We start from the raw sequence: 57,105 nt of genomic DNA, 5'->3' as shown, positions 1-57,105 counted from the left end.
GGTTCGCTCGGTAAGGAACTGGTTGATCAAATAGCCTTCCGAACCCATCACCTCGATGCCGTCGTAACCGGCGTCCTGGGCGAGCCTGGCGCAGCGCACGAAGTCGCGGATGGTGCGCTCCACGCCGCCGGCGGAAAGCGCGCGCGGCGTGAATGGCGTAATCGGTGATTTGATTTTCGACGGCGCCACCGACAGCGGGTGATAGCCGTAGCGGCCGGCATGCAGGATCTGCATGCAGATCTTGCCGCCCTCGGCATGCACCGCACGCGTGAGCTTGCGATGGCGCGCCACGTGCCAGGGCATCGACAGCCGTCCGCCGAACGGTTTCAGCCACCCCTGGATGCGGGGGGCGATGCCGCCGGTCACCATCAGGCCCACGCCGCCGCGCGCGCGTTCCGCGAAATACGCCGCGAGCTTGTCGTAGTCGCTGGATTTGTCCTCGAGCCCCGTATGCATCGAGCCCATCAGGATGCGGTTGGGCAGGGTGGTGTGCCCGAGGTCGAGCGGAGAAAACAGGCGAGGGAAGTTCATGCGGACCGTCGGCGTGGGTCAAACGATCGTATGAATGTGCCTGTTGGGGGCGTGTGAAAGCAAGAGGCCTCGCCGTGACCGGGGCAGGGGGCGATGCGAGCCCACACGCGACCTCACCGTCATCCCAGCGGAAGCTGGGATCCAGTGACTTGTCGCTTGCCTGGCGCCTCAAAGGCGCTGGATGACGGTGTAGAAGGGGGGGGGGGCTCGCAGACCGCGGCCGCAAAGCAGCCGCTTAAGCCAGCAGTTCCTGGACAAGATCGATGTAACGCTGCATGGCCGCCTCTTCGGAAAGGCCGCGCAATTGCGCCCAGGCCTCGTACTTGGCGGTGCCCACGAAATCGAAGAAGCCCGGCTGATCGCCGTGGACATTGCCTTCCGAGCCCTGCTTGTAGAGGGCGTAGAGCTTGAGCAGGGTGTCGTTGTCCGGCCGCTCGCCAAGCCGCTGGATGTCTTCGGCGGCCTGTTCGAATTCGTGGCGCAGATCGGTCATGGTTGAGACGTGCATGGTCATACGGACTGTAAGGATCGGATAGGCAACCCGCGTTCCGTGCGAGGACCAACGCGATAGCATATGCGTTTTCTTTCGCCGCCGTCAGGAGTGCCCATGACCTCGTCATCGTCCGTCCCCGTTCTCACCATCGACGGACCCTCGGGGTCAGGCAAGGGCACCATCAGTCGCATGGTCGCTGAGAAACTGGGCTGGCGCCTGCTGGACTCGGGGGCGCTGTACCGTGCCGTTGGCTATGCGGCGGGCATGGAAGGGCTGGATTTGTCCGATGCCGAGGCGGGCACCCGGTGCGCCCAGACCACCAAGATCCGCTTTGTCGCAGCCACCGACGGCAGCGATACCCGGGTGATGGTCAACGGGCACGACGCCACGGACGAATTGCGCACCGAAACGGCCGGCGGTGCGGCCTCGGCCATCGCCTCGATTCCTTCGGTGCGTCAAGCACTTGTGGACATGCAGCTGGGTTTTCGCAAGGCCCCGGGGCTGGTGGCTGACGGGCGTGACATGGGTACCGTGATCTTCCCGGAGGCACCCTTCAAGGTGTTCCTGACCGCCAGCGCCGCCGAACGGGCGAAAAGGCGCTATAAGCAGTTGAAGGAAAAGGGACTGAGCGTTACACTTGCTACCCTTCAGCGCGAGATCGAAGCGCGTGACGCCCGTGATGCTTCACGGACAGTCGCGCCGCTCAAGCCGGCCGAGGATGCGGTTTTCATCGACACCACCGGCATGGGCATCGACGACGTCGTCGCGAAAGTATTGGCTGTCGTGCAGTCCTGATGGACTGCTGATGGCTTTTGGCGCCTCCGCCCTCAAGCGGAGGATATTGGTCAACGGTGCCAAAGGAACTCCCAGCGAAGGGATGTTCCGCGACACCCATAACCGGTGGGCCGAACGTCCGTGCGCCATACAACAGGTGCGCACAAGGACCTAAGGCCTTTTCTCATTTCTGGAATCAACATGACTGAAAGTTTTGCCGAGCTGTTTGAACAGAGCCAACAGGCCATCTCCAAGCTGAAGCCGGGCGCGATCGTCACGGGTATCGTTGTGGAAATCCGCAACGACGTCGTCGTGATCAACGCTGGCCTCAAGAGCGAAGGCATCGTCCCGATCGAGCAGTTCAAGGACGAGAGCGGAGAGCTGGAAGTGCAGGTGGGCGACGAGGTGAAGGTTGCCCTCGACGCGCTGGAAGACGGCTTCGGCGAGACCAAGCTCTCCCGTGAGAAGGCCAAGCGTTCCATGGTGTGGGACGACCTCGAGCAGGCCTTCGACAAGGAAGAGACCATCACCGGCAAGATCTCCGGCAAGGTCAAGGGCGGTTTCACCGTCGACATCAAGGACGTCCGCGCATTCCTGCCGGGCTCGCTGGTCGACGTCCGTCCGGTCCGCGATCCGGTCTACCTGGAAGGCAAGGACCTCGAGTTCAAGATCATCAAGCTCGACCGCAAGCGCAACAACGTTGTGGTCAGCCGCCGCGCCGTCGTCGAGACCGAGTTCTCCGAAGAGCGCGAGAAGCTGCTTGAGCGCCTCACCGAGGGTGCAGTGGTCAAGGGTACGGTCAAGAACCTCACCGACTACGGCGCGTTCGTGGACCTGGGCGGTATCGACGGCCTGCTGCACATCACCGACATGGCGTGGAAGCGCGTGCGTCACCCGTCCGAAGTCGTCAACGTCGGCGACGAGCTGGACGTCCGCGTGCTGAAGTACGACCGCGAGCGCAACCGCGTGTCGCTGGGCCTGAAGCAGCTGGGCGACGACCCGTGGGTCGCCATCGCTCGCCGCTACCCGGTCGGCAGCCGCCTGTTCGGCAAGGTCTCGAACGTGACCGATTACGGTTGCTTCGTCGAGATCGAGCCGGGCGTGGAAGGCCTGGTCCACGTGTCCGAAATGGACTGGACCAACAAGAACGTCAACCCGGCCAAGGTTGTGCAGGTCGGTGACGAGACCGAAGTGATGGTGCTGGACGTGGATGAAGAGCGTCGCCGCATCTCGCTGGGTATCAAGCAGACCCGCTCGAACCCGTGGGAAGCCTTCGCAGCAATGCACAAGAAGAACGACAAGGTGTCCGGTCAGATCAAGTCGATCACCGACTTCGGCATCTTCATCGGTCTGGACGGTGGCATCGACGGTCTGGTTCACCTGTCCGACATCTCCTGGCAGGCGTCGGGCGAAGACCTCGTTCGCAACTTCAAGAAGGGCGACGAGATCGAAGCCGTGGTGCTGGCCGTTGATCCGGAGCGCGAGCGCATCTCCCTCGGCATCAAGCAGATGGAGCAGGATCCGTTCGGTCAGTTCATGGCCACCAACCCGCGCGGCACCATCGTCAACGGTACCGTGAAGGAAGTGGACGCCAAGGGCGCCGTGATCGATCTGGGCGAAGGCGTCGAGGGTTACCTCCGCGCCAACGACATCGCCAAGGAGCGCATCGACGACGCCACGCAGCACCTGAAGGTGGGCGACAAGGTCGAAGCCAAGTTCACCGGCATGGACCGCAAGGGCCGTCAGCTGCAGCTGTCGATCCGCGCCAAGGACGAAGAAGAACTGAGCGACGCCATGGCTGAGTACTCGTCCGCTTCGGGCGGCACGACCAAGCTTGGCGCACTGCTCAAAGAGCAGCTCAACAAGGCTGACTAAGCAGTAAAAAAGCAGGAATGCGGGGCGGCGCTCAGCCGCCCCGCGGTTTCACGTCACGGACATTGGGGACCCATGACCAAATCCGAATTGATTGAGGCGCTGGCACGGCGTCAGACCCATCTCGCGTTCGCGGACGTGGAGTTGGCGGTCAAAAGCGTGATCGAACAGATGAGCCACGCGCTTTCCAGCGGCGAGCGCATCGAGGTCCGCGGTTTCGGCAGCTTTGCATTGCATTACCGTCCGCCGCGCATGGGCCGCAATCCCAAGACCGGCGACGCAGTGGCTTTGCCGGGCAAGCATGTCCCGCATTTCAAGCCGGGCAAGGAATTGCGCGAGCGCGTCAACTTGAATCTGGATTGACGTCCGGCTTCAGGCAGCACGAAAGAACCTGGAAGGCAGGCGACGATGAGTCGGTCCTGCCTTCTTTTTTTGCGGTACGGCGCGCCAGGCGAGGCTGCCGGAAAGGCCTGTCTCCCCGTTTGTGACGAACGGCCGCGCCCCCGCCTGTGACGGCTCCCGGCAATCGGGTAAAGTCGCGGTATGCGACTGATTGTTACGCTGATCCTCCTGATCTTCATCGCGGCCGGCATCGTGCTCGGCGCACTCAACGCCGATCTGGTCGGTTACGACCTGGGCTTCGTGCGTTTTGAACTGCCCAAGGGCGCAGCCGTTCTGGTTGCGCTGGTGATCGGTTGGCTGCTGGGCGGACTTACCGCGTGGCTGGGCTTGAGCAGCAGGCAGCGCCGTGCGCGTCGCCAAGGTGCGGCTGACGCCCGTGGCAAGGCCAAGACTTCCCCGGCCGGTGCATGAGCCCACTTCTTTACGTATTGATCCTGCTGGTACCCGCAGCGTTCGCCAGTGGCTGGTGGACTGCACGCCGCGCGGGTGTACGTCGTTCCGGCGCACAGGTCAGTGAGCTCTCCTCGGATTACTTTCGCGGCCTGAACTACCTGCTCAACGAGGAGCAGGACAAGGCCATCGAAGTGTTCCTCAAGCTGGCCGAATACAACCGGGACACGGTGGAAACGCACTTAGCGTTGGGCAACCTGTTCCGTCGGCGGGGCGAAGTGGATCGAGCCATTCGACTGCACCAGCATCTTGTTTCGCGCCCGGGTCTCTCGGACGCGATGAAAACCGTCGCCTTGCTGGAGCTGGGCGAGGACTACATGCGTGCAGGCCTGCTTGATCGCGCGGAAACGCTGTTCTCCGATCTTGTGGCCATGGACGCGCATGCGCCATCGGCACTGCGGCATCTCATCGCGATCTACCAGCACGAGCGCGATTGGCACAAGGCGATCGAGCATGCACGTCGCCTCGAGGCGATGACCGGCGAAGACGAGGCCGGCATGATTGCGCAGTTCTATTGCGAGCTGGCCGAGCAGTCGCGTCAGCATGGCGCACGCCAGGAAGCGCGCGAATACCTTCGCCAGGCATTCGCCTGCCAGGCCGACTGCGTGCGCGCCTTCATGCTGACCGGTCGCCTGTACGCGGAAGAGGGCCAGCATGCCGAGGCAGCAAAAGCCTATGAGCATGCCGTGGAGGCGGACATCGCGTTCGTGCCGGAAATCCTGCCTCCCTTGCTCAACAGCTACGCCCGTTCGCAGCAGATGGAGCACGCGGAACACTTTCTGCGCGACATTCTTGAGCGTTACCACGGCATCTCCCCGGTGCTCGCCCTCACGCGGCTGTACCAGCAGCGCGATGGCGAGCGCACGGCCATCGAGTTCCTTACGTCGCAGCTGCGCCAGCGTCCTTCGGTGCGCGGCTTGATGGCGCTGATCGACGCGACCATGGACAAGATGGAAGGCGAGGCGCGGGAAAATTTCCTGATCCTTCGTGACCTCACCAAGAAGCTGCTGGAAGGGCAGGCCATGTACCGCTGCAGCCGTTGCGGCTTCGGCGCCAAGGCCCACCACTGGCAGTGCCCCAGCTGCAAGAGCTGGAGCACGATCCGCCCCATCCATGGCGTGGCCAACGAATGAGGCACGGATGACACACGCTTCGCTGGCGACAGGGATGGTGCTGGCCGCGTTGGTGATTGCGTTGGTGGTCGTCCGAGCTGCGATCGCGTACGCGCATCGCCGCGGCATGATGGACCTGCCGGGGCAACGCCGCTCCCACAGCATTCCCACCCCGCGCGGCGGTGGCATCGGCATCGTCGTCGCGGCGCTGATGACCATGCCTGCAGCTTTGGCTGTGTCGCCCAATGCCTTGTCGACGGTGGTGATTGGCGCGTTGGCCGTGGGGACGGCACTCGTAGCCGCGGTGGGCTGGTGGGACGACCATCGTTCGCTGCCGATCCTGCCCCGGTTCGGCATCCAGTTGCTGTCGGCGGGGATGCTTGCCGTGGCGCTGGCGCTGACCGGCATGTCCTGGTGGAGGGTGCCCGTGCTCGTGCTGGCCGGGGGCTGGAGCATCAACCTGCACAACTTCATGGACGGCATCGATGGCCTGCTCGCCCAGCAGGTGATCTACGTGGGACTGGGGTTGGCGCTGCTGGCCCATGCGGCCATGCAGCCGGCGCTGGCGACGGCGTCTGCCTGTCTGGCGGCGGCGGCCCTGGGATTCTGGTACTTCAACCGGCCACGCGCTCGCATTTTCATGGGGGACGTGGGCAGCGGCACCATGGGCCTGCTGATCTTCGCCCTCACCGTGCTGCTGTGGCGGGTGGATTGGCGACTGGTCTGGCCAGCCCTGATCCTCAGTTCATCTTTTGTAGCAGACGCTACCCTTACTCTCTTGGTCCGTATGGTCAGTGGCCGCCGTTGGTACACTGCCCACCGCGAACACCTGTATCAGTGGCTCGTTCGCAGTGGTTTCACGCATGCCACCGGGGGAGCGTGCTATCTGGCCTGGAACGTGTTGGTAGCGGCGCCTTTGGCGCTGCTCGCATGGGCCAGGCCGATGTGGTCGGTGCCGGCGTTTTTGGGCACCTACCTGATAGCGACCATTGCCTGGATCGCCACGAAGCGCTGGTGCCTGCGGCGCGTTTTGAACAAGGGTCGACATGTCGCTACGTAAATGGATCGGTGTCATTCATCCGCGAACGGCCGTGGTACTCCACGACCTGCTGATGGCTGCACTGGCATGGTGGGTGGCCAAGGCCCTCCGCTACGCGATGATCGACAACGCGGCGATCAGCTTCCATGTGCTGGAATTTCCGCTGGTGCTGCTGGTGCAGGGCGCCGTCCTGAGCTGGACGGGCCTGTACAAGGGCGTGTGGCGCTTCGCGAGCCTGCCGGATCTCTGGAACATCCTGCGTGCCGCCATCATCGGCGCGTTGGCGATTGCCGCGGTGCTGATTCTCTACAACCGGCTGGCCGACGTGCCGCGCTCGGTGCTGCTGCTATACCCCGTGGTGCTGTCGGTGCTGCTGGGCACCCCGCGCCTGGCTTACCGGTTCTGGAAGGACAGTCGGGTCGATCTGTTCCAGGCCAAGCCGGCACAGCGCGTGCTGATCGTGGGCGCCGATCGCGCTGGCGAGGCGTTGTCGCGCGATTTGCACCGCGACAACGGCTTCACCGTGGTCGGTTTCGTCGACGACAAGGAAAGCCTGCGCGGTGCCAGCATCAATGGTCGCCCGGTGCTTGGTCGCATTGACCAGATCCCCGAACTCGCCCGCGAAGTGGCGGCGCAGATGCTGCTCATCGCCATGCCTGGCGCCTCGACGCAAGAGATGCGTCGCGTGGTGGAACTGTGCGACGCGAGTGGCCTGCCTTACCGCACCGTGCCTAAGCTCGAGGACGTGGTGTCCGGCCGCGCCCACTTCAACGAGATCAAGGAGGTCGCGATCGAGGACCTGCTGGGTCGCGACACCGTTGAACTGGATTGGACGGCCATTCGTGTCACGCTGACCGGTCGCCGCGTGCTGGTCACCGGCGGCGGTGGCTCCATCGGCTCGGAGCTTTGCCGCCAGGTGGCGCGCCTCGGTGCACACTCGCTGTGCGTGGTGGACAACTGCGAATTCAATCTCTACCGGATTTCGCAAGAGCTGCGCGCCGAATATCCCGAATTGATCTACGAGGGCGTGCTGGCCGATTGCGGTGATTCCGCTGCCATGCGCAAGCTCTTCAGCGAGTACAAGCCGCAGGTGGTATTCCACGCTGCCGCGTACAAGCACGTGCCGATGTTGCAGGGGCAGCTGCGTGCGGCGTTCCGCAACAACGTGCTGGCGACGCGCAACGTGGCAGACTTGGCAGATCGGCACGATGTCGAGTGCTTCGTGCTGATCTCCACCGACAAGGCCGTGAACCCCACCAGCGTCATGGGCGCCTGCAAGCGCATGGCCGAAATCTGGTGCCAGAACCTCAACGAGCATTCCAACACGCACTTCATCACCGTGCGTTTCGGCAACGTGCTCGATTCGGCCGGTTCGGTGGTGCCGCTGTTCCGTGAGCAGATCCGCAACGGTGGCCCGCTGACCATTACCCATCCGGAAATCTCGCGCTACTTCATGACCATTCCGGAGGCCTGCCAGCTGATCCTGCAGGCGGCCAGCATTGGCAAGGGCGGCGAGATTTTTGCCCTGGACATGGGCGAGCCGATCAAGATCCGCGACCTGGCCGAACAGATGATTCGCCTGGCGGGACGCAAGCCGGGTACGGAAATCCCGATTGTGTACACCGGGCTGCGCTCCGGTGAAAAATTGTTCGAAGAGCTGTTCCATCCTCTCGAGAACTACATCGAGACGACGCACGTGAAGATCTTTCTCGCGCAGCATCGCCCGGTGAAATGGGATCTGCTCAATGTGCAAATGGCCAGGGCGGCAGACGCCGTGGTTGCTTATGACGAGGACATGCTTCGCCAGTGCGTTTCCAACCTGCTGCCGTCGTTCCGCTGGAGCGAGCCGGTGCAGACGGACAACGTGGTGGCGTTGCGACGCAATGAATCAGGAGAGAAGTAAGTGAGCAAGCCGTTGCGCAAGGTCGTGTTTCCCGTGGCCGGTCTCGGCACGCGTTTCCTCCCCGCGACCAAGGTCGTCGCGAAGGAAATGTTGCCGGTGCTGGATCGCCCGCTGATCCAGTACGCGGTGGATGAAGCCGTGGATGCGGGTGCCGATACGCTGGTGTTCGTTACCAATCGCTACAAGCACGCCATCGCCGATTATTTCGACAAGGCGTACGAGCTGGAAGCCAAGCTCCAGGAAAAGGGCAAGGATGAGCTGCTCGCATTGGTGCAGGGCACGCTGCCCAGGCACGTGCGTGCCATCTTCGTCACCCAGCCTGAGGCCCTGGGCCTGGGCCATGCCGTGCTGTGCGCCAAGCCGGTGGTCGGCGACGAGCCGTTCGGCGTGGTGCTTCCCGACGACCTGATCTGGAACAAGGGCAAGGGCGCACTGCGCCAGATGGCCGAGCTGGCGCAATCGCAGAGTGCCGGCGTCATTGCCGTGGAAGAAGTCCCGCAGAGCGACACCGACAAGTACGGCATTGTCGATGCCACGCCCGTGGACGACCGCAGCGCGCAGATTCGCCACATGGTGGAAAAGCCCAAGCCCGCGGATGCGCCGTCGAACCTCGCCGTGGTCGGCCGCTATGTGCTGCCGGGCCGCATTTTCGAGCTCCTGGAGAAGACCACGCCGGGCGCCGGTGGCGAGATCCAGCTGACCGATGCCATCGATGCGCTGCTCAAGGAGCAGGGCAAGGTGCTGGCGTACCGCTTCGAAGGCACGCGCTTCGATTGCGGCAACAAGGCTGGCCTGGTGCGCGCCACCATGCACATGGCCTTGCAGGATCCCAAGCTTGCGCCGGTAGTGCGCGAGATCATCGCGACGCTTTGATGCTCGCCGGGTGCCGGCCCTGGGTCGGCACCCGTTTGACCTTCGTGCCATGCGAAGGGGCGTTTCTTGAAAGGCTGCGGCCGCCCATGCGTCACTGACGCAACCATGCCAGAATTCTTCCCGCGTCACGTCATCTTTGGCGTGCATGCTGTCCGTGGGGTAAGTCAGTGATGTCGGGTCCGCTTCGCAAGAGGCGGGCGTTTTGGCGCACCTGGCTTCGCCCGGACCGGCTCTGCCGTCGTCGTATTCATTGGATGAAAACCGGGAAAGCATCATGGATCTGTTGCGTTTTCTTGTGTCCCTGCCGTTGCGCCTGCTGCGCGGCGTCCTGGCCGTTCTCGCGCTGCTGTTGCGGCCCATCGTCGGCCAGGTGAACTGGTCCGCGCCGGCGTGGATACCCGCCAGCAGCGGCTGGGTGCGCCGTCGCCCTGTGCAGGCAGCCAGCGTGCTGATTGCCGTGCTGGTGGTCGCCGGTGGCGGCTGGTTCGGCTGGGAGTGGTACAAGAACCGACCCAAGCCGGTCGAGCCTTCGCGCATCACCATGACGGTGAACGCGCCGGCCATTACGGATTACACGCAGCCCACGCTGACCTTCAGTCCGCTCACGATCAACTTCTCCGGTTCCGCCGCGCCGATCGATCAGGTGGGCAAGCCGGTGACGGCAGGCATCGTGATGCAGCCCGCCATCAAGGGCCAATGGAGTTGGGCGGACGACCACACCCTGCGCTTTGCGCCAGCGGAAGATTGGCCGGTCGGCAAGCATTTCGAGGTGCGCTTCGACGTGCCGAAGGCGTTCGCCAGTCACGTTTTGATGGACGACGACCATGCCTCGTTTGATACCGTGGCGTTCGAGGCCAAGGTCGAAAACGGCGAGTTCTATCAGGACCCGCAGGACGCCACGGCAAAGAAGGCCATCCAGCCGATCACCTTCAACTATCCGGTCGATGCTGCCGATTTCGAGAAGCGCATCGGCGTGGAGCTGGTGCAATCAGGTAGCAGCAGGGGCAGCCTGAAGTTCACGGTGACCTACGATCAGGCCAGGCTGCATGCGTGGATTCATTCGCAGCCGCTGTCCCTGCCAAGGGATGAAAGCGTGGTGATGTATCGCCTGGCCAAGGGCTTGCGCAGCGTGCGCGGCGGCGACGCCACCAAGGACGAGATCAACGCACAGGTTCGCGTGCCCGGTCTCTACAGTCTGGCGGTAAGCAGCATCGAGCCCACGCTGGTCGACAACGAGAAGTACGAGCCCGAACAGGTGTTGATGGTGAACGTCGGCGGTGCGGTGCGCGACAGCGACGTCGCCGGCCTGATCAAGGCTTGGGTGTTGCCCGCGCGGCGCCCGGGCGTCAGCCAGGGCGATGACGAGGCTCCGTACGAATGGGGCCTGGGCGAAGTCGGTGAATCGACGCTTCGCCAGAGCACGCCACTCAAACTGGAGATGGTGCCCACCGAGAACGATTACGCGGAGCTGCAGAGCTTCAAGTTTCATGCGGACCCCGGACAGCGCATTTACGTGCGCGTGGAGCAGGGCCTGAAGTCGTTCGGTGGCTACATCCTGGGCAAGCCCTATGCTGCGGTCGTCACCGTGCCCAATTATCCGAAGCTGCTTCGCTTCATGGCGGACGGTTCGCTGCTTTCCATGTCCGGCAGCAAGCGGGAGTCGGTGGTATCGCGCAATTTGCCCGGCATGAAGGTGGAAATCGGGCGCGTGTTGCCGGATCAAATCCAGCACCTGGTGAGCTTCAATCAGGGAACGTACGCACGCCCGGAGTTGAGCTACGACTTCAGCGAAGACCACATTGTAGAGCGCTTCGAGCAGAAGCGCAGTTTTCCCAATGGCGACCCTGCCAAGGCCCACTACGAGGGCGTAGATCTTGGCCAGTACCTGAAGGAAGGCAAGCGCGGCGTGTTCCTGCTGCATCTGTCCAGCTACAACGCAGCGGCGGAGAAGAAAAAGGAAGACGCGCGCAAGGCGCAGGAAAACCAGCCACAGGCCGCACCGACCAACGCGACATCCGATGACGAGTCGAGTGGCGCGGAAGGTGAGGGCGACATGGCCGACAACGGCGACAGCCAGGACGACGACGCATCGTCGCCGATGGATACGCGTCTTATCGTCGTTACGGACCTTGGCATGTTGGTGAAGCGTTCGCTGGATGGCAGCCAGGACGTATTCGTGCAGTCCATTCGCACGGGGCAGCCCGTCAGCGGTGCGACGGTATCCGTGCTGGCGGTCAATGGCCAGACGCTTTTCAGCGATACGACGTCTGCGGACGGTGCGGTGCATTTCCCGACGCTCAAAGGCCTGGAGCGCGAGAAACAGCCGACGCTGTATCTGGTGAAGAAGGGGGATGACCTGTCGTTCCTGCCTATCGGCGGATCGACCAGCTACGAGCGCAAGCTCGACTTCTCGCGCTTCGACGTGGGTGGCGAGCGCAACGCGCAGAACGACGGCCAGCTTTCCGCTTACCTGTTCTCCGATCGTGGCATTTACCGTCCGGGCGACACGTTCCACGTGGGCCTCATCGTGCGCGCTGCGAGCTGGACGCGCAGCGTGGCGGGCGTGCCGTTGCAGGCGGAAATTGTCGATCCGCGTGGCATCACGGTGAAACAGTTGCCGATGTCGATGGACAACTCTGGTTTTGGGGAACTGGCATACGCGCCTGCGGAAACGGCGCCCACTGGTACGTGGACCGTCAATCTCTACATCGTCAAGGAAGGCAAGGCCGGTGCGCAGATCGGCAGCACCACCGTGCAGGTGAAGGAGTTCCTGCCTGATCGCATGAAGGTGGAAGCCAGGTTGGCCGGGCAGGTGCCCGAGGGCTGGGTGAAGCCCGACCAGGTCAAGGGCATCGTCGACGTGATGAACCTGTTTGGCACGCCGGCGGCGGATCGCCGTGTGGAAGCGTCGCTTACGTTGCGTCCGGCATGGCCTGCATTCCGCAGCTGGCCGGACTACCACTTCTACGACGTGCGCCGCGCCAAAGAAGGCTACGAAGACGCGCTGCAGGATGGCAAGACGGACGACAAGGGCCACGCCGAATTCGATCTGGACTTGAAGAAATACGCCGATGCCACGTACCAGCTCTATTTCCTGGTGAAGGCCTACGAGCCCGAAGGCGGGCGAAGCGTGGCGGCAGCGGCGCAGACACTCGTCTCCAGCAACGACTGGCTGGTGGGTTACAAGGCGGCCGACAGTCTCGATTACATCAATCGCGACACGCCGCGCAGCGTTCACCTGGTGGCCATCGATCACAACGCGAAATCCATGGCGCTGGGCGAGCTCAAGGCGCGGCTGGTGGAACGTCGTTACCTCTCGGTGCTGACCAAGCAGGATTCGGGCGTCTACAAATACCAGTCCAAGCTCAAGGAAGTGCCGATCAGCGAGCAACCGCTCTCGCTGCCGGCCAATGGCATGGATTACACGTTGCCGACTGACAAGCCCGGTGACTACGCGCTGGTCATCGTGCGCGCCGGTGATGGCGTGGAGGTGAATCGCGTCGAATATTCCGTGGCGGGTGCCGCCAATGTCACGCGTTCGCTGGATCGCAATGCCGAGCTGCAGCTCAATCTCAGCAAGCAGGATTATGCGCCCGGTGAGTCGGTGGATATCGCCATCCGTGCGCCGTATGCAGGCAGCGGGCTGATCACCATCGAGCGCGACAAGGTGTATGCGCACGCATGGTTCCACGCCGACACCACCAGCTCCGTGCAGCACATTACCGTGCCGGCGGATTTCGAGGGCAACGGCTACATCAACGTGCAGTACATCCGCGATCCGTCGTCCGACGAGATCTTCATGAGCCCGTTGAGCTATGGCGTGGTGCCGTTCTCCGTGAACCTGGACGCACGTCGAAACGCGATCAAGGTGGAGTCGCCCGCGCTGGTGAAACCGGGAGACACGGTGACATTCAAGCTCACGTCCGCGCAGCCGACGCGTGCGGTGGTGTTCGCCGTCGACGAAGGCATCCTGCAGGTCGCTCGCTACAAGCTGGGCGATCCGCTGAAGTTCTTCTTCCGCAAGCGCATGCTGGAAGTGGGTACGTCGCAGATCCTTGACCTGATCCTGCCGGACTTCGAGAAGCTCATGGCCATGGCAGCGCCCGGCGGCGACGCCGATGCGGCCATTGGGCGCCAACTGAACCCGTTCAAGCGCAAGCGCGACAAACCCGTGGCGTTCTGGTCCGGCATTGTCGACATCAATGGCGAGAAAGACCTGACCTATCAGGTGCCGGATTACTTCAACGGCAAGCTGCGCGTCATGGCTGTTGCCGTGTCTTCCGATCGCGTGGGCACATTCGAAGGTGCCACCACGGTGCGCGGCGATTTCGTGTTGTCGCCCAATGTGCCGACCACATTGGCTCCGGGCGATGAAGTGGAAGTCAGCGTAGGTGTGGCCAACAACCTCACGGGGCTCGGCGGCAAGCAGGTGCCGGTGGCGGTGTCACTGAAAACGGGGCCGCAGTTGCAGGTGGTCGGCGCGCCGACGCAGAACATCAACCTGGGCGAGATGCGCGACGGCGTGGTGACGTTCCGCGTCAAGGCAACTGACAAGCTGGGTTCGGGCAACTTCAGTTTCACGGCGGCGTATGGTGACAAGTCCGCGCACCAGAGCGTGGATGTTTCCGTGCGCCCGGCGTCTGCCTATCGCACGCAGGTCGATGTGGGCCGCGTGGATGCCAGCAGCAAGGCGGATCAAGCGGAACTTCGCCGCTTGTACAGCGAGTACGCCTCGCGCACCACGGCGTTCTCCAATATTCCCGTCGTGTTGAGCAGCGGGCTGGCATCGTACCTGGTGAACTTCGAGCATTTGTGCAGCGAGCAGATCCTGAGCTCTGCGATGCCGCGGCTGGTGCTTTCGAAGTGGCCGCAGGTCAAGGTTTTCGCCGATGCGCTGCAGCCGGCACTGGGCGACAAGAAGCTGACCAACGAACAGGCGCTGTCGCAAATGCTGGATATCCTGCATTCGCGGCAAAACGGGGAGGGTGGCTTCGGACTCTGGACGGCTACGCCGGATGCCAATCCATTCGTGTCGACCTATGCCATGCACTTCATGATCGAAGCGCGAGACCGCAACATGGATGTGCCGCGTGACATGTTCGATGCAGGCAACAAGTACCTGCATCAGCTGGCGAGCGATGACAGCCTCGACGGCATCGACATGCTGCGCCAGCGTGCTTACGCCGTTTACCTGCTCACCCGCCAGGGCAATGTCACCACCAACGACCTGGCATCGGTGCAGAAACGCCTGGAAGAAGCCTATCCCAAGGAGTGGAAGAACGACCTCGCCGCCGCATGGCTGGCAGCGTCCTACCAGTTGCTCAAGCAGGACAAGCCCGCCGCGCAGTTGATTGCTGGCCCGCAGAAACTGCTTGAGCGATCCACCAAGGATGACCGCTACACCTATGGCTATTACTACGATGCGCTGACGCGCGATGCGACCACGCTCTACCTGTTGAGCAAGCACTTCCCGGATCGCGCCAAGTCGCTATCGCCGCGGGTGATGGAAAACATCACCTGGCCGATGGAGCAGGGCTGGTACAACACGCTGTCATCGTCGATGACATTGCTGGCGCTCGATGCGTACGCCACGCAGAACAACCTGGATCTGGACAAGCTCCGCATTGATGAAGTGCACGCGGACGGCTCGGTCAAGGCGATTTCCGCACCACAGGGCAACATGCTGGTGGCTGGCACGTGGGGAAGCGATGCCAGGCGTCTTCGTTTCACCAATGACAGCGCGCTGCCTGCTTGGCGTGTCGTCAGCCAGGGCGGTTACGACCGCGACCAGCCGACCAAGGCCATCAAGGAAGGCCTGGAAGTCACCCGCGATTACACCGACACGAACGGCAAGGCCATCGACAAGGTAACCGTGGGGCAGGAGATCGACGTGCATGTGAAGATCCGCAGCACGGACGGCGGCGATTATGACGATATCGCCATTGTTGATCTGTTGCCGGGTGGCTTCGAGCCGGTCATCCAGCCGCCACCGGCGGTCACGGATCACCAGGAAGACGGTAGCGCGCAGGGCGACGCCGGCGGCGACAGCACGGTCGATGCCAGTGCCTGGCGTTCGCCCATCGGTGTCGGCAAGTCGACATGGCAGCTGGAATACGCCGATATCCGCGAGGATCGCGTGGTGCTCTACGGTACGGCGACGACGAACGTGGGCGAGTTCGTCTACCGCATCAAGGCCACCAATGCCGGCAAGTTCATCGTGCCGCCGGCTTACGGTGAATCGTTGTATGACCGCCGCATCCAGGCACGCACGGCCGGCGGCATGACATTGAACGTCGTTCGCCAGCCTTGAAGGAGTAGCGCGCCAGCGACCCAGGCGCGCTCTTTCCCCGACCTGCATGAAACCCTCTGCCTTGCTCAGTCGCTGTAGCCACGCCATCGCACGCTGGGTCGTGCGTTGGCAGAACTGGCTCGTCGGTGCGGCGATAGTGGCTGCCATTCTGGTGGGGTTTCGCGTGTGGCCGCACCGGCCGCTCAGTAGCTGGCTGCCTTCTTCCACGGCGGTCTACGACGACCGTGGTCGCCTGATACGGCTTACCTTGGCGAATGATCAGCGATATCGACTATGGGTGCCGCTGAAGGATATTTCCCCCGCGCTGGTCGATGGCGTGCTGTTGCACGAGGACCGTTGGTACCGCTGGCATCCCGGCTTCAACCCCTACGGCCTCGCGCGAGGCGCATGGGTAACCTACGTAAGCCATGGCAATCGGCAGGGCGGTTCCACCATCACCATGCAGTTGGCGCGATTGCTGTGGCGCCTCAACACGCGCACGCCGGCGGGAAAGCTCCAGCAGGTCGTACGGGCGGTGCAGCTGGAATTGTTCTATTCGAAGCATCAGATCCTGGAGGCGTACCTGAACTACGCGCCTTACGGTCGCAACGTCGAAGGCGTGGGTGCGGCCAGTCTCGCCTATTTCGACAAGGCTCCTGACGCGTTGAGCTTGCCCGAGGCATTGACGCTGGCGGTCATCCCGCAAGACCCCAGCCGGCGCCTGCAAGCGGGCGGCGACGCACCGGACATGATCGGTGCCCGCTTGAACACATCGCGCAATCGCCTTTACGCGCGATGGAAAACGTTGCATCCACAGGATGCAGCGCTGCAGCCTCTGTTTGCCCTGCCGCTGCACCTGCGTCCGTTGTCCCAGTTGCCGTTCGAGGCACCGCACGCGGTCGACCAGGTACTCGTTGCCCGTCGCTATACCTCCGATACGTCCGACAGCCGCGTGGCCACCACGCTGGACCTGGACGTGCAGCATGTCCTTGAGCGACAGGTGGCGCGCTATATCGAGCGAAACAGTGGGCGAGGCATCCGCAATGCGTCGGCGCTGCTCATCGACACGCGCGACATGGGAATCAAGGCGCTGGTGGGATCGGCGGACTATCGCAACGCGGACATCCAGGGCCAGGTCAACGGCACGCAGGCCAAGCGTTCGCCCGGTTCCACACTCAAGCCCTTCATTTATGCGCTGGGTTTCGACCAAGGTGTGCTGCATCCTCAGACGGTTTTGCGCGACGTCCCCACGGCGTTTGGTCCCTATGCGCCGGAGAATTTTGATGGCCACTTCCTGGGGCCGGTGACCGCTACGGAAGCGCTGGTGCGCAGTCGAAATATTCCTGCCGTGTGGGTGGCATCGCAACTGCAGCAGCCGACGCTTTATCAGTTTCTGCACGATGCCGGCATCAGCCGCATGGCGAGCGAGAAACACTATGGCTTGGCGCTCGTGCTGGGTGGTGGCGAGGTCACCATGCAGGAACTGGGCGGCTTGTACGCCATGTTGGCCAACCGTGGCGAGTTACGGCCTTTGCGTTTGCTCGCCGGCGATGCGCAACGGGAGGGAACGCGCGTACTGAGCGAGGAATCCAGCTTCATGGTGATGGACATGCTTCGCCAGAATCCTCGCCCCGACGAAACCACCGGCGCCCAGCCGGATCGATTGCCGGTGTACTGGAAAACCGGGACGTCCTGGGGTTTTCGCGATGCCTGGACGGCCGGCAGCTTCGGGCCGTATGTGCTGGTGGTGTGGGTGGGCAATTTCGACGGAAGCAGCAATCCCGCGTTCGTGGGCGTGGATGCCGCGGCACCGCTGTTCTTCCAGATGGTCGACGCGCTGCGTGCGGCGCAGCCGCGAATGGTCGAACCGGTGCGCCACATGCCAGCCCGCCTCAAGCGCGTGGAGATCTGCCTTGCCAGCGGGGACCTTCCGAACCAGTGGTGTCCGCAGCGTGGCATGACGTGGTTCATTCCGGGCAAGTCGCCCATCCGGGTAAGCCAGGTACATCGCCCGGTGGTGATCGACGATGCCACCGGCCAGCCCGCATGCCCGCCGTATGACGGCAAGCACACGCATGTCGAGGTCTACGAATACTGGCCGTCGGAACTGCAACGCGTGTTCGTCCAGGCGGGTATTCCACGGCGTGCACCACCGCGGAACGACGCGTGCATGCTCAGTGGCGTCGATGGCGAGGCGCCGGCCATTACGTCACCGTTGCGCGGCAGCATTTACGCGATGCGTTTCAAATCGGCAGGACAGGATCGGATTGCCTTCAACGCCAACGCGGATGCGTCGGTCCATGAGATGTACTGGTTCGTCAACGATGCATTCGTGGGACGCAGTGCACCCGGGGAGTCCCTGTTCTGGCAACCCGGCGCCGCCGGCAACTACGAGGTGCGCGTGGTCGATGATCGCGGTCGCAGCGATACGCGTCCGCTGGGCGTGAGCGTGGTTGACTGAAGGCAACGATCGGCGGTCAACGCTGCGCTATGCTCTCCGGCCTGACCCGAAGCAGGGCAAGTCCAGCGCATGAGTTCGTTACCGGCGACTTCCTATTACCGTGCAACGGCGACGGCGTACCCGTCTTTTGCGCCCTTGCAGGGGCACACGGACGCGCGTGTGGCCATCATCGGCGGTGGCTTTGCGGGTTTGCACACGGCGCTGGGTCTTGCCGAGCGTGGCGTCAGCGATGTAGTGCTGCTCGAACGTGAGCAGGTGGGCTTCGGTGCGTCGGGACGTAACGGCGGTTTCGTTTTCGGCGGCTATTCGCTGGGAGAGCAGTCACTGCTGGACCAGCGCGGGCAAGACGCTGCGCTGACCCTGTTCCGCCACACGACGGACGCTGTCGCCCGCATACGCCGCCGCGTATCGCAGTACGCCATGCCATGCGACATGGTGGACGAAGGTGTCATCTGGGCGAATTGGTTCCGCGATCCGGCCGTGCTTCGCGACCGGCAGGCACTATTGGCCCGTCACTACGGTGTGTCCTGGGAATGGTTGTCACGGGATGATCTGCGCCAGCGCATTCATACGACGCGCTATCACGAGGGGCTTTACGAACGCGATGCGTTGCATCTGCATCCGCTGAACTTTGCCATTGGCCTTGCGCGTGCTGCGGCAGGGCAGGGTGTCCGCGTTCACGAGCATACTGATGTGTGGCGCCTGCGCCGCGAAGGCGCTCGATGGCGCATTGAAACCGCCCAGGGTTCGGTGACTGCCGATCAGGTGGTGCTTGCCTGTGGTGGTTATCTTGCGGGACTGCGGCGACAGGTGGATCGCGCCATCCTGCCCATTGCCACCTACGTGATGGTGACCGAGCCCCTGGGCGATCGCCTCCGTGAATGCCTGGACACGCGTGCGGCCATCTACGATTCGCGCTTCGCTTTCGACTATTACCGGCCGTTGCCCGATGGCCGCCTGTTATGGGGCGGGCGCATCTCCGTACGCGATCGTTCCGCGCGGGCCGTGCAACAGCTCTTGATGCGTGACCTGCTGCGTGTGTTCCCTCAATTGAAAGGCGCGCGAGTCGACTACGCGTGGTCAGGCCTGATGAGCTACGCACGCCATCAGATGCCGCAGATCGGCAGCAGTGGCGACGGATTGTGGTGGGCGCAGGCATTTGGTGGCCACGGCCTGGCACCGACCTGTGCCGCTGGCGAATTGCTGGCGTCCGCCTTGGCAGACGGGGACGATCGCTGGAAACAATTCGCGCCGTATGGCCTTGATCGCACGTACCGCCCCTTCGGATATCTGGGGGCACAGGCCAGTTACTGGTGGCAGCAAAGCAAGGACTGGTTCAAGACGAGGCTGGAAGGATGAACGAAGCAAACCATGGCAACCAGGCTGACATCAGCTGGTCCGATTTCGAGAAGGTGTTGATGGTCGCCGGCACCGTGACACGCGTGGAACCGTTTCCCGAAGCGCGCAAGCCAGCGTGGAAAGTGTGGGTGGATTTCGGACCGTACGGCGAGCGCAAGACCAGTGCGCAGATCGCGGCGTTGTATCAGGCAGAGGACTTGCTGGGCCGCCAGATCGTCGGCGTCATCAACTTTCCCGAAAAACAGATTGGCCCGTTCCGCTCGCAATTTCTGCTGACGGGATTTCCGACGGACGAGGGTGTCGTGCTCACTGCCATCGAACGTCCGGTACCCAACGGTACGCGACTCGCCTGATCAGCCAGCCTGCCATGCGGGCTGTGGATGAGAGCGTCGCTGGATCATCAAGGCGAGCGCAGCCGCGACCAGCCCGGTGATGCCGGCGATGACAAAAGGCTGCATGTAATCGCCGCTGTGCGTTCGCAGTGCACCTGCGAGAAAGGCCGCACTCGCCGCACCGATCTGATGACCGGCGGCCACCCAGCCGAAGACCACCGGCGCATCACGGTCGCCGAATGCATCCGAGGCAAGCCGCAGCGTGGGTGGCACCGTGGCGATCCAGTCGAGGCCGTAGAACATGCCGAACAGCGACAGGCTGGCAAACGAGAAATCGGAATAGGGCAGCCAGATCAGCGACAGTCCGCGCAACGCGTAATACACGAAGAGCAGTTTGCGCGGGTCGTAACGATCGGTAAGCCAGCCTGACATGGTGGTGCCGACCAAGTCGAACGCGCCCATCATGGCCAGCAGGCCTGCCGCGCGCACTTCGGGAATGCCATGGTCGCCACACATCGCGATGAAATGCGTGCCGATCAATCCATTGGTGGTGAAGCCGCAAATGAAGAACGTGGCGAACAGGAACCAGAAGGTGCGCTGTTTCGCGGCAACCGCAAGCGTGCCCAGCGCAATGGCAAGCAGGTTGCGGTTAGGCGCGGTGTTTGTGTCCTCTTCCGTGGCGCCGTAAGGGCGAAGGCCAATATCGGAAGGGCGTTCCGGCAGCAGCCACCACGCCAGTGGAATCAGCAGCGCGCAACCCGCAGCCACGGTCCACACCACCGGGCGCCAGCCGCCGTACTGCGCAATGGCTGCCAGCGCCGGCAGAAACGCCAGCGTGCCGGTCGCCGTGCTGGCCGTGAGCAAGCCCATCATCAAGCCGCGATGCGTCACGAACCAGCGGTTCACCACGGTGGCACCGAGCACGATCGCCACGCAGCCGGAACCGAGACCGGAGAACAGGCCCCAGGTCACCATGAGGTGCCAGGGCTGCGTCATCCACGCGCTGGCCGAAATGGACACGGCCATCAGGGTCAGCGCGCCGATCAAGGTGCGACGAATGCCAACGGCCTGCATCAAGGCGGCGGCAAAGGGACCCACCATGCCGTAGAGAAAGATGCCCAGCGCCGCCGACAGGGAGATCGTGTCGCGGCTCCAGCCAAAGGCATCGCCCAACGGGCGAATCAGCACGCCGGGTGCCGCACGCACGCCAGCAGCGGCAAGCAGGGCAAGGAAAATCACGCCGGCAACGACAAAGGCGTACTTCTGGCCGAAGGGGCGGGTGCGCTGTATAGTCATGTTACCGATCGGTACGGTGAGTGGATGAATGCTACGTACCGATCGGTAACATTGTCAACCGTGATTTGCCATGCCAGCCAAACGTTCCGAATCCAAGCCTCTGGAAACCGCTGCCGATACCAAGCCCAAGGCGGCGGATCGTATCCGCAGCACGGCGCGCGAGTTGTTCTATCGCGAAGGCATCCGCGCCATCGGCGTGGAAGAAATCGTGTCCCGCGCCGGCGTCACCAAGCCCAGCCTCTACCGCAGCTACGCGTCCAAGGATGAACTGGCGGCCGAGTACCTGCGCGATTACGAACTGGCCTTCTGGCAAGTGTTCGAGGCCGGCAAGGAAACGTATCCCGACGATGCGCGTGCGCAACTCATGGCTTACCTGGAAGGCCTGGCCCAGCGCGCCACGCAGATCGGTTACCGGGGCTGCGGCTTGACCAACGCCGTTGTCGAATATCCCGGTGATGACCACCCGGCACGCAAGGTTGCCGAGGAACACAAGCGGAAGTTTCGCGAACGCCTGGTGCAGTTGTCGACGGCCATGGGTGCGAAGCAACCCGACACACTCGCCGATGGTCTGCTGCTGCTGCTTGAAGGCACTTACGCGTCAGGCCAGATGTTTGGCCCGAAAGGTCCCGCAAGCTCGCTGGTGAAAGTGGCCGAGCAGTTGATAGACGCCTCGATGCGTTGAACCTGCGGAATCAGCGGGCGCGTTTGTGCTGACTGTCCAGCCATACGCCCAATCCTTGCGCGTTGAGTTCGATGTCCATGCCGAGAATCTCGAGCAGCTGTTCGCGATCGCCTTCCCAGCCGTGTGCCTGCGCGCGTGACGCATAAAGCTCGGTCAGCGCCGTTTTCATGGCGTCATGCCGTTGCGATGCATCGAGCGATTGTTCCTGTGCGGCGCGCGCGATGTCGACCATGGCGTCGATTTGCACGTGCAAGTCGCCCGCCAGTTTTTCCACGTTGCCGACGCGGTCGTAGTGCGTCAGATACATGGCTGCGGGATTCAACGCCGTCAATCGCCTGATCGATGCGTGCAAAGCCTCGGGATCGAATTGCACGGGCGACGTGGTCGGCAGGATGAAAGGCCCGTTCGCGGTATCGAATTCCCGATACGACAAACCGAAAGTGTCGCCGGTAAAGCAGACCCCGGCGCGTTCGTCGTAAACGGTCAGGTGGTGGCGCGCGTGTCCCGGTGTATCCAGGCAACGCAACGGTCGTCCCGCCAGATCGACGACGAAGTCATCCGGCGCTTCCACGACGCGTTCGGCGGGCACGGGGCGTAGCCGTCCATAGGTCGCCTCCATCACCGCTTCGCCGTATACCGCCGACGCACCGGCCCACAGCTGGCTCGGGTCGATCATGTGACGCGCGCCGCGCGGATGCACGACGAGCCTGGCGTGCGGTAGATGCGCCATCAGTTCGCCGGCACCGCCGGCGTGATCAAGATGCACGTGCGTGAGAATCAGCCAATCGACATGGTCGGTGGTCAGGCCTGCTTGATTGAGTGCATCAAGCATGCGCGGCACGGCATGGTTGGTGCCGCAGTCGATGAAAGCGGCGCGACCGTTTTCGACCAGGAGATACGCCGCATCGAAACGTGGCCGCACGAAACCTGTATCGATGGTGTGGATACCGTGATTCATCGCTGACCTCGCCCGTGGGGATCAGGCGAGGTTAGCAAGGGTGCGGCAGCGGTTCACTCCCACCTTGGTCGTGCAACCGCTGCGCGCCCGCGACGCCCCGTTACGGTGCGCTGTCGACCAGCACCAGCTCGCTGTCTTCCAGTGCCTTCACGGTCAACTTCGTTTCATTGCGGATGGCCGCGCCATCACGCGCATCGAGCGAGACGCCATTGAGCTCGATCTTGCCCGTGGCCGGCACGAGGTACGCGTAGCGGCTCGCGTCGAGCTCGTATTCAGCCGTCTCACCCGCCTTCAGCGATGCACCGAGTACGCGCGCATTCGTGCGCAAGGGCAGGGCATCACCGTCTTCCTTGAAGCCGCTGGCCAGCGTGACAAAGCGGCCCGAGCGATCGCCGATCGGGAAGGGCTTGGTGCCCCACGACGGCGGCTTGCCATGTTGATCCGGGATGATCCAGATCTGGAAGATGCGAGTGGTTTCCGATTCGAGGTTGTACTCCGCATGCGTGATGCCGGAGCCCGCGCTCATCACCTGCACATCGCCCGCGATGGTACGCCCCTTGTTGCCCAGGCTGTCCTGATGCGTGATCGCGCCTTCGCGCACATAGGTGATGATTTCCATCTCCGAATGCGGATGCGGGGGAAACCCGGTCTGCGACGCAATGGTGTCGTCATTCCACACACGCAACGCGCCCCAGCCCATGCGGGAAGCATCGTTATAGTTGGCAAACGAGAAGTGGTGCTTGGCGTCGAGCCAGCCGTGGTTGGCTCCGCCCAGACTATTGAACGGTCGACGGTCGATCATGCTGCACTCCTGTTGATGGTGGAGCGCCCTTGTGGCGCCTGACGACAAGATAAGCCCGCGCGCCGCAGATACCAGTCGCTGCAAATCGGACGGACTGTTGCGCCAGCAACGCGTATACGTGCTCTTGTTGCTGGGGAAGGTGAAACGATGTTTTCCATCGGCTTCGCCCGTGATCCTTCCGGAGGCTGTCGCTGAGGAGAATTGTGAAAAAAAGCCTTCCCAGACTCTTCACAAATGCCGAGGTTCTGCTATTATTTCTGACTCTGATGCGGGAATAGCTCAGTTGGTAGAGCACGACCTTGCCAAGGTCGGGGTCGCGAGTTCGAGTCTCGTTTCCCGCTCCAGTTTTCTGCAAAGCCTCGGAAACCCGAGGTTTTGTTTTATCAGAGGGTGGTAATCCCTTTTTCGGGTTACGATCTCTGTGCAATGGCCTGGTGGCAGAGTGGTCATGCAGCGGCCTGCAAAGCCGTGTACGCCGGTTCGATTCCGACCCAGGCCTCCATTGCACATCGAGAAAAGCGCCTTAAGGGCGCTTTTTTTATGGCCGTAGACCCGCGACAGCCGGGGCGTTCGGCTTCTGCCATTCCTCGCGATCGAATGAGTGTCGGCCGTGCTCATGCGATCGACGCATCTTTCGCAATGTCACCTTTGCCGGAAGGGTTCTTTCCGAGGCGTGCGCGTTCGAGCAAAGGTGTCCCAGCCTCCGCATGCTAGGATTCGCATCCTTCCGCATGGCCCGGATGGCGAAACTGGTAGACGCAAGGGACTTAAAATCCCTCACCCGCAAGGGTATGACGGTTCGATCCCGTCTCCGGGCACCAACGGTTTGAAGCGTTTTGGCTTGCGTGTCCGGGTCCGCAATGCCTCGGTTGGTCCGCCATTCGTAGATAGGGGTGTCTATGCGTTGGTTCGTGGCTCTGGTTCTGGGGTTGGCTGCGGTGACCGCATCTGCGGCCGGGCTGAAGGTCAAGGGGATAACTCTCGGGGCTCCGCCGCCGGCGGAGTTGAGTGGTCGGTTGGCAGGCAGCAACGGTGTGCTTGCCGATACGTACCTGGGGCAGCCTGCTCAGCTGTTCGTCAGGCTCGATCGTGAAGGGAACGTGGGCATGCTCACGTTCCGTGTTCGTGCCGACGCCGTCCACGGCATTGCCTCGGACCTGACCAGGAAGTACGGCGCGCCCCGGGCAACGGCCGGCTCGTTCGCCTGGAATAAAAGCGATACGGAAATTCTGCTTATTCCGACGACGCGCCTTGGCGAAGACGCCCAGCTGACCTTCACCTATGTCGGGGGCCCCAGGCTCGATCCGCGCGATATGTAGTTCTGCTGTTTCATTGAGCTGCGAGCTTTCGTCTAGTAACTTAAATTCCCCCGCCAGCCGTGGTATCCCGGTTCGGGGTATCGCTGGCTTGATCAGTCGCCACATTCGGCGCATCGAGGGATGTCATGCGCGGCATCAGATTTCTCGGACCCTACGATCGCCGTGTCGCGGCGGAACTGCCGGAAGGGTATGTCGTGGGTCACTGCGAAAGTGATTGCCTGATCGCGCAGGGCGCCATCATTGAAGGCGTCTTTCGTCGAGTCGGCGAACAACAGTGGTCTGACGCACGCGGTCAAGTCATCACCGTAGTGGTCGAGGATTTTGATCTCGATGCCGAAGGGCTACGCAACTGGTCAACCGGTGTCGAATAGACTCGTCAGCACTTCCAGGGCGAGCTCTGTAAGGCAATGTCGCAGACGCTCGTAAGAGTGCTTAGTTATCGGATTTTTCTAAGACGTCGGGTGCTTGCATTGGGTTATGTCGCAGCCTATGTTCCCCGGACACACCCAAGGAGGGCGACTGGTGATCAAGGTTGTATTGATTGACGATCACGAGCTGGTGCGTACGGGGTTCAGGATGATCCTGCAGCAGCAGCCGGATATTCAAATCTGCGGCGAGGCAGGAACGGCTGAAGAGGGGCTGAGGCTTATCCGCAGCAAGACGCCGGACATTGCGCTCGTGGATGTCCACATGCCCGGCATGAGCGGAATCGAGCTTACCGAGCGCGTGTCGCGTTCCAAGCTCGCCACGCACATCATCATCGTCACGGTGGTCGATGACGCCCGTTTCCCCAAGCGCCTGCTCGATGCGGGCGCGCTTGGTTATCTCACGAAGGGATGCACGTCAGAGGAATTGCTCGACGCCGTTCACCAGGTGGCTTCGGGAAGGCGGTATCTCGCACCGGTCGTGGCGCAGCAACTCGCGCTTGCGACGCTGGATGGCGAAGGATCACCGTTTGATGCGCTCTCCAGCCGCGAGCTTGAGGTGGCCATGATGCTGGTTCGAGGCAAGGCGCTTACCCTGATTGGCGAGCAGCTCAACCTGAGCCCCAAGACCGTCTCGACCTACAAGCAGCGCTTGATGGAGAAGCTGCAGGTCGATCACGTGATCAGCCTTGCGCACCTTATGACCATCCACGGCTTGCTGGACACCCACAACAACCAGGTGGGCAACAATCTTCCTGGTAATTGACCGCAGACGATGCCAAAAAAAAGCCGGGCAATTGCCCGGCTTTTTTATTTCCTTCCTTGCTGCGTCAGCCGTGCGACGACGCATCCTTCTTCAGGTCTTCAACGCTTTCCTCGGGAGTCGAGGTCGGCACAGCCTCTTCCGATGCCAGGCCGGCATGCGCCAGAAGATCTCCCTGGGCAGGAGGCGTGGCGAGCGTTTCCGATGCCACCGTGACTTCCGCACTCTCCACCGTCGACGTCACCGAATCGGCTGCCGTTACGGATGCCTGGGCCACCTTGGGCGACTCGATCACCGCATCGACCTTGGGTGAGATGTCGACATGCGTGCCGAAATCGACCGTGGTGCTGACCTTCGCCTCGTGCACCTGTTCGGTGACGTGCTGAACGGGCTCCGGCGCATGAGCGGCAGTGGCCGCCACGTTGGTGGTCAGCGGCTGGACATCCTCTTTCACCTCGGCAACGACTTCGGCGGCGTGCTCCTGCGAAGGCGTTTCGTGCACCGCAACCGGGGCAACGGGCGCTTCGACGTGGACGTGCTCCGTCACCACCTCGGCGACGGCTTCCACCGCGGGAATGGGAGGCAGCGTCGGCAGGTTGAACGACGCGGGCGCCACGGCGCTGATGACCTGTTCCGGTGCATGCGTTTCGACGGGCTTCGATGTCGCTTCCACGTCATGATTTGCCGTGGACGGTGCTGCATCGGCCACCGGTGTCTCAGAGGCTGCGTGCGCAACCGCAGCGGCAACAACCGTTGCGGTCACGGCGGCGATCGGTGCAGTCGAAGCCTGCGTCGCCGGGGCCGGAGCGGCGGTGACGGCGGCCGTGCTCTCGGTGCGGTCTTCGTCATCCAGATCGTTCAGATGATCGTCGTCTGCGCCGGCTGCGACCTCGGTACCGGCCTGGGCGGCGTCCTCGTGGCGACGACGGCGGCGACCGCCACGACGACCACGGCGACGGCGCGACTGGCCGCCTTCGGCTTCGGGCGTTCCTGCGGCAGCCGCTGGCGTTGCCACCGAGCCTGCGGCTTCATTGGCGGCCTCAACCGGTGCCACGACATCCTTGATCACATCGACGCCAGGCGCCTGGACGTGGCGCTCAACGGCGGCGTTTGCGGGAGCCTCGGTTGCAATCGGTGTCTGTTGCGTCTGGGCGGGCTGCTGCGGATGGTCGGCGCGCTGCTGGCGCGGTTGCTGCTCCTGACGCGGCTGCTGCTTGCGCTCGTTCTGCGGCTGCTGGCCTTCGGCCTTGGGCTGCTGCTGACGCTGTTCCTGCTTGGCCGACGGCTGTGCCTGCTGCTGGCGCGGCTGTTGCTGCTGGCGGTTGCCCTTGGCTTGCTGCTGGCCCTTCTGGCCTTGCTGCGGCTGCTCACGGCGCTGCTGCTGTTGCTGCTGACGATTGCCCTGCTGGCCACCCTGGCCCTGGCGCTGGCGATCATCGCGACGCTGGTTGTTGCGCGGGGCAGGGGCCGACTCGGCCTTTGCCACCGGAGCGGGCGCCGCCGGGGCTGCCGTGCCGCGGAACCAGCCAAGCAGTCGCGACAGGACGCCGCCGCTCGGCGCTGGTGCTGCGGCAGCCTGGCGTGCGGGCTGGGCCTGCGGAGCCGTGGCAGCCGATGCGGTCTCTTCGCGCACGGGCGCGGGGCTGGACGGCACGATGCCGCTCACGGCGGGCTGCTCGCTGCTGCCCAGGGTCTGGCCCATCTTCGGGACCGGCGAGGCCTCGACGGCCGTTAGGCGCTCGTAGCTGGGCTTGCTGTGCTCGCCCATGTCCGCTTCGCGGATGCGCTGGATTTCGATGTGCGGCGTTTCAAGCTTGTCGTCGGCCACGATGACCACGTGCACCTTGTTGCGCAGCTCGATCTCGACCACGCTGGCACGCTTCTCGTTGAGCATGAAGTTGGCCACGCTCGGCGGGGCCTGCACCAGCACCTGGCCGGTGTTGTCCTTCATGGCGTGCTCTTCGATGAGGCGCAGGGTCGACAGCGCCAGCGATTCCACGCCACGGATGTGGCCGTGGCCTTCGCAGCGGGGGCACACCACCTGGGTGGCTTCGCCCAGCGACGGACGCAGGCGCTGGCGGGACATCTCCAGCAGGCCGAAGCGCGAAATGCGGCCAATCTGCACGCGGGCGCGGTCCAGCTTCAGGGCGTCCTTGAGACGCTCTTCCACTTCACGCTGGTGCTTGGGGCTGTCCATGTCGATGAAGTCGATCACGATCAGGCCGCCGGCATCGCGGATGCGCAGCTGGCGGGCGATTTCCACCGCCGCTTCCAGGTTGGTGTTGAACGCGGTTTCTTCGATGTCGCTGCCCTTGGTGGCCTTCGACGAGTTGATGTCGATGGCGGTAAGGGCTTCGGTCTGGTCGACCACGATCGAGCCGCCGGAGGGCAGGCGGACCTGGCGGTCGAACACGCTCTCAATCTGGGTTTCGATCTGGTAGCGCGAGAACAGCGGGGTCTCGTCGCGGTACATCTTGAGCTTGCGCAGGGCGTTGGGCATCACCTGCTGCATGAACTCGCGCGCGTCGTTATAGAGCGATTCCTCGTCGATGAGGATCTCGCCGATGTCGCTGCGCAGGTAGTCGCGCAGGGCGCGGATGAACAGCTTCGATTCCTGGTAGATCAGGAACGGGGCCTTCTGCGCCTGGGCGGCGCCGGAGATGGCCTTCCACAGCTGCAGCAGGTAATCGAGATCCCACTGCAGTTCTTCGGCGTCGCGGCCGAGGCCGGCGGTGCGCACGATGAGGCCCACGTCGTCAGGGACGTTGAGATGCTCCAAGGCTTCCTTCAAAGCCTGGCGGTCTTCGCCCTCGATGCGACGCGACACGCCACCCGCCTTCGGGTTGTTGGGCATCAGCACCATGTAGCGGCCGGCGAGGCTGATGAAGGTGGTCAGCGCTGCGCCCTTGTTGCCGCGTTCTTCCTTCTCGACCTGCACGACCACTTCGTGACCTTCCTTGATGAGGTCGCGAATGTTGGCTTTGTTGGGGTCCAGGCCCGGCGTGAAGTACTCGCGGGCGATTTCCTTCAGCGGGAGGAAGCCGTGGCGTTCGGCGCCGTAGTCGACGAAACAGGCTTCCAGGGAAGGCTCGACGCGAGTGATGCGGCCCTTGTAGATATTGGCCTTTTTCTGTTCGCGGGAAGGGATTTCGATGTCGAGATCGTAAAGGGTCTGGCCATCGACGATGGCCACGCGCAACTCTTCACGCTGAGTTGCGTTGATCAACATACGTTTCATTGTAATTTTTCCTCGGCTTGCCGCGCGTCGCGTGCCTCGGTGGCGCCAGTCGCTTCGGCGGCCTGCCGGGGATCGCGCCGCTGCGGTTAAGCGGCAAATGACGGCATCGTTCTCGGTGCCGGGATGATTCTTAGGCTTGCGCCGACCGCCCTCCGGAACCCTTCAAGAACCGGACAAACGACAACCCAAACCGTTACGATGTAAGGGAGCAGCAACCGGCTGCCAGAGAGGCGACCGGCGCTATCCTCGCCGACGTCACGGGATGGGCGTCCCGACTCCATCCGAACTTCGGCAGGGCGGGACCAAACGCCGGCCGAGTATCCTATTTCGTCAGGTTTTTTTCAATGCAGACGGCAACTTCCCCCGGCGCACCTCAGGGTGTGCGTCAAGTCGAGATCGGCCCCGAGCGGGACGGTCAGCGTATCGATAACGCACTGATGACCCTGCTCAAAGGCGTTCCGAAGAGCATGATTTACCGCATCCTGCGTACGGGACAGGTGCGCGTGAACGGGAAGCGCGCCAAGCCGGAAACGCGTCTCGCGGCTGGTGACATGCTGCGTATTCCGCCCGTCCGGATGGCCGAGAAGGCGCCGGAAAAGGGTCCGGCAGCCGGCATGGTCTCATCGGTGGTTGAGTCGATCATCTTTGAAGACAAGCACTTTCTGGTCATCGACAAGCCCTCCGGCATCGCCAGCCATGGTGGCAGCGGGGTGAGTCACGGTGCCATCGAGCTGCTTCGTGCGGCCCGTCCCACCGAACACCTGGAATTGGTTCACCGCCTCGACCGCGATACCAGCGGCGTGCTGGTGTTCGCCAAGACGCGAGCCGGGTTGACCGGCTTGCAGGCGGCCATCCGGGACGGTTCGGTGACCAAGCAGTACCTCTGCCTGATGGTGGGTCACCCCGGAAAGGCCAAGTTCAACGTCAATGCGCCGCTGCTGAAGTCGGTGCTGCAGGGCGGCGAACGCATGGTCCGGGTGTCTGACAATGGCAAGCCCTCGCTCACGTTCTTCCAGGAAGCGGAGCAATACCCCGGCGCGCGCCTGATGCAGGCGACCCTGGGAACGGGACGCACCCACCAGATCCGCGTTCATGCCGCGCATATCGGCCACCCGCTGGCGGGCGACCCGAAGTACGGCAACAAGGAAATGAACAAGGCGTTCAAGGAGCTGGGGTTGAATCGCCTGTTCCTGCACGCGTCGCACATGAGTTTCGAGCTGGACGGCCGCTCGTACAGCTTTTCCGCGCCGCTGCCTGACGACTTGAAGGAATTTCTCGACAACTTCGCTGCAAAAAGCCGGAAAGTCCGTCGTTTGTGGGAGCAGCTACAGGAAGAAGCGCGCACTGACCTCGAGTGAGCGCAGCAGGTGGCCGGTAAGTCCGGCCTCGACCAGCAAGGCGCTCGCCGCGTGGGCAAGTGCAATCGGCACCAGTCGGGGCGAGCGCATGAAACACCAGGCCCACCAGAGCTCGGCAAGCAGGCAAAGCTGCATCAGCGACCCATTCGGGGTGTGCAGCAGGCCAAATAACGTGGCCGTGACCACCACCATGGCGGCCCGGGGCAAACCTGTCCGTTCAAGCCGCCCCATCACCAGGGCCAGCATGGCCCACTGCTGGAGCAGGGCCCAGGCCAGGTAGGCCAGGATGTGCCGGGGCTCCAGATGGACCAGGTGGTGCCCATCCGCCAGCATCAGTGCGAGGGCAACCGGCACGGGCACCATGGGAAGCAACCAGTCCCGCCAGTCTTTTCCCCACCAGGACCAGTCCACGGGGCGCCGGCGCCATTCGCTCTGGCCGCCGTAGACAAGCGCGGCCAGGAACGCCACGACGCCTGACAGCGAAGGTTCCGGGCTCCAACGCAGTCCGGCAATGAGCCACAACGGGCCGGCGGCGATGGCCGCTACTTCGATCCATGGCCGCACCACGCCGGGGCGCTGGCGGGCAGCCAGCCAGATCAGCCAGGCAAGGTAGAGACAGCACACCCCCACATCCAGCCACGCCGGCATGTGCGTCGCTGTCGTGATCGGAAGCGCCTGGCCATGCGGCAGGATGATCGCGGCTGGCCAGAACCGCAGCACCCTGTCGCGCGACAGGAGCATGGTCTCCGACGAGGCGCCCTCGGAAAGCCGCACCACCGGGGCCGAGTGCCTTTGTTGCTGCTCGGTGCTGGGCGCCCAGCTCAGGATGGACCCTGTTTCCGGCAGTTGGATGTCAGCGGTCTCATGCCCGATCGTGGCCGGCAGGGATATCGATTCCGGCGATGACAGGGAGGCGGAGTGAAGGCTGAGTGTGGCGGCGGCGGGGAGACTCACCCGCAGGCGCAACATATAAGCGACGACGGCCGGCGCCGCGCAGGGTGCGCCGTCCGAGGTGTGCCAGTGGAGCTTGCGGAGGTCGATGGTGACCGGCGTGTCACCCGTGGGGAGTGATGCCACGCCATCGGCCGAACAAGGCAGGTTGGTTTCGGCGGGCTGATAGATAAGCCCCAGGGCGCCGCTCTTGTTGCCGTGCATGGCCAGCCGAAGCAGGGGCCAGCGTCCCAGGTCGACCGGACCGACAAGCGGCAGGCCGATCTCGAAAGGTGTGCCGTCGCGACTGGTGATCTCCAATCCATCCGGGACGACAGCAAGATCCGCCGCGCCGAAGACGCGGCTCGCGACCACGTCCGATTCCCGGCGCAGGTGCCAGTGCCAGAGGGGCCCCGTGCTGCGCAATGTGGCGACCCGTTCGCTGGCCTCATGAATCAGCTGACCACGCGTGATCCAGCCGGACAGGGCCGCCATGCACCACAACAACAGTGCCACCGTCGCGAGAAAGCCCGCGACTGGCAGGAGTCGGGGCGGGCGGCTCCAGGGGCTCAACGTTCGAGCAGGACGTCGACGCGTGCCGCGCAGATGATGTCGTTCATCGACAAGCCGCCGACATCATGCGTCGACCACAACACCTGGCAATGACCGTAGCCGGCTTCGAGATCCGGGTGGTGATCCTCTTGATTGGCCATGAAGCCAACCGCATTGATGAAGCCCAGCGTGTGATGGAAGTCCGGGAAGGCGAAGTCCTTGATGATGGCCTTGCCGTCATCGGTGACCTTCCAGCCCGGCAGCACGGCGAGCAGTTCCTTGAGCTGGTCCCCAGCGAGCGCGTGTTCCTTGCCCTTGCGCGGCGTGCAGTGCTGGCTGGCGAGTTGGGTAAGGGTCATGACTGTGTCCGAGGCGTGGGAAAGGCTGCGAAGCGTCGAAGCTTGGCGGTGAAAAGTCAAAGCCGGGCAGGCGGATCAAAATAGGACTAAAATGGTGCTGTATTGCCGGCCAGGCCGGAGTTTCAGCTGGAGAAGACATGATCGACATTTCAGAACGCGCGCAGAAGCATTTTTTGCGTTTGCTCTCCCAGCAAGGCATCGACGGGTTGAGCATCCGGCTGCGCGTGACGTCGCCGGGCACACCGGCGGCCAATTGCGAGCTTGAATTTGCGGAACGCGATGAACTGACGGGCCAGGAATGGACCATCGTATGCGAAGGCTTCGATTTTCACGTCGATGGCGATAGTGCTTCCTGGCTGGAAGGCGCCACCATCGACTTCGAGCCGAATGCCACGGGCGGCCAACTCAACATTCGTGCACCGCGCATCAAGGGCGAGATGCCGGGTGAAAGCGCAGGTTTGATCGAGCGCGTGCGCTACGTGCTCGAAGCCGAGGTGAATCCCAAGATTGCTTCCCATGGCGGCCGGGTGAGCCTGCTGGAAGTCGACGCCAACGGCGTGGTGATCCTGCAGTTCGGCGGCGGCTGCCATGGCTGCGGCATGGTGGATGTCACGCTCAAGCACGGCGTGGAAAAGACGCTGCGCGAGCGCGTGCCGGAGATTACCGAGGGTCGCGACGCCACCGACCACAGCGACGGCAGCAATCCGTATTACAGCCGCAAGGAAGGCAAGTCCGCGCTGGGCTGAGCACAGCCGTCTGGACGTCCAAAAGAAAAGGCCCGCATCATGCGGGCCTTTTCTTTTTTCAAGCCGTTGGTCGAACCGGCTTACTTGTCGCCCTGGATATGACCATGCACGGTATCGAGCTTGGTCGGCAGGCTGGAGAAGTAGGCGGCGATGTCCTGGATATCCTGATCCGACAGCTGCGCCACGAAGCCCTTCATGATGGCGTTGTCGCGCTGGCCGGTCTTGTACTCGTTGAGTGCCTGCTGAATGTACATGTTGTACTGGCCAGCCAGGCGCGGGTACTGCGGGTCCACCGCGTTGCCGTCGGTGCCATGGCAGGCGAAACAGGCGGCAGCTTTCTGCTTGCCGTTTTCGATGTCACCCGCAGCCAGCAGCTGGGTGGAAGCGAACGCCAGGACGGCGCCGAATGAAAGCAGGGTCAGTGCACGTTTCATGCGGTGTGGAGTCCTTGGCTTACTTGGCGAGGCTGGAGAGATAGGCGGCGATGTCCTGAATGTCCTGGTCGGACAGACTCTGCGCCTGGGCCATCATCGTCGGATGCTTGCGTTCGCCGCTCTTGTATTCGTGCAGCGCGTTGACGATGTACTGCTCGTTCTGGCCGGCGATGCGCGGCACGGGGTAGTTCGGATAAGCGTTGGCGTAGCCCGGTACGCCATGACAACCATTGCACGTGTAGATCAACTTGCGTCCGGCAGCTTTGTCACCCTCGGCATGCACGCTGGCAGTGGCGAAGAAAGCGGCGGCCACGGTCAGGCCAAGCAGTTGCAGTCGAGTCATCAGGATCGTCCCCACGATTCCGGCTGGTACATGGTGAATGTCACGGCAGTATAGTCGTTGCATTCACGAACGGACAACATGTCGCAAGTCGCTGATTTGCATCACTGACACTTGTTGAGCCCGTCCATTTCATCCTGCCGCGAAGCCGCTCGCGGCATCCCGGAGCGCAAAGGAAATACGCATGCAAAACACGGCCGTTTATGCAGGAAAGGCCTTCATGGGCAAGGTGCTGGGGAGTCTGGTTCTGGTGCTTGCCGCTACAGGCATGACGCCGGTCCAGGCGGCGACCCCTGCGGCAGATTACCGCATCGTCGGTTACGTGGCCGACGCCGATCCGCTGCCGCACGTGAGCGCCAACAAGCTCGATGTCATCAATTACGCGTTCGGACGACTGGATATCAAAGGCAATGTGATCTTCCCGAGCCCCGTTGCGGGCCAGACACTTGCCACGTTGACGGGGCTGCGCAAGATCAATCCCAACCTCAAGATCGTCGTGTCCATCGGTGGCTGGGGAGCGGATTACTTTTCGGATGTGGCGCTGACCGACGCGACGCGCCAGCACATGGCCGACAGCGTGGCCGCGTTCATCGAGAAATACGATGTCGACGGCGTGGACCTGGATTGGGAATACCCCACCTTTCCCGGCGCAGGCATCAGTCATCGTCCGGAAGACCGGCGCAACTTCAGTCTGTTGCTCGAAACCCTGCGCGCGCGCCTCGACAAGCTGGGGCAGGCGCACGACGGAAAGCACTATCTATTGACCATAGCCGCTGCCGATGCCGAATTCGTCGAGGGCATCGAACTGGAGCGCGTCTCGCATTCGCTCGACTGGTTCAACCTGATGACCTACGACTTCCATACCAGCCTGACGCCGACGACCGGCCATCACGCGGGTCTTCATTTGTCCGACGTGGCACCGAAAGACGATCGCGCGGGCGACAAGGCCGTGGCGCAATTCCTGGCGGCCGGCGTACCGGCGAAGAAGCTCAATCTGGGCGTTGCGTTTTATGGCCGCCAGTTCACGGGCGTCGATCCCGCGCACGATGGCTTGCAGCAGAAGTACACCAAGTTCGTGGATGCGCCGACCTGGCGTGACCTGGAGGCCAACTTCATCGACAAGAACGGCTTCGTACGCCACTGGGACGCCAAGGCACAGGCTCCTTATTTGTGGAACGCACAGACGCGCACCTTCATCAGCTATGAAGATCCGCAGTCATTGCGCGCCAAGACCGCCTTCGTGAAAGAGAAGGGCCTGGGCGGCGTGATGTACTGGGAGCACGGACTGGATCGCAACGAGCAGTTGCTGGACGTGCTGGATCAGGGCCTGGGGCGGCACTGAGAAGCGAACCTCGCCCTCTCTCCGCCGGGGAGAGGGCCGGGTGCTCGCCTCAACGCCTCAAGTGAACGCCTTGAACTCATGAAGAACTGGCACAAGTCGTCCCTGGATTGAAAGCCTTGAACTGACGCTCTGCGCCCCTGGCTCAGAACAAGCTCTTGAAGATATGAATCCCGGCGGTGTATTCGCCGATGATCGTGCCGAAGCTGACGAGGAAGAAATTCAGCAGGGTTCGTGCGACACGATTGCGCCACCAGCCACGCCAATGACCGATGTCATCGCGCAGGGTTTCGAAATCCGCCACGCGGGGGCGACGCACCCACGCTTCGACCATCGCGCTGATGCCGCCAGACGGAATACCCGGGCGGAACGGCTTGATCGGTGCGGCGACGAATGCCGCAAGCACGCTCAAGGGATGCGCGCCCGCAATGATGGCGCCGATGGCGGAAAAGCCGCCGGTGTAGAGCACCCAGTCGCGCAGTGCCGCCGTGCCCAGCGAAGGGCTGCGATGGAAGGCAAAGCCGATGGCGACGAACACGGCCAGTACCAGGCCGATGGCGAGCCACTTGGGCCACTGTGCCTTCGGCGGTGCCGCGGCGAGTGTGGCGGCTTCGGCCGCCGGGTCGCCCTGCTGCGTGCGGATCTGCTCGCACAAACCCTTGAGGTGACCCGCGCCGATGACGACGAGTACGCGTCGTCCTTCGCCAAAGCCTGCCTGCGTCGCCTGTTCGCGCAGGCGCGCTGCCATGTAGGCGTCGCGTTCGGCGATCAGTGCGCGATACAGCGGTGCGGAGTTGGTGGCGAACTCGCTGAAGGCGCTTTCCAGCATGTCGCCTTGCTTGAGCTTTTCGATCTCGGCTTCTTCGATGTCCTGGCGCTCGAACACGCTGGCGATCAGGCCGCCCATCAGGCCGAAGCGTTGCCAGAAACCCACGCTGTGCCAGGCGCGGCGCAACGTGATGCCGACTTCGCGGTCCACCAGCCACACCGGCAGCGCCCGCTGTTCGGCGCCGTCCATGCCGGCTTTCATTTCGGCGCCGGGCTGGATGCCGTACTGCTCGGCAAGTCGCTTCTGGAACGAGGACAACACCAGGCTGGCCGCGACCATGCCGGCCTTGCCCTGGCGGATCACCTGGAAGAGATCCATCTGCTTGAACGCATCCGGATCGCGCATGCCCTGCGCGCGGCTGTCGCACAGTTCGACGGCGACCGCGTCGAAGTGTTCGTGCGCAAGCAGCGCTTCCACGGCTTCCACGCTGGTACGGGACACGTGCGCCGTGCCGAGTACCACGTATTCCACGCCGTCGCGCGTCACGCGCTCGATCGGCTGGTCTTGCAGTACGGGTGGCAGGGAATCGGCGAGTTCGGTCTGGCTCATGCGTGTCGTGGTTATCGCGTTGACGGGAACTGCATGGGGATCAAGGCGCCGCGATCCAAGCGGCGCCAAGGTTGTTCAATCGCGGAAGCGCTTGAGCAGGTCGCTGTAGGCGTCGATGCGACGGTCGCGCAGGAACGGCCAGATGCGGCGAACGTGTTCGCTGCGCGCCATGTCCACGTCGACCACCAACAGCTCGCGCTTGTCGGTGCTGGCCTGGGCCAGGAATTCACCCTGCGGGCCGGCCACGAAGCTGGTGCCCCAGAACTGGATGCCGTTGGTGACACCGGCCTTGTCCGCCTCGAAGCCCGTGCGGTTGCACGACAGCAGCGGCAAACCGTTGGCAACGGCGTGGCCGCGCTGCACGGTGACCCAGGCTTCGCGCTGGCGATCCTTTTCCGCCTGGTCGTCCTGCGGGTCCCAGCCGATGGCGGTGGGATAGAGCAGCAGGTCGGCACCGGCCAGCGCCATCAGGCGGGCGGCTTCCGGATACCACTGGTCCCAGCACACCAGCACGCCAAGGCGGCCCACCGAGGTGTCGATGGGATCAAAACCCAGGTCGCCCGGCGTGAAGTAGAACTTCTCGTAGAACGCCGGATCGTCGGGGATATGCATCTTGCGGTACTTGCCCGCGATGGCGGCCGAGCGGTCGAACACCACGGCGGTGTTGTGGTACAGGCCGGTCGCGCGCTTTTCGAACAGCGACGACACGATGACCAGCTTCAGTTCCTCGGCCAGCTTGCCGATGCGGGCGGTGCTGTGGCCGGGAATGGTCTCGGCCAGGTCGAATTCGTCCACGGATTCGCGCTGGCAGAAATACGGGCCGTTGTGCAGCTCCTGCAGCAGCACCAGTTCCACGCCCTGGGCGGCGGCTTCGCGCAGGCCTGCCTCAATGGCGTCGAGATTGGCGTCCCGGCTGCCACGGTCGGTTTCCTGGAGCAGGGCCACTTTGAGGGTCTTGCGGGTCATCGGCGGATTCTCGGATAGGGGCTGCCGGGGAGCAGGCCGCCCAGTCTAGCGGATACAGGTATCCGGCCCCGGTACGGGGCGGATGGTGGTTCACCTATATGGTGTGCATGGCGCCGGATTCCAGCGCCCCGGATCACACGATGCCGGCGGGCAGCTGCATGGTGATGCAGTGCAGGCTGCCGTTCTGCCAGATCAGCGGGCGGCAGGGCACCTGGACGATCTCGCGCCCCGGATGCGCCTCGCCGATGATGCGGGCGGCCTCGTTGTCCCTGACATCGCCATACGCGGGCACCAGCACGGCGTCGTTGACGATCAGGTAATTGGCGTAGGACGCGGCCAGGCGGCGGCCTTCGTCGATGATTGGCTTGGCCCAGGGCAGCGGGTAGAGCGTGTACGGCTTGCCCTCGGGCGTGCGCAGCGCGGCCAGTTCCTCGCCCATCTGCTTGAGCTCGTTGTAGTGCGGATCGCTTTCGTCGTCGCAGGCCTGGTAGACGATGCGCTCGCCCGGCGCAAAACGCGCCAGCGTGTCGATGTGCGCGTCGGTGTCGTCGCCTTCCAGGTAGCCGTAGTCCAGCCACAGCACGCGGCTGGCGTGCAGGCTGTCGCTGAGGATCTCGGTCATCTGCTCGCGCGACTGTTCCGGATGACGCTGGGTCAGGCAGCGCCAGGTGGTGAGCACGGTGCCCACGCCATCGCTTTCGATGCCGCCGCCTTCCAGTGCCCAGTCGATGCGCTTGTGCTTGGCCTTGCCAAACACGCCTTCCTGCACCAGGCCGGCGATGAGTGCGTCGTCCTGTTCTGCGCCGAATTTGCCGCCCCAGCCGGTGAAGCGGAAATCGGTGAGCTGGAACGCGCCTTCGCCCGTCTTCAGCGTGATCGGGCCCGAATCGCGCAGCCAGGTGTCGTCATACGGCAGCTCGACAAAGCGCACCTTGGACAGGTCCACGCCCTCACCGGTGAGCAGCGCCTGCACGCGCAGGCGGAGCTCGGTGCCGGACACCACGATGATCAGCGACTGGAAACGCGTCACGGCAGCGGCAAGCGCCACGTAGGTGGTTTCCACATCGGCGAGGCGATCGGCCCAATCGGTGCCGGCATGCGGCCATGCGATCAGTACGGCCGATTGCGGCTCCCATTCCGCCGGAAGGCGAAGGCTATGGTCGGTCATCGTAGGCGGTTCTCTTGCTGCGGGGATGGTCGCCCAGGGGGTGGGGCAGGCGACGAAAGTCGCAGAGTGTAAAGGATGGCCCGGTCCATTCCACGTGACAGCGGTGCTACGCGGCGGTAACGCGATCCAGGTGGGCTGCAGGGGGGGGCGTCGACGGGTCCACGAGCAACGAACAGGCGAATACGTTCATGTTCCAAGCACCGCCTGTTTCTCCTTCCCGTCATTCCGGCGAAGGCCGGAATCCAGTCACGGTGGCATGTGGTTTTCGCGAACCAATGACATAAGTCCCGTCTCGCAATCGCAACAACCCATCGTCGTGGCCACTGGATTCCGGCCTGCGCCGGAATGACGGTGAGGGGGAGCGTGCGCATCGGCGACGTGGTGGGCGCGCTTCGAAGCGCCGGGGCCAGCAAGGCCGTCGATGCCGCGCAAAAAAAACGCGGCCCGTGTCGCCACGGGCCGCTTCGACAAAACGGTTGGCTGGGCTCAGTTGGCCGATTGCGGGTTGGTGTTGTTGCCCGCCGGCGTATTGAGCACGGAATGGATCACGTGACTGTTTTCGAAATAAACGATGAAGTTCGCGTAATCCCAGCGATTGATCGTGGGGTGCTTGGCGCTGTCGCCACCACGCGGGCTGAGCTTCTTCTGCGGCGCGCCGTACTTCTTCTCCACCTCACCCATGCTCATGCCACGGGTGGGCAGGTCCATCGACTTCTCCTGCTGCACGCGATTGACGAGCAGGCTGTCGGCGGCATGGGCCACCGGCAGGGCGCCCACGCCGGCAAGCAGGGCGATGGACAGGCTGATGCTGAACTTGCTGATTCCGTACTTGTTCACGGGTTCCCCTTTCCGCACAAGGCGTTTGCCGCGTCGTTGTATCAGAACTGGCAGGCCTAATCCACGCGGATCTTTGGCGATTGCGACGCCGTGGGCATTCAAGCTGGGGATTGGCCGGCGGTCGCCGTTATCATGGGCGGCTCAGGGCGGCAGCACGCCCGGTCCGGATACGCGTTCCCCATGATTTCGTTTCGTCGCTTCGCCCTTCGCCGCGGCAGTCGCCTGCTGCTTTCCGATATCGACCTGGTGATCCAGACCGGCTGGCGCCTGGGTGTGGTCGGCCGCAATGGCTGCGGCAAGTCCAGCCTGTTCGCGGCCTTGCAGGGTCAGGTGGAAGCCGACACCGGCGACCTGGACATGCCGGCGAAGATCCGCATGGCTTCCGTGGCCCAGGAAACCCCTGCGCTGCCGGACCCTGCCATCGAATATGTGATGGCTGGTGACGAGGAGCTGGCCAAGGCCCTGCGCGACGAGCTGGACGCCGATGCGCGCGGCGACACCGAGGCCATGGCCCGTGCTCACCATCGCATCGAGGAACTCAACGGTTACGACGCCCGTGCACGGGCGGGTCGCCTGCTGCACGGTCTGGGTTTCGCGCCGGAAACGCACGAGACGCCGGTGAAGGAATTCTCCGGCGGCTGGCGCGTGCGCCTCAACCTGGCGCGCGCGCTGATGTGTCCCTCGGACCTGCTGCTGCTCGACGAGCCCACCAACCACCTGGATCTCGACGCGGTGCTGTGGCTGGAAGAATGGCTGCGTCGCTACCAGGGCACCTTGCTGGTGATCTCGCATGACCGCGAATTCCTCGACGGCGTGATCACCCACACGCTGCACCTCAACGACGGCACCGGCAAGCTCTACACCGGCAACTACAGCACCTTCGAGCGCCTGCGCGCCGAGCAGCTGCGCCAGCAGCAGATTGCCCATGAGCGCGAGCAGGCCGAGCGCGCACACTTGCAGTCGTTCGTCGACCGCTTCAAGGCCAAGGCCAGCAAGGCCAAGCAGGCGCAGTCGCGCGTGAAGCGACTGGAAAAGCTTGCGGGCACCGAAGCGGTGCGTGCCGAGCGTCCGTTCCGCTTCCAGTTTGCCGTGCCGGATCGCCTTCCCGATTCGATGGTGCAGATCGAGGACGGCGACGCCGGTTATCCCGGCGAGAATGGCGCGGCGCCCACTACCATCTTGCGCAACGTGCGTTTCCGCCTTGAAGCCGGTGAGCGCATTGGTTTGCTCGGTCCGAACGGTGCAGGTAAATCCACGCTGGTGAAGACACTGGTCGGTGAGCTGACGCCACTCGCGGGCGAACGCAAGGCGCACAAGGATCTCAAGATCGGTTACTTCGCCCAGCACACGGTGGAAAGCCTGCGCGAAGGCGCCTCGCCGTTCGATCACCTGCAGGACAAGGCGCCCGGCGTCGCTGCGCAGGTGCTGCGCGATTTCCTGGGTGGCTGGAATTTCGCAGGCGATCGCGCCTTCGAATCCGTCGACGGCTTTTCCGGTGGCGAGCGCGCGCGCCTCGCGCTGGCACTGATCGCCTGGGACAAGCCCAACCTGCTGCTGCTCGACGAACCGACCAACCATCTCGACCTCGACATGCGCGAAGCCCTGGCCGATGCGCTGGCGGAATTCGATGGCGCGCTGGTGCTTGTTTCGCACGACCGCCACCTGCTGGGCATGGTCAGCGACAGTTTCTGGCGTGTGGCGGACGGCTGCGTGGAGCCGTTCGATGGCGACCTGGACGACTACGCACGCTGGTTGCGCAGTCGTGGTGCCGAAGCGAAGAAGGCCAAGAAGAAGGAAGCCGCCAAGCCGGTCGAGCGCGTGGAAACGCCGGAAGAGCGCCGCCAGCGCGTGGCGGCGGAGCGCGACAACGACAAGGCGGCGCGCCAACGCGTGAAAAAGATCGAGACGCGTATCGCCACGCTTGAAGGTGAACTGACGGCGATCGAGGCGAAGCTCGCCGATCCCGCCACCTACAACGGCCCCACCGCGGACATGCTGCGCCTGAGCCAGAAGCAGGCCGAGTTGCGCGGCGAAAAGGAAACGCTGGAAGTGGAATGGCTGGGCCTTTACGAAAAGCTTGAGGCATGAGCGAATCCATGGACGCTGCCGCCGACGCGATTGATCTGTGGCTGCCCGACCTGAAGCGTTTTGCGCCGGGACATCCGACGCTTGCGCTGCTGGCCAGGGCCGATCGCCTGACAGACGGTCCGCGTGGCTATCTCGCCGGTGCTGCGCAGCGTTTTGGACTACAGGAAAACTTGCCTGCCGGCGCGTTGACACGCCAACTCATGGCGGGCGATGCGGGCGATGCGAACTGGTTGAGTGCGGACCCGGCATGGGTGCAACCCGATCTCAACGGTGCACGCTTGCTGGCGTGCGGGCAGATGCAGTTGTCGGCCAAGGATGCCGACGAACTGGCGGACGCCTTGAAGCCGCTGTTCGCCGAAGCCGATATGGCGCTTGAGGTTTCTTCGCCCGACCATTGGCACGTGCGCCTGCCTGCCGACACGGCCGTTCCCCCGTTTGCCGCGCCCGAACACGCACTGGGTGAGGACCTGTACTACCACTTGCCGCAAGGCGAAGAGGGTCGCCGTTGGCGCATCCTGCTCAACGACGTGCAAGTGGTGCTGCATCAGCACCCCATCAATGTCGAACGCCGCCAGCGCGGCATGGCGCCCGTCAATCATCTATGGCTATGGGGCGCGGGTCTGTTGCCCGGCGTTGTCACCACGTCGTTGAAGCAGGTGATCAGCGACGATGTCCTGCTGCGCGCGCTTGCCGCCAAGGCGGGCACGCCGGCGATGGCGCGCGATGTGTCGGCAGTGTCAGCGGCTGAGCCGGGCACGCTGGTCGACTTGCAGGATCTCCCGGTCGACGACATCGCCATGCAGTGGACACCTGCGCTGCTTGAGCTTGCGAAGCGCAAGCCGCTGGTGCTGGCTTTCGCCAGCGGCGAACGCTGGCTGCATCGTCCGTGGCATCGCCTGCGTTTCTGGCGCGGAAACGGCCGATGAAACGTATCAACCTGCGCAGGCGCGTGCCGTCGGCCAAGCCTCAAGGCTGGGGCGCGGACGTCCATCCGGTGGTGCAGCACGTCTTTGCCGCCCGCGGTGTCTTTTCGCCGACTGACGCCGAGTACCGGCTTGCACGCCTGCTCTCGCCACAACAGCTTGGCGGTCTCGACAAGGCGATGGCACTGTTGTCGGAGGCCATTCGCGATGACTGGACCATCCTGATCGCCGGCGATTACGACTGCGACGGCGCCACCGGCACGGCAGTCGCCGTACGGGGCCTGCGCATGCTCGGCGCACGGCACGTGGACTACGTGGTGCCCAACCGCTTCATCCATGGCTACGGGCTCAGCCCTGCGCTGGTCGAGTCATTGCAGCCGGCACCGCAGCTCATCGTGACGGTGGACAACGGCGTGGCCAGCGTCGCGGGTGTCGCTGCCGCGCAGGCGCGCGGTATTCGCGTGGTGGTGACCGATCACCATCTGCCTGGCGAACAGTTGCCTGCCGCCGACGCCATGGTGAATCCGAACCTGGGCGGCGATACGTTCCCCAGCAAGTCACTGGCCGGCGTGGGCGTGATGTTCTACCTGCTGCTGGCGCTGCGCGCATCGCTGCGCGAGCAAGGCATGTTTGCCGCGGGCAGCGAACCGGATCTGTCGGTGCTGCTGGACCTGGTGGCCGTTGGCACCGTCGCGGACCTGGTGCCGCTGGACTTCAATAATCGCGTGCTGGTGGAAGCCGGCATGCGGCGCATCCGCGGCGGTCGCGGACACGCGGGCGTGATGGCGCTGGTGGATGCGAGCCAGCGCAGCGCGGCGACGTTATGCGCGAGCGATCTGGGCTACGCGGTGGGGCCGCGACTCAATGCGGCCGGCCGTCTTGAAGACATGCGCATCGGCGTGGAATGCCTGCTGACGGACGATGCGGCACAGGCGCGCCGCTACGCCGAGTTGCTCACGTCGATCAACCAGGAACGCCGTGAATTGCAGGCCGCCATGGTGGCCGAAGCAGAAGTGATGGTCTCGCGCGCTGCCGATGTCGATGCGGTGGGCGTCGCGTTGTTCGAGCCCACCTGGCATGCCGGCGTGGTGGGTCTGGTGGCGTCCAAGCTCAAGGAGCGCCTGCATCGTCCGGTCATCGCCTTCGCGCCCGCCAGCGAAGACATGCAGGACGAACTGCGTGGCTCGGCGCGTTCCATTTCCGGATTCCATATACGCGATGCGCTGGCGATGATCGACGCACGTCATCCCGGATTGATCATGCGCTTCGGCGGCCATGCGATGGCTGCAGGCCTGAGTCTGCGCACGGAGGACTATCCGCGTTTTGCCGAAGCCTTCGACGCCATCGCCCGCGAATGGCTGGACGACGATCACCTGCAAGCCGTGCAACACACCGACGGTGAATTGCCGCCCGGCGCCGCCACGCTGGATCTGGCGCGACAGCTGCGTGCGGCGGGGCCGTGGGGGCAGGCATTCCCGGAGCCGGTGTTCGATAACCTGTTCGAGTGCGCAAGCTGGAAAGTGATGGGACAGACGCATTTGCGCCTGAGCCTGCGCGACCCGCGCGATGGTTCCGTGCACGATGCCGTGATGTTCAACGCCTACGACGGCACACCGCCACCGGTGATGCTGCGCGCCGCCTACGAACTGGTGATCAACGACTGGCAGGGCCGGGAAAGTCCGCGCCTGTTGCTGCGCTACATCGAACCGGCCTGATTCAGGCAGCGCATGCAGCCGGCGAATCGTAGCCGGCAAACGCCTTCTGCACGGTCCAGTCGGGCCGTGTCAGTTCCCACAGGCGATGGATCTTCCCGTCGCGCACGGTGGCCAACAGGATCACCTCGTACTCCACGGCCGCTTCATTGGGGCGCTGGGTGGTGATCCATACACGGGCGGCCACGCGATCGTGATGGGTTACCCACGCCTCGTCGTCATAGCGCACGGCGTAGGTCATGCCCGAGGCATATACGTTCCGATGGCCTTCCAGGAATGCGTGGTAATCCTGCGTCCGGCCGTTGGTTTCAAGCTGGAAATCAGGGTGGTAGTAGCGAGGCAGGGCGCTGAAGTCCCGTTTGATCACCATGTCGTTGAACATGTCGATCAGCAGTTGCTGTGCGGAACGCGGGCTTGTCATGACAGGTCCAGATAGCGAAGCAGTGCGCGTTGGCGAGAGGCCGCCGCGGCAAACGAATGCACGCTGGATGCCGGCGTCGCCTGCCACGCAAAACCGGTGCGCAGGGCCAGCACGGCGGTACGGCCGGCCTTGATGCGGCGACCGAACAACCGGTGCCAGCGACGTTCCATCCACGCAAGCTCGTCGGCCGTACAGCGCAGGTGCTCCTGCATGGAAGGCGACAGGGCGCGTGTGGAACGGAACAAGACCGCAGCAAGGTCGTTGGGGCGTTGCTCGTAGTGCAGCGCCACGCTGGCAGTGAACAGCAGCCAGTCGCGCGTCTGTGCGGCCGAAAGGCTCATGTCGTCGCAGTCCGTACACTCGATGTCGGCGAAGCCCACGTCATTGCCCATGATCTCGATGTGCTCCGCGCTCGCGTGACCAAGGTAGCCGCCCGCGCGATGAAGCTGTGCCATCGCACACGCGGCGCGCCTGACCAGGATGTCCTGCACGAAAGGGCTGTCGATGGCGTCCAGCTGCGCGGCCAGGCTGGTGCCGGTGCCCAGCAGGGAAGCGCTGTCCCCATCGCCATTCGCCGTCACGGGGCGCGGCGCCGGAACTCCCGCTCGCGGGGCAGGCAGCAGGATGTCGCTCAACCAGCTTGCACCACGTCGTGCGGCCGCCTGTTTCCATAGCCGGGCGAGTAGCCGTGAACGCAGGGACGTTCCCGGTTTGCGGGTGCTTTTGACGGTGCGCCGGGCGGTCGGCTTCCGGCGTAAGGCGAGAAACGACTTCATGGGGATCTTCAGCGGAGAGTGGGGAGTGCGCATGCTAGGCGGCAAGGGCCAGCTGCTCTTTTCGTTGCGCCGTCTGCTTTTTCGATTCGCACGATTGACCGTGCTTTGGACGTCTATACGCCCTGGGCCTGCAGCAGGTCGCCGCGCCACTGGCTGGGAGTCTTGCCGGTCAGGCGCTTGAACACTGTGGTGAAGTGCGCCTGCGTGTGGAAGCCGACGTCCAGCGCGATGTCCAGCATGGAGCGGGGCATCTCGGCCATCAGCTGCTTGGCGTGTTCCATCCGGCACAGCAGCAGGTAGTGGTGCGGACGATAGCCGGTGGCGGCGCGGAACTGCGCGGCGAAGTGCATGGGCGACAGGCCTGCGGCGGCCGCCATGTCGTTGAGCGTGATGTGGTCGGCAAGATGTTCCTTCACGTAGTCGTCCACACGCTGCATGCGCCACTGCGGCAGCACGGTCTTGCGGGTGGCGCAGGCACGTGGAGCCGCGGCGGCACGCAGGTGGCGCAGGCGGTCCACGAACAGTTCCATGATCTGCGCAGCCAGCGCGTGCTCACGGCAGTCGCCATGCATTTCCAGCAGGGTGCGGGCGAGCTGCAGCAGCAGCGCGTCGTGTGCCGGGCCCATGGAGAAGCAGGCATGGCTGGCGTCGTCGCTTGCCCAGAACAGCTGCACGGGGACGGCCACATGCAGGGCGCGGCAGGGGCCGGCGGTGTGCACGGTTACCGTCTCGCCGGGACGGCTGACGTAGTAGGAGCCGGCATGGCAGGTGCGCTCTTCCAGGGCGTGGTCGTCGCTGCGCAGCGACAGGCGGGCCTCGTCCAGCAGAAGCAGTACGGCATAGGCGCCGGCCGGCGTGGTGGCTTCCCAGGTGGTCGGGGCGGCTTCGTCATGGGCCCATACCGCGGCCTTGGCACGGGCAGGGCCATTCACGGGCAGGGCGGTTTCCAGCCAGCGGTTGTCGGCGGCGCAGCGCGCCAGAAGGGAACGGGTGGCCGATTGAGCCTTGGCGGCCAGGTCTTTGTTCAGCGAACGGGTTTTGATGACGGCAGACATGACTTCTCCGTTCCAGTCCATGGCGGGCTGGTTCGAAAAGGGTGGAATGGGGTTTCAGGGAGGCGGCCGGGATGGCCGGGTCCGTGTTTAAGGCTGGGCGGTTCGACGTGCTAGGCGAAAGGCCTGTCTTGTGCGACGCAACAGAGTGTCTGCCTTTCCCGCGTCGAAAGAAAATACCGTTTTGCTATGCGGCCATAACGGGCCGCTATGGCTCGGCATCCACCCACTCGGCGCCCGAGAACGCGGACTGGCCGACCTGGCTGCGCAGGAACCCCAGCAACTGGGCTTCGATGGCGGCAGCGGCCCGTGTCGGCGGCTTGTCACGCGAGGTGATCAGGCAGGCCGTGAGGTAGATGGGCGGCTCGATGGGCGTGGTGGCAATGTCCGGATGGCCGGGCATGTCGGAGAAGTCGCCCTTGGGCAGTACGGCGTGTCCCAGGCCGGTTTCCACGGCCGACAACACCACGTCGAACAGGTCCGATTCGGCCACCGGCTCGGCCTGCAGGCCAGCCGCGGCGAATTCGCGATCGAGCGCCTTGCGCAGCACATTGGTGGGCGTGGGCAGCATCAGCGGAAGCTGCGCCATCTCGGCAAGCGTGGTGGACCGTGCCAGCTTGCCTTCCATGCGGCTCGCCAGATACAGCCGCTGGCGGAACAGTACTTCGCGGGTGAAGCCGGTTTCCGGTGAGTTTTCGAAAACGATGGCCAGGTCGATGGCCTTGGACGCCACCTTCTCGCGTAGCGTTTCGCTGTCGCCGGTAACAAAGCGCAGCGTGACCTTGGGCAAGGTGGCGCGGCAGATTTCCATCATCTTGCCGGTGAGCGCGGGCGCCATGGTGGATGCCATGCCGAAGCACACCACGCCCTGGATGTCGCCCTGCGAGGAGCGCACGATGGCCGGCAGATCATCCACCTGCCGGATCAGCTTCAGCGCTTCCTGGTAAAGCACTTCACCCGCAGCCGTGGGCGTAACGCCGCGCGCGCTGCGATGGAGCAGGGTGACACCGAACTCATCTTCCAGTTCGGCGATCTGCTTGCTCAGCGCAGGCTGGGCAATGTGGATCAGGGCTGCGGCCCGCGAAAAGCTGCCTGCCTCCACGATCCTGGCGAAATAGCGCAAATGCCGGAACTGCAAGGTCACGCTCCTCTCGATCGATGAAGGTTGGGCAACTCCGGCAGGGACGCCGGGCTCAATCCCGGGATTATCAGGGCCCGATGCCGACCGCGCCACCCGATGGGCCTGCGGGATCGTGCGTTTGCGAAATCCGCCGTGCGCTGGCATCAGCTGCAAGGGAACAGCTGGTCGAACGGCGGGTCGGAAATGCCGTAGACGGCTATTTCAATGCCTTCACCGTGGTCGCTGTAGTCGGCAATGTGCACCGACACGGCTTGCACCTGACCTTCCTCGCCCACCACGTAGAGACCCATCAAGACCTGGTCGTCTTCCCGGCAGGCGAGGAAATCCGGCTGCAATGTTTCGTAGTGGTGGGACGCCACGAAGCTGCCGAACGCCGTGGCCTTCATGCGATCGGCGACCTCCAGTCTTGACCAGCCGATAAGCAGGTCGCCGCTGAACACCATGTACCAGCACATACATCGTCCTCGCGCACGTTGGTTGTCGTGCGACGGTGCCATCATGTTCTGGATCGGATGCCTGGGTTTTCAGGTACGCAGCGGTATTTGTCGAAACCCACGCTGGCAGGTACGACGTATGCGTCGTGGCAATCGGCAAAGACATGTTGCCTTTGAAAAGCACGCTCCGACGCCGCGCCTTAGCGTTGCGCCACCTTTCAACGTGGAGTAACTCATGAAGAGAATCCGGAAACGCGCATCCAACGAGCTCACGTTCTTCAGTGAACTCGATGATCGCCTTGGACGACTGAAGATGGATGGCGCGCCACCCGATGTGCTTTGGCAGACGCTGGCGTGCCTGCCCAAGGTGCCGTCGATGCGCGATCGCCTCGCGGATCGGCGTTACTGGTGGTTGCACCTGTACGCCATTCTGGAGCGTCATGGCATGGGTATCCCGAAGGTTCCCGCTTCGGCGTGACGCGTCGCGGATCGTTCGTTTTGAAAGCACGCCGTGCATTTCGACAAGTGTTCCGCCCACCGCACAGGCACGCTATGCATGCACCCACCGCATTCCTGCGTATCGATGCATGCAGGGGCCTTGGCACATGGAAAGGCAGGTCCGCGCGTTCTCCCCCGTGACGACTCCCCAGGGATTTCACCCCGATCCCCATCGTCACCGGTTCGCTTCTGCATGCACGACGGATGGGGCATCGCGTGACGCGTCGAGCGCCCGCGCTGCCGCCAAACTCGCGCCGTGCGACGCATGGTTCACCGATGCTCCTCCCGGCCGTCGGAACATGCGCAGGAATGCGGATGGTGTGCTTCCCCCTTCCTTTGATGTTCTTGCGCGCCACGGCTTGTTCAACAACAGGTTGTTTCCGCGATCCAGCCCCGGCCGCTCCAGACGGCCGGGGCTTTTTTTATGCTTCGCGGGGAGAAGAAAACGCCCGGCCATGTCGCCATGGCCGGGCGTTTGTGTGTCCAGGGAATCGTAACGTGCTGGCTCAGTAGCGGCCGTGCTCGTTGGCGACGTCGGCCGCCAGGCGAAGCTCTTCATTCGCTTCGCTGAGCAGTTCCTTCGCACGGGCGGCATGGCCGCCGAGGTGCGAATCGTTGTCGTACTGCGCATCGCCCACCAGCTGCCAGGCCTGCACGATGTGCTCCTGCGCATTGCGCAGGTTGCCGTGGTGATAACCGATGTCGACATAGGGTGCGCCCTGCTGGGCCATGGTGGCGCAACCGAACGTGCTGGCGGCGCCCAGGATGACGCCGATGAACATTGCCTTCTTCATGGTGATGAACTCTCGCGGGATGTGGGGCCGTTGTGGCTTGGGCTATCGCGAACGAGGCAGCGTGTGCGTCGTTGCGTCGATGACCTTGAAGCACAGGTTAGGCATCTCACGGCGCGCGCGATTTCCTGAGGGCACGCGGTTTTTCCAAATCACACGAGGCGGTGCTTCATTCGCCGTTACGGCCGAACGTAAGGGCGGCATTCGCGCTCAGAGTCTTCTGCAAAGACTCGATGCGCTGGTCGTAGGAACGATTGAGGCACGCGACGTTGCCGGCGCAGACGTTTCGCGCCTGTTGCAGCCACTGGAGCTGCTCCACGCGCAAGTGGTCGTCGAATTCCCGGTAAGCCATGCCGGCCTGCGCAGGCTTCAACTGACGCAACACCTGGACGTACGTCGCCATGACGACATCCTTGCGGCCGAGTACCGGCGATGTGCAGATCGCGCGTTCCGTCGGCGAGCTGGCCTTGGCGCAATCGAAGCTGGCCACCTGGGCGTGGAGCGTGCCTGCCGCGCTCAGGGCGAGCAGGGCGGAGAGGCGAATGGCACAGCGGCTGGGTGTCCGATGGAAGCGGAACATGGGAAGAATCCTCGTCGAGTTGTCCTCATGTTGCCTGCGAGTTGTCGCGCATGGAATGCATCCATGCATGCACGTCGTTCGATTTCGAAAGGCCGCGTGCCAACCGGAAAGCTCCCCTGCGGGCTCTCGTTCAGCATGTGCAGCACGACATCACAGAACTTGCCGCCATGTTGCAGGAATTCGCCAAAACCACGCTGTTCATTCTTGCCAGCCTGCTGCCGATCATCAATCCGCCGGCCGTCGGCTTCATCGTGCTCAGCATGGTGCCGCACGCCACCGATGCCGAACGCGCGGAACTGGCGCGCAACATCACCATCAACAGCGTGATCCTGCTGGCGGTGTCGCTGCTGCTGGGTGCCTATGTGCTCGCTTTCTTCGGCATTTCCATTCCCGTGTTGCGCGTGGCAGGCGGCATCATCGTGGCGGTGGCTGGCTGGAAGCTGTTGCAGTCCAACGACGATGACGACATCCACGATCACGAGCACGGCGACGCCGCGCGCAGTGGCCTGGCACTTCGATCCAAGGCGTTCTATCCACTGACGTTGCCGTTGACCATCGGCCCGGGCGCCATCGCCGTGGCGATTGCGCTGGGAACCGGTTCGCCCAACGAAGGCCCGCTGCCGGTGCATGTCGCGGGCGTGTCGGTGGCCCTGGTGCTGTTGAGCATCGTCATCTACCTGTGCGTGCGCTACGCCTGCCGTGTCCAGCGCTTCCTGGGTGAAGTCGGTACACGCGTGGTGATGCGCCTGTTTGCGTTTGTCATCTTCTGCATCGGCGTGCAGATCTTCTGGCGCGGCCTGTCGGGCCTGTTGAATCCCGCCCACGCTGTTGCGGCCTTGATGCCCTGACCATGAACACGGCTGCCCTGAAACGCATACCCTGGAAGATCGTCGCGGGCCTTGTGCTCGTGATGACGCTGGTGGCTGCCGTCTCGGTGCGCTGGGCGCTGGTCTGGCAGGCCGAACGCAAGCCGCCCATTTTTCTGGTGAAGCTGGATGGTGCTGCGTCCACGCCCGTGTCCGGCCGCCTGCTGCTGTTCGCCACGCCAGCCGCTGCTGCGCGTGCCGCGGCGCCGGGTGGTGTGGTGACCTCGGTCGATGCCGACGCGTGGCACCCCAACAAGGCGTCAGTAGCGGCCCGTGAAATCGCGCGCCTGGCTCCGGGGCAGACAGTGGAGATCGACACGGACGCGCTCGCGTTTCCCCGCGGTTTTTCACAGTTGCCGCCCGGGGAATATCTGGTGCAGGCCGTGCTCGACCAGGACCACAACTACAACTACAGCGGCCGAGACACGGGTGTTCTCATCAGCCCGGTTGTCAGCGTGCATCTCCCTGCCATTACACCGGCGGTGCTGAAGCTGGTGGCCGTGCACTCGCGGCCGGAGCCTTGGTCGCTGCCGTGGGAAAGCGCCGCCGTACGCGCCGATGCGGCCGAGGCCCGCCAGCATGCGGTGAAACTGGATCGCACGAGCGCACTGCTGTCGAATTTCTGGGGCAGGCCTACCGACATGCGGGGTTGGGTGTTGTTGCCGCCAGGCTATGACCCGGCTGCCACACGTCGCTATCCCACGGTGTACTTCACGCACGGTTACGGCGGCGACGAAAACACGCTGGTTGACGATGTAGTGAACGTGCATCTGGCCATGAAGCAGGGCAGCATGCCGCCGATGATCTGGGTGTTCCTCGATCAGGCCACGCCCACAGGCACCCATGAGTTTGCCGATTCGGTGAACAACGGTCCGTGGGGCAGCGCGCTGGTGGACGAACTGATTCCCTACCTTGAATCGCATTACCGCATGGATGCCAATGTGCAGGGGCGCTTTCTCACCGGGCATTCGTCAGGTGGCTGGGCCACGTTGTGGCTGCAGACGCACTATCCGAAAGTGTTCGGCGGTACGTGGTCGACCTCGCCCGATCCGATCGATTTTCACGATTTCTCCGGCGTGAACCTCTATGCGCCGCACGTGAATCTTTATCGGCGGCCCGACGGTACGCCGTGGCCCATCGATCGCGTGCATTTCCACGCGGAAGGTTCCTTCGCGGATGCCGCGCGGCTGGAGCAGGTGCTGGGTCCCTATGGTGGCCAGCTGTCGTCGTACGAGTGGGTTTTCTCGCCGCGCAATGTCGATGGCACGCCGATGAAATTGTTCGATCGCTTTACCGGCGAGGTCGATCCTGCGGTGCGCGATTACTGGATCGAGCACTACGACATCGCGCATTACGTGCAGCAGAACTGGCCTTCGCTGAAAGCCGATCTCGACGGCAAGATCCATATTGCCGTGGGCACGGATGACACGTGGTACCTCGACGGCGCCGTGCACAAATTCCAGGTCGTGCTGCAGAGCCTGCATGCACGCGCCGACATTCGTTTTCTTCCCAACAAGGCGCACATGGATCTGTACGCCCAGGGCAATGACCCGAACGCCTTGCTGAAGCAGATGGCGTGGCAGATGTACGGCCTCGCGCGTCCGGGCACACCGCTTCCCACTTCCACCGAGGTTGCATCCCGATGAAACTTGTCATGGCGTTTCCCCCGCGCCGCCTGTGTTCGTTGTTGCTTGGCGTGGCGTCGCTTCCCTTGAGTGTCGAGGCGTTTGCCGGTCCGCTGCTGGTGCCTCAAGTGCAGATCGATCGTGCCATCGATGCCGTCTATCGCTGCCCCGGTGGCCGCAGCTTCAAGGTGACGTACTTCAATGCACGCAACGGCCAGAGCTTTGCGCTGGTGCCGGTGAAGGGAACGCCGATGCTTCTGGTCGCGGGCATGTCGGCCGACGGTGTGCGCTACCAGGCGGGCTTCGTCACGTGGTGGAGCAAAGGCCAGGGCGGCGATTTGTATGACGCGCGCGTCGATCCCGATCGCCCGGTGCTGAAGGGTTGCACCTCGTCATCCTGATCGGCCATGCAGCAACGAAAAAGGGCGCGTTTCACACGCGCCCTTTTTTGCGGGGTTAAGCAGACTCAGCGCGATGGTGCCTGGCAGGTATTTGGCGCAGGTTGTCCCGCGAAGCGGTCGGCCATCCAGTCCACCGCCTGCACGGCACTGTCGCTGCCGATCCAGCCGTGATTCACGCCCGGCACTTCAAGGTACTCGACGCGACTGCCGGCCGCGCACAGGCGCTGCACGTAGGCTTCCGTCACGGAAGGCAACACCAGGCGGTCCGCCGCTCCCTGCGTGATGAGCACGGGCAGGTCGGCGGGCAAGGTGCCGGCTTCGTTTTGCGCAAGCAGCGACTTCCACGGCTCGATACTGGTGATGTTTTTCACCGCGAGGAATTGTTGTTGCAGTGGGCGTTGCGAATAGTGGCGCTCCACCATGTCGAGCACCGACTCGATGCACTCGTTGGACAGCGCATCGACGGCGGGCATGGCTGCCGGTTCCACCGCCTGGTCGATAGGTGCGCCGTAGACGCGGTTCCACGACCACAGCGTCATCGCTGTCACGTTGCGGCCGCCATCGGTGTCGGCATCTTCCGTCAACAGCGTCTTGAGGTCCGTGGCGGGCGCCGCGGCGGCCACACCGACCAGTTTCAGTTCGGGTGCGTAGCTGGCGCTGAGCATGCCGGTGAACAACGCTGCCTGGCCGCCCTGTGAATGCCCCCACACGGCATAACGGTCACCGGCCTGTGCGTTGGGCACCTGATGGGCGGCGCGCACGATGTCGATAACGGCGCGCGCCTCGCTGGCACCCACCAGATACGGATGCGGTCCTTCCGTGCCCAGGCCGGGGTAATCCGTGGCGGCCACGATGTAGCCGTGACGCACCATGTCACGCAGGCCCATCATGGTCTGGAATACGAAATGTGCTTCCGATGGCGCGCAACGCGGCACGACGCCGGTCGTGGGGTGAGCCCACGCCACGATGGGGCGGCCACCTTCCGGCGCCGGCCCCGCCGGCACCACGATGACGCCCGATACCGCGATGGGTTCGCCGTGCACGCCAATGGAGCGGTAAAGCACGCGATAGGCGCTGGCGCCCAGCGGCGCGCCGTCCATGGGTTCCATGCGAATGATGGAGCCGGGTGATCCGATGGCCTGGTCGGCTTCGACGCCGTAAAAGCCGGCTTCGGCATGCGCATCCGGCATGCCGAAGCCGCTCCACATGCTCAGGCCTGCAAGGCCCAGTACGGACAGTGCGATGGCGCTGGCGATCTTGGCTCGTTTCAGCATGGCGCTCATCCCACCGTCATCGCCCAGGTGATGAAGCCCGTGTTGATCACGGTAAACACCATGCCAACCAGGAAGACGCCGTCGGCGATGTATTCCAGGCGATGGTTGCGCTTGCGGCTGCGCGTGCGCAGGGCCCAGTAGGCCGCGAACGCGGAGATCAGGTAGATCATGGTGTTGATGGTCAGCAGGTCGTCGCCAAGCACGTCCTCGCTGCGCAGCGTCACCACCACGCGCAGGATGCCGACCACGGTCAGGCACACGCCGACCATCACCGACGATGAGGTGAAAATGTGGACGCAGATGTCGTCGTCCAGCGCACGGCGGCGGGCGTCGCTTTGCTCGCGGGCGGCCAGGGCAGGGGATGGCGTGCGTCGGGACATGTTCATGGCATCGGAAACGCAGGGGGAGATGGCCGCACATTGTGGGGATGGCGGCAACACGCCAATTTCCGGTTTGCAGGCGCCCTTTCCAAATCGAACGATGCCGCTGACATCGTTGTTCCGGGGCTGGACTTGGGCGGTCGCATGCATACAATGCAACACAAGATCCATACATTAGACGGGCCGAATGGCAAAGCTACGCACCTTGAGCTGGAAGCCTCGTTTGCCCGCCAATCGCGGGCCGATGTACCTGGCCATTGCCGATGCCATTGGCGAGGACATCCGGTCGGGCCAGCTGGCCCCGGGTGACCGCTTGCCGCCCATGCGCGCCCTGGCCGACTGGCTGGGCATCGACTTCACCACGGTCACCCGCGCCTACGCCGAAGCCGCACGGCGCGAGCTGGTGGACGCGGAAGTGGGGCGCGGCACGTTCGTGCGCAAGCGCGCGCTGCCGCCGCCGCGCACCGTCACGGTGGGTGCGGTGGAAATGAGCATGAACCACCCGCCGGCATTCCACGATCCCGCGTTGCTCGAACGCATGTGGCAAGGCATGCGCGATGTGCAGGCACGTGGCGAAGATCTGCTTATGCGATATCAGCCACCCGGTGGCACGCCCTATGACCGCGAAGTAGGCGCTGGCTGGCTGTCGTCGCACATTCCTGGTGCCGCCGCCGATCGCGTGCTGGTGACGGCGGGCCTGCAAGGTGGCCTGCATTCCGTGTTGAGCATGTTGCTTTCCCCCGGCGACACGCTCGCCGTGGAAGCACTGACTTATCCCGGCGTACGCGCACTCGCTGCACTGTTGCGCCTTCGCCTGGTGCCGGTGGCGATGGACGAACATGGCGTCGATCCGGACGCACTCGATGCCGTGTGTGCGTCTGAATCGCCCAAGGCGTTCTACTGCATGCCCAGCCTGCACAACCCGACCGCCATCACCATGCCGGTCGAGCGTCGCGAAGCGATTGCAGCGGTGATGAAACGCCACAACCTGCCGATTATCGAAGACGACGATTACGGCTCGTTGCCCGCGCAGGTGTTGCCGCCGCTTGCCGTGTTTGCTCCGGCGCTGACGTATCACATCGCGGGACTTTCCAAGTGCCTGTCGCCCTCGTTGGTGGTGGCGTATGTGCTCACGCCGGATGCATGGTCAGCGGCGCGCCTGACGTCGGTGATGCGCGCCACGTCGGGTACGGTGTCGTCCCTGAGTGCAGCGGTAACCTCACGCTGGATCGAGGAAGGCACTGCTGCGCAGGTCGTGCAGGCCATTCGCACGGAAGCCAATGAGCGCCTTGCCATTGCTTCGCGCATGCTGCCGCGCTCGCAGGTGGCGATACCGAAGGATGGCTTTCATCTGTGGCTGCGCCTGCCGGAGCCATGGACCAGCGGCGAGTTCGTCGGCGGCTTGCGAAATGCCGGGCTGGGCATCGTGGGACGCGAGGCGTTCAGCGTAGGCCCGTCGCCGGAGGCAGTGCGTTTGGCGTTGGGCGCGTCGGGAACGCGGGAGCAGTTGCGGGAAGGGCTGGGCATGGTGGCGGATCTGATGACGCAGTCGCCGATGATGCTGTCGCCGGTGGTGGGATGCGTTTTGTCTTTCTATGCCCTTTGCGGAGAGGGTTGGGCGCCGTGATCTTTACGGTCGTGAGAGGCGGGGGGCTTGCGGAATCGCTTCTGGTTTTTTCGCGCGTTCACTTCCCCGCACCTGAAAACCTTAATTCCCCCTCACCGTCATCCCTGCGAAGGCAGGGATCCAGTGACTTTGCTTATGGTTATCGCGTTGCGGTGACTTGCGCCATCGGACTATTCCGCGATCTGGCCGCTCACGCCGCGGTGGCGTTTCGATCGTCTGCCGACGACGCGAAGCTAGTCCCGTGGGACGCTCGAGTCACTTTTCTTTTGCTGGCCCAAAAGATCCCACGGGGACTAGCTTCGCGTCGAAAATAGTCCAAAGAAAATGGCCTTCAGAGCTAGGCCTCGTAGCATTCCGCTGAGATAAGCCCGAACGGCTGAGGTGCGTTGGTACTTGGCAACCTCCGCCGAGACAGAGCGGGTACTTCCACGCGCTTCGCAACGGCCGAGGCCAAGAGGGCTTAAGGCAGGTGGTCGCTACGCTTCCCGACCACTACGATGGATCAAAGCGAACGCTGCGCTTCCCGACCGCTGGGGTGGTGTAAAGCCCACGCTCTGCTTTCCGACCACAGGGGCGATTCAAGAGGCGCGCTTCGCTTTCAGACCGTCATGGGCAATGAACTCCGGTACGCACGACAGGGCGCAACCGCAGCCTTTGCCCCCTCTCCCCTCCGGGGAGAGGGTTGGGGTGAGGGGCCAATCTAGCCTCTCCCTTCCAATCGATCCTTCTTGAAGGC

50 protein-coding genes and 3 tRNA genes (1 of these 53 only partly in view) are annotated in these 57,105 nt (G+C 63.6%); 30 read left to right on the top strand and 23 right to left on the bottom strand.

Annotation, left to right across the window (positions count from 1 at the left end; translation table 11 throughout):
• Positions 1-531: the start of an NADPH-dependent 2,4-dienoyl-CoA reductase gene (locus DK366_RS19420; protein WP_109127202.1), read on the bottom strand. The gene continues 1,488 nt to the left of window position 1, outside the view; 531 of the gene's 2,019 nt are visible here — the first part of the coding sequence; the start codon lies at positions 529-531; its stop codon lies off the left edge, out of view.
• Between the two features lie 235 nt (positions 532-766).
• Positions 767-1,024: an acyl-CoA-binding protein gene (locus DK366_RS19415; RefSeq protein ID WP_109127212.1), complete on the bottom strand. Its 258-nt coding sequence runs from the start codon at positions 1,022-1,024 to the stop codon at positions 767-769.
• A 114-nt stretch (positions 1,025-1,138) separates the two neighbouring features.
• On the opposite strand from DK366_RS19415, the gene cmk reads away from it, so the two are divergent.
• The 12 genes from cmk (at position 1,139) to DK366_RS19355 (ending at position 19,911) form a co-directional block, all read left to right on the top strand.
• On the top strand, positions 1,139-1,819 hold the full coding sequence (gene cmk, locus DK366_RS19410; protein ID WP_198651634.1) for a (d)CMP kinase: 681 nt from the start codon (positions 1,139-1,141) through the stop codon (positions 1,817-1,819).
• 180 nt (positions 1,820-1,999) lie between these two features.
• Positions 2,000-3,673 carry a 30S ribosomal protein S1 gene (rpsA, locus tag DK366_RS19405; protein ID WP_109127201.1) on the top strand — a complete coding sequence of 558 codons (1,674 nt, stop codon included), beginning with the start codon at positions 2,000-2,002 and terminating at the stop codon, positions 3,671-3,673.
• A 72-nt stretch (positions 3,674-3,745) separates the two neighbouring features.
• Complete coding sequence (locus DK366_RS19400) at positions 3,746-4,033, top strand: integration host factor subunit beta (RefSeq protein WP_109127200.1); 288 nt, start codon at positions 3,746-3,748, stop codon at positions 4,031-4,033.
• 180 nt (positions 4,034-4,213) lie between these two features.
• Entirely contained in the window at positions 4,214-4,483 is a 270-nt protein-coding gene (locus DK366_RS19395) for a DUF1049 domain-containing protein (protein ID WP_109127199.1), read from the top strand.
• Positions 4,480-5,655 (top strand): lipopolysaccharide assembly protein LapB, encoded by a 1,176-nt coding sequence (gene lapB, locus DK366_RS19390; protein WP_109127198.1) that lies wholly within the window; start codon positions 4,480-4,482, stop codon positions 5,653-5,655. Before DK366_RS19395 ends, lapB begins: the two co-directional genes overlap by 4 nt.
• Positions 5,656-5,689: 34 nt before the next feature.
• On the top strand, positions 5,690-6,694 hold the full coding sequence (locus DK366_RS19385; RefSeq protein ID WP_232821125.1) for a glycosyltransferase family 4 protein: 1,005 nt from the start codon (positions 5,690-5,692) through the stop codon (positions 6,692-6,694).
• Positions 6,681-8,576, top strand: coding sequence for a nucleoside-diphosphate sugar epimerase/dehydratase (locus tag DK366_RS19380; RefSeq protein WP_109127196.1), 1,896 nt, complete (start codon positions 6,681-6,683; stop codon positions 8,574-8,576). Before DK366_RS19385 ends, DK366_RS19380 begins: the two co-directional genes overlap by 14 nt.
• Positions 8,577-9,449 (top strand): UTP--glucose-1-phosphate uridylyltransferase GalU, encoded by an 873-nt coding sequence (gene galU / locus DK366_RS19375; RefSeq protein ID WP_109127195.1) that lies wholly within the window; start codon positions 8,577-8,579, stop codon positions 9,447-9,449.
• A gap of 274 nt (positions 9,450-9,723) precedes the next feature.
• Complete coding sequence (locus DK366_RS19370; protein ID WP_109127194.1) at positions 9,724-15,759, top strand: alpha-2-macroglobulin; 6,036 nt, start codon at positions 9,724-9,726, stop codon at positions 15,757-15,759.
• Positions 15,760-15,805: 46 nt separating this feature from the next.
• Entirely contained in the window at positions 15,806-18,199 is a 2,394-nt protein-coding gene (gene pbpC / locus DK366_RS19365; protein ID WP_109127193.1) for a penicillin-binding protein 1C, read from the top strand.
• 69 nt (positions 18,200-18,268) lie between these two features.
• Positions 18,269-19,558, top strand: coding sequence for an FAD-binding oxidoreductase (locus DK366_RS19360; protein ID WP_109127192.1), 1,290 nt, complete (start codon positions 18,269-18,271; stop codon positions 19,556-19,558).
• Positions 19,555-19,911 (top strand): tRNA-binding protein, encoded by a 357-nt coding sequence (locus DK366_RS19355; RefSeq protein ID WP_109127191.1) that lies wholly within the window; start codon positions 19,555-19,557, stop codon positions 19,909-19,911. Before DK366_RS19360 ends, DK366_RS19355 begins: the two co-directional genes overlap by 4 nt.
• Here the strand turns inward: DK366_RS19355 and DK366_RS19350 are convergent, their stop codons facing one another.
• Positions 19,912-21,186 (bottom strand): MFS transporter, encoded by a 1,275-nt coding sequence (locus tag DK366_RS19350; RefSeq protein ID WP_109127190.1) that lies wholly within the window; start codon positions 21,184-21,186, stop codon positions 19,912-19,914.
• A gap of 70 nt (positions 21,187-21,256) precedes the next feature.
• Between DK366_RS19350 and DK366_RS19345 the strand changes: the two genes are divergently transcribed.
• Complete coding sequence (locus DK366_RS19345) at positions 21,257-21,868, top strand: TetR/AcrR family transcriptional regulator (protein ID WP_109127189.1); 612 nt, start codon at positions 21,257-21,259, stop codon at positions 21,866-21,868.
• 10 nt (positions 21,869-21,878) lie between these two features.
• On the opposite strand, the gene DK366_RS19340 is transcribed toward DK366_RS19345, so the two are convergent.
• Together DK366_RS19340 and DK366_RS19335 are read right to left on the bottom strand one after the other, a co-directional pair.
• Positions 21,879-22,826 carry an MBL fold metallo-hydrolase gene (locus DK366_RS19340; protein WP_109127188.1) on the bottom strand — a complete coding sequence of 316 codons (948 nt, stop codon included), beginning with the start codon at positions 22,824-22,826 and terminating at the stop codon, positions 21,879-21,881.
• Positions 22,827-22,926: 100 nt separating this feature from the next.
• Positions 22,927-23,628 carry a pirin family protein gene (locus DK366_RS19335; protein ID WP_109127187.1) on the bottom strand — a complete coding sequence of 234 codons (702 nt, stop codon included), beginning with the start codon at positions 23,626-23,628 and terminating at the stop codon, positions 22,927-22,929.
• A 268-nt stretch (positions 23,629-23,896) separates the two neighbouring features.
• Here DK366_RS19335 and DK366_RS19330 point away from each other — a divergent pair.
• The 6 genes from DK366_RS19330 (at position 23,897) to DK366_RS19305 (ending at position 26,138) form a co-directional block, all read left to right on the top strand.
• A tRNA-Gly gene (locus tag DK366_RS19330) sits at positions 23,897-23,972 on the top strand.
• An 84-nt stretch (positions 23,973-24,056) separates the two neighbouring features.
• Positions 24,057-24,130 (top strand) — tRNA-Cys (locus tag DK366_RS19325).
• 232 nt (positions 24,131-24,362) lie between these two features.
• Positions 24,363-24,449 (top strand) — tRNA-Leu (locus DK366_RS19320).
• Between the two features lie 78 nt (positions 24,450-24,527).
• Positions 24,528-24,947: a hypothetical protein gene (locus DK366_RS19315; RefSeq protein WP_109127186.1), complete on the top strand. Its 420-nt coding sequence runs from the start codon at positions 24,528-24,530 to the stop codon at positions 24,945-24,947.
• A 125-nt stretch (positions 24,948-25,072) separates the two neighbouring features.
• Entirely contained in the window at positions 25,073-25,318 is a 246-nt protein-coding gene (locus tag DK366_RS19310) for a hypothetical protein (RefSeq protein WP_109127185.1), read from the top strand.
• Between the two features lie 151 nt (positions 25,319-25,469).
• Positions 25,470-26,138 (top strand): response regulator, encoded by a 669-nt coding sequence (locus DK366_RS19305; protein ID WP_109127184.1) that lies wholly within the window; start codon positions 25,470-25,472, stop codon positions 26,136-26,138.
• A gap of 64 nt (positions 26,139-26,202) precedes the next feature.
• Here DK366_RS19305 and DK366_RS19300 read toward each other — a convergent pair whose 3' ends face one another.
• Entirely contained in the window at positions 26,203-29,373 is a 3,171-nt protein-coding gene (locus DK366_RS19300) for an Rne/Rng family ribonuclease (RefSeq protein ID WP_109127183.1), read from the bottom strand.
• A gap of 344 nt (positions 29,374-29,717) precedes the next feature.
• On the opposite strand from DK366_RS19300, the gene DK366_RS19295 reads away from it, so the two are divergent.
• On the top strand, positions 29,718-30,731 hold the full coding sequence (locus tag DK366_RS19295) for an RluA family pseudouridine synthase (RefSeq protein ID WP_109127182.1): 1,014 nt from the start codon (positions 29,718-29,720) through the stop codon (positions 30,729-30,731).
• Here the strand turns inward: DK366_RS19295 and DK366_RS19290 are convergent.
• Together DK366_RS19290 and DK366_RS19285 are read right to left on the bottom strand one after the other, a co-directional pair.
• A complete protein-coding gene (locus DK366_RS19290) occupies positions 30,699-32,156 on the bottom strand; it encodes a CPBP family glutamic-type intramembrane protease (RefSeq protein WP_109127181.1) in 1,458 nt (485 codons plus the stop codon). The genes DK366_RS19295 and DK366_RS19290 overlap by 33 nt on opposite strands.
• A gap of 74 nt (positions 32,157-32,230) precedes the next feature.
• The gene (locus DK366_RS19285; RefSeq protein WP_109127180.1) at positions 32,231-32,572 is read right to left on the bottom strand and encodes a 4a-hydroxytetrahydrobiopterin dehydratase; all 342 of its coding nucleotides are present in this window, start codon (positions 32,570-32,572) and stop codon (positions 32,231-32,233) included.
• A 137-nt stretch (positions 32,573-32,709) separates the two neighbouring features.
• Here DK366_RS19285 and DK366_RS19280 point away from each other — a divergent pair, with 137 nt between their 5' ends.
• Complete coding sequence (locus tag DK366_RS19280) at positions 32,710-33,318, top strand: NfuA family Fe-S biogenesis protein (protein ID WP_109127179.1); 609 nt, start codon at positions 32,710-32,712, stop codon at positions 33,316-33,318.
• 80 nt (positions 33,319-33,398) lie between these two features.
• Here the strand turns inward: DK366_RS19280 and DK366_RS19275 are convergent, their stop codons facing one another.
• Positions 33,399-33,752 (bottom strand): cytochrome c, encoded by a 354-nt coding sequence (locus DK366_RS19275; protein WP_109127178.1) that lies wholly within the window; start codon positions 33,750-33,752, stop codon positions 33,399-33,401.
• 19 nt (positions 33,753-33,771) lie between these two features.
• Positions 33,772-34,095, bottom strand: coding sequence for a cytochrome c (locus DK366_RS19270; protein ID WP_109127177.1), 324 nt, complete (start codon positions 34,093-34,095; stop codon positions 33,772-33,774).
• Positions 34,096-34,276: 181 nt separating this feature from the next.
• Here DK366_RS19270 and DK366_RS19265 point away from each other — a divergent pair, with 181 nt between their 5' ends.
• Positions 34,277-35,434 carry a glycoside hydrolase family 18 protein gene (locus tag DK366_RS19265; protein WP_109127176.1) on the top strand — a complete coding sequence of 386 codons (1,158 nt, stop codon included), beginning with the start codon at positions 34,277-34,279 and terminating at the stop codon, positions 35,432-35,434.
• 142 nt (positions 35,435-35,576) lie between these two features.
• Here DK366_RS19265 and DK366_RS19260 read toward each other — a convergent pair whose 3' ends face one another.
• The 4 genes from DK366_RS19260 to DK366_RS19245 form a co-directional block, all read right to left on the bottom strand.
• Positions 35,577-36,809 (bottom strand): TraB/GumN family protein, encoded by a 1,233-nt coding sequence (locus tag DK366_RS19260; protein WP_109127175.1) that lies wholly within the window; start codon positions 36,807-36,809, stop codon positions 35,577-35,579.
• 75 nt (positions 36,810-36,884) lie between these two features.
• On the bottom strand, positions 36,885-37,775 hold the full coding sequence (locus DK366_RS19255) for a carbon-nitrogen hydrolase (RefSeq protein WP_109127174.1): 891 nt from the start codon (positions 37,773-37,775) through the stop codon (positions 36,885-36,887).
• 133 nt (positions 37,776-37,908) lie between these two features.
• On the bottom strand, positions 37,909-38,943 hold the full coding sequence (locus DK366_RS19250; RefSeq protein WP_109127173.1) for an agmatine deiminase family protein: 1,035 nt from the start codon (positions 38,941-38,943) through the stop codon (positions 37,909-37,911).
• A 486-nt stretch (positions 38,944-39,429) separates the two neighbouring features.
• Positions 39,430-39,780, bottom strand: a complete 351-nt coding sequence (locus tag DK366_RS19245; RefSeq protein ID WP_232821123.1) for a hypothetical protein — start codon at positions 39,778-39,780, stop codon at positions 39,430-39,432.
• A gap of 180 nt (positions 39,781-39,960) precedes the next feature.
• Here DK366_RS19245 and DK366_RS19240 point away from each other — a divergent pair, with 180 nt between their 5' ends.
• The 3 genes from DK366_RS19240 to recJ are packed head-to-tail and all read left to right on the top strand — an operon-like array spanning position 39,961 to position 44,506.
• On the top strand, positions 39,961-41,868 hold the full coding sequence (locus DK366_RS19240) for an ATP-binding cassette domain-containing protein (RefSeq protein WP_109127172.1): 1,908 nt from the start codon (positions 39,961-39,963) through the stop codon (positions 41,866-41,868).
• On the top strand, positions 41,865-42,794 hold the full coding sequence (locus DK366_RS19235) for a phosphoglycerate mutase (RefSeq protein WP_232821122.1): 930 nt from the start codon (positions 41,865-41,867) through the stop codon (positions 42,792-42,794). Before DK366_RS19240 ends, DK366_RS19235 begins: the two co-directional genes overlap by 4 nt.
• A complete protein-coding gene (gene recJ / locus DK366_RS19230; RefSeq protein ID WP_109127171.1) occupies positions 42,791-44,506 on the top strand; it encodes a single-stranded-DNA-specific exonuclease RecJ in 1,716 nt (571 codons plus the stop codon). The genes DK366_RS19235 and recJ overlap by 4 nt, the downstream gene beginning before the upstream one ends.
• Before the next feature lies 1 nt (position 44,507).
• Here recJ and DK366_RS19225 read toward each other — a convergent pair whose 3' ends face one another.
• From DK366_RS19225 to DK366_RS19205, 5 genes are all read right to left on the bottom strand, one after another.
• Positions 44,508-44,924 (bottom strand): nuclear transport factor 2 family protein, encoded by a 417-nt coding sequence (locus DK366_RS19225; protein ID WP_109127170.1) that lies wholly within the window; start codon positions 44,922-44,924, stop codon positions 44,508-44,510.
• On the bottom strand, positions 44,921-45,700 hold the full coding sequence (locus DK366_RS19220) for a hypothetical protein (RefSeq protein WP_157956625.1): 780 nt from the start codon (positions 45,698-45,700) through the stop codon (positions 44,921-44,923). The genes DK366_RS19225 and DK366_RS19220 overlap by 4 nt, the downstream gene beginning before the upstream one ends.
• Positions 45,701-45,813: 113 nt before the next feature.
• Positions 45,814-46,755, bottom strand: coding sequence for an AraC family transcriptional regulator (locus DK366_RS19215; protein WP_109127168.1), 942 nt, complete (start codon positions 46,753-46,755; stop codon positions 45,814-45,816).
• Between the two features lie 205 nt (positions 46,756-46,960).
• Positions 46,961-47,896: a LysR substrate-binding domain-containing protein gene (locus DK366_RS19210; protein ID WP_198651632.1), complete on the bottom strand. Its 936-nt coding sequence runs from the start codon at positions 47,894-47,896 to the stop codon at positions 46,961-46,963.
• 140 nt (positions 47,897-48,036) lie between these two features.
• Complete coding sequence (locus DK366_RS19205) at positions 48,037-48,348, bottom strand: hypothetical protein (protein ID WP_109127166.1); 312 nt, start codon at positions 48,346-48,348, stop codon at positions 48,037-48,039.
• Positions 48,349-48,562: 214 nt separating this feature from the next.
• Between DK366_RS19205 and DK366_RS19200 the strand changes: the two genes are divergently transcribed.
• A complete protein-coding gene (locus tag DK366_RS19200) occupies positions 48,563-48,805 on the top strand; it encodes a hypothetical protein (protein ID WP_109127165.1) in 243 nt (80 codons plus the stop codon).
• Positions 48,806-49,331: 526 nt separating this feature from the next.
• On the opposite strand, the gene DK366_RS19195 is transcribed toward DK366_RS19200, so the two are convergent.
• Positions 49,332-49,619 (bottom strand): hypothetical protein, encoded by a 288-nt coding sequence (locus DK366_RS19195; RefSeq protein WP_157956623.1) that lies wholly within the window; start codon positions 49,617-49,619, stop codon positions 49,332-49,334.
• 166 nt (positions 49,620-49,785) lie between these two features.
• Entirely contained in the window at positions 49,786-50,196 is a 411-nt protein-coding gene (locus DK366_RS19190) for a hypothetical protein (protein ID WP_109127163.1), read from the bottom strand.
• 167 nt (positions 50,197-50,363) lie between these two features.
• Between DK366_RS19190 and DK366_RS19185 the strand changes: the two genes are divergently transcribed.
• From DK366_RS19185 to DK366_RS19175, 3 genes are read left to right on the top strand one after another with little or no spacing between them, the layout of a single operon-like run.
• Positions 50,364-51,044 carry a MarC family protein gene (locus DK366_RS19185; protein WP_109127208.1) on the top strand — a complete coding sequence of 227 codons (681 nt, stop codon included), beginning with the start codon at positions 50,364-50,366 and terminating at the stop codon, positions 51,042-51,044.
• 2 nt (positions 51,045-51,046) lie between these two features.
• Complete coding sequence (locus DK366_RS19180) at positions 51,047-52,708, top strand: alpha/beta hydrolase-fold protein (protein WP_232821121.1); 1,662 nt, start codon at positions 51,047-51,049, stop codon at positions 52,706-52,708.
• Between the two features lie 8 nt (positions 52,709-52,716).
• Complete coding sequence (locus tag DK366_RS19175) at positions 52,717-53,088, top strand: MliC family protein (protein ID WP_109127162.1); 372 nt, start codon at positions 52,717-52,719, stop codon at positions 53,086-53,088.
• Between the two features lie 65 nt (positions 53,089-53,153).
• Here DK366_RS19175 and DK366_RS19170 read toward each other — a convergent pair whose 3' ends face one another.
• A complete protein-coding gene (locus DK366_RS19170; protein WP_198651631.1) occupies positions 53,154-54,362 on the bottom strand; it encodes an alpha/beta fold hydrolase in 1,209 nt (402 codons plus the stop codon).
• 5 nt (positions 54,363-54,367) lie between these two features.
• Complete coding sequence (locus tag DK366_RS19165; protein ID WP_232821120.1) at positions 54,368-54,742, bottom strand: hypothetical protein; 375 nt, start codon at positions 54,740-54,742, stop codon at positions 54,368-54,370.
• Between the two features lie 187 nt (positions 54,743-54,929).
• On the opposite strand from DK366_RS19165, the gene DK366_RS19160 reads away from it, so the two are divergent.
• Positions 54,930-56,369, top strand: a complete 1,440-nt coding sequence (locus DK366_RS19160; RefSeq protein WP_109127161.1) for a PLP-dependent aminotransferase family protein — start codon at positions 54,930-54,932, stop codon at positions 56,367-56,369.
• Positions 56,370-57,105: the final 736 nt, after the last annotated feature.

The organism is Dyella sp. C11, from assembly GCF_003121485.1.
GTDB lineage: Bacteria > Pseudomonadota > Gammaproteobacteria > Xanthomonadales > Rhodanobacteraceae > Dyella.
Note: the sequence above shows the minus strand (reverse complement) of the source record. Positions and strands in the feature narration are given on the sequence as shown.

Coding starts and splice junctions, on each gene's coding strand:
- DK366_RS19415 (WP_109127212.1), bottom strand. CDS start 1,024: ATGACCGATCTGCGCCACGAATTCGAACAGGCCGCCGAAGACATCCAG.
- cmk (WP_198651634.1), top strand. CDS start 1,139: ATGACCTCGTCATCGTCCGTCCCCGTTCTCACCATCGACGGACCCTCG.
- rpsA (WP_109127201.1), top strand. CDS start 2,000: ATGACTGAAAGTTTTGCCGAGCTGTTTGAACAGAGCCAACAGGCCATC.
- DK366_RS19400 (WP_109127200.1), top strand. CDS start 3,746: ATGACCAAATCCGAATTGATTGAGGCGCTGGCACGGCGTCAGACCCAT.
- DK366_RS19395 (WP_109127199.1), top strand. CDS start 4,214: ATGCGACTGATTGTTACGCTGATCCTCCTGATCTTCATCGCGGCCGGC.
- lapB (WP_109127198.1), top strand. CDS start 4,480: ATGAGCCCACTTCTTTACGTATTGATCCTGCTGGTACCCGCAGCGTTC.
- DK366_RS19385 (WP_232821125.1), top strand. CDS start 5,690: ATGGTGCTGGCCGCGTTGGTGATTGCGTTGGTGGTCGTCCGAGCTGCG.
- DK366_RS19380 (WP_109127196.1), top strand. CDS start 6,681: ATGTCGCTACGTAAATGGATCGGTGTCATTCATCCGCGAACGGCCGTG.
- DK366_RS19370 (WP_109127194.1), top strand. CDS start 9,724: ATGGATCTGTTGCGTTTTCTTGTGTCCCTGCCGTTGCGCCTGCTGCGC.
- pbpC (WP_109127193.1), top strand. CDS start 15,806: ATGAAACCCTCTGCCTTGCTCAGTCGCTGTAGCCACGCCATCGCACGC.
- DK366_RS19360 (WP_109127192.1), top strand. CDS start 18,269: ATGAGTTCGTTACCGGCGACTTCCTATTACCGTGCAACGGCGACGGCG.
- DK366_RS19355 (WP_109127191.1), top strand. CDS start 19,555: ATGAACGAAGCAAACCATGGCAACCAGGCTGACATCAGCTGGTCCGAT.
- DK366_RS19350 (WP_109127190.1), bottom strand. CDS start 21,186: ATGACTATACAGCGCACCCGCCCCTTCGGCCAGAAGTACGCCTTTGTC.
- DK366_RS19345 (WP_109127189.1), top strand. CDS start 21,257: ATGCCAGCCAAACGTTCCGAATCCAAGCCTCTGGAAACCGCTGCCGAT.
- DK366_RS19340 (WP_109127188.1), bottom strand. CDS start 22,826: ATGAATCACGGTATCCACACCATCGATACAGGTTTCGTGCGGCCACGT.
- DK366_RS19335 (WP_109127187.1), bottom strand. CDS start 23,628: ATGATCGACCGTCGACCGTTCAATAGTCTGGGCGGAGCCAACCACGGC.
- DK366_RS19315 (WP_109127186.1), top strand. CDS start 24,528: ATGCGTTGGTTCGTGGCTCTGGTTCTGGGGTTGGCTGCGGTGACCGCA.
- DK366_RS19310 (WP_109127185.1), top strand. CDS start 25,073: ATGCGCGGCATCAGATTTCTCGGACCCTACGATCGCCGTGTCGCGGCG.
- DK366_RS19300 (WP_109127183.1), bottom strand. CDS start 29,373: ATGAAACGTATGTTGATCAACGCAACTCAGCGTGAAGAGTTGCGCGTG.
- DK366_RS19295 (WP_109127182.1), top strand. CDS start 29,718: ATGCAGACGGCAACTTCCCCCGGCGCACCTCAGGGTGTGCGTCAAGTC.
- DK366_RS19290 (WP_109127181.1), bottom strand. CDS start 32,156: ATGGCGGCCCTGTCCGGCTGGATCACGCGTGGTCAGCTGATTCATGAG.
- DK366_RS19285 (WP_109127180.1), bottom strand. CDS start 32,572: ATGACCCTTACCCAACTCGCCAGCCAGCACTGCACGCCGCGCAAGGGC.
- DK366_RS19280 (WP_109127179.1), top strand. CDS start 32,710: ATGATCGACATTTCAGAACGCGCGCAGAAGCATTTTTTGCGTTTGCTC.
- DK366_RS19275 (WP_109127178.1), bottom strand. CDS start 33,752: ATGAAACGTGCACTGACCCTGCTTTCATTCGGCGCCGTCCTGGCGTTC.
- DK366_RS19270 (WP_109127177.1), bottom strand. CDS start 34,095: ATGACTCGACTGCAACTGCTTGGCCTGACCGTGGCCGCCGCTTTCTTC.
- DK366_RS19265 (WP_109127176.1), top strand. CDS start 34,277: ATGCAAAACACGGCCGTTTATGCAGGAAAGGCCTTCATGGGCAAGGTG.
- DK366_RS19260 (WP_109127175.1), bottom strand. CDS start 36,809: ATGAGCCAGACCGAACTCGCCGATTCCCTGCCACCCGTACTGCAAGAC.
- DK366_RS19255 (WP_109127174.1), bottom strand. CDS start 37,775: ATGACCCGCAAGACCCTCAAAGTGGCCCTGCTCCAGGAAACCGACCGT.
- DK366_RS19250 (WP_109127173.1), bottom strand. CDS start 38,943: ATGACCGACCATAGCCTTCGCCTTCCGGCGGAATGGGAGCCGCAATCG.
- DK366_RS19240 (WP_109127172.1), top strand. CDS start 39,961: ATGATTTCGTTTCGTCGCTTCGCCCTTCGCCGCGGCAGTCGCCTGCTG.
- DK366_RS19235 (WP_232821122.1), top strand. CDS start 41,865: ATGAGCGAATCCATGGACGCTGCCGCCGACGCGATTGATCTGTGGCTG.
- recJ (WP_109127171.1), top strand. CDS start 42,791: ATGAAACGTATCAACCTGCGCAGGCGCGTGCCGTCGGCCAAGCCTCAA.
- DK366_RS19225 (WP_109127170.1), bottom strand. CDS start 44,924: ATGACAAGCCCGCGTTCCGCACAGCAACTGCTGATCGACATGTTCAAC.
- DK366_RS19220 (WP_157956625.1), bottom strand. CDS start 45,700: ATGAAGTCGTTTCTCGCCTTACGCCGGAAGCCGACCGCCCGGCGCACC.
- DK366_RS19215 (WP_109127168.1), bottom strand. CDS start 46,755: ATGTCTGCCGTCATCAAAACCCGTTCGCTGAACAAAGACCTGGCCGCC.
- DK366_RS19205 (WP_109127166.1), bottom strand. CDS start 48,348: ATGTGCTGGTACATGGTGTTCAGCGGCGACCTGCTTATCGGCTGGTCA.
- DK366_RS19200 (WP_109127165.1), top strand. CDS start 48,563: ATGAAGAGAATCCGGAAACGCGCATCCAACGAGCTCACGTTCTTCAGT.
- DK366_RS19195 (WP_157956623.1), bottom strand. CDS start 49,619: ATGAAGAAGGCAATGTTCATCGGCGTCATCCTGGGCGCCGCCAGCACG.
- DK366_RS19190 (WP_109127163.1), bottom strand. CDS start 50,196: ATGTTCCGCTTCCATCGGACACCCAGCCGCTGTGCCATTCGCCTCTCC.
- DK366_RS19185 (WP_109127208.1), top strand. CDS start 50,364: ATGTTGCAGGAATTCGCCAAAACCACGCTGTTCATTCTTGCCAGCCTG.
- DK366_RS19180 (WP_232821121.1), top strand. CDS start 51,047: ATGAACACGGCTGCCCTGAAACGCATACCCTGGAAGATCGTCGCGGGC.
- DK366_RS19175 (WP_109127162.1), top strand. CDS start 52,717: ATGGCGTTTCCCCCGCGCCGCCTGTGTTCGTTGTTGCTTGGCGTGGCG.
- DK366_RS19170 (WP_198651631.1), bottom strand. CDS start 54,362: ATGCTGAAACGAGCCAAGATCGCCAGCGCCATCGCACTGTCCGTACTG.
- DK366_RS19165 (WP_232821120.1), bottom strand. CDS start 54,742: ATGTCCCGACGCACGCCATCCCCTGCCCTGGCCGCCCGCGAGCAAAGC.
- DK366_RS19160 (WP_109127161.1), top strand. CDS start 54,930: ATGGCAAAGCTACGCACCTTGAGCTGGAAGCCTCGTTTGCCCGCCAAT.